The following is a 57671-nucleotide window of genomic DNA, read 5'->3' on the forward strand; positions in this document are numbered from 1 at the left end:
AGCTTTTGCCGATGCCGGCGTAGCCCTGCACGTGCAGGTCCTCGTCGGGATTGGCGCGCAGCACGCGCAGCAGCTTGTCCTGCTCGGTGGTGAGCCAGCGCTCCTTGTTGAAGCCGGTGATGGCCTGCTGGCTGAACGGGTTGTGGGCCTGGTGACGCTGCGCGCGAAAGCGCGTGTCCCACGTGCCGTCGGGCAGCAGGTAAGCGCGCTCGGCCACCTCCTCGGCGTCCATCAGGTGCAGGCGTGAGCCCTTGAGCAGTTCCAGGCCGAAATACAGCTTGTGGGCGTCGAACAGGCGCTGCGCCTCGGACGTCAGGGTCACCCCTGCCGAATGCGGACCATGGACCGACCAGTGCAACAGCTTGACCAGCACCCGCTCGGCCGCGGTCGGATCGAGCACCTGCTCGCGCGCCTGCGCCAGGTTCTGGATCACCAGCAGCGCAGCCAGCTCCGGGTCGCTCAGACCGTCCAGGGCACTGGCGTCGTCGAGCAGGGCCTGGCACACCTCCAGACTGACCGGCAAAAAGGCGGCGGTGGCGAAATCGTAATGTTCAGGTTGCATGCGCGCAGGTCATTCAGCGGAATCGGGGTGGGGTGTGGCTTGGAGTTCATAGGCATAAGTGCCCAACGAGCCGGACATGCCGCCCGGATACCGGCGAAGGCTGTCAGCCGACGCGGCCGCCTGGGCAGCCAACGCACCGTCGAGCTCATGCAGCGCCAGTTCCAGCAGCTTGCGCAAGTCGGCTGCGCTGCGCGCCGAGACGCTCAGGCGCAACGCCAGGCCCGGCACCTGTTCAGCCTCTTCCGGGGTTTCAGGCTGGGTAGCCAGCGGCGTGGCCTCGCCGAGAATGCGCGCGTGCTCGTCTTCCATCTGATCGAGCAGCGTCGACAGTTCGAGGGTGCGCTCGGGATGGCTGGCCATCTCATCCTTGATCTGCAGACGGCGGGCTTGCCAGTCACGAATGCGCTGGCGGGTCAGATCGTCAACCTGATCCATGCTGATGACCTCTCTCAGGAATGGGTGGGCTGCGAGAGGCGCATCATAAGCCTGTTCGGCGATAAAAGCAGGTGCCGCGACACGCCTCAAGGCTTGGGTGGCACCAGACGGCTGTACTGTTCCTGGCTGATCCAGCCGCTGAACGAGCGGTCGTTGTCATTGATGAACTCGACCTTGGCCCAACCGTCCTTGAACGCCAGCACACCGACCACATCGTCTTTGACGATGTAAGGGCGCTTGCTGGTGCTGCCGCGCGCCTGCTTGCGCAGATAAGCCTTGTCGGCGCTGATCTTGAGCAGGCCGATCCACGGCTTTTCAGCGTAACGGCTGAGATCCAGCCCGGTGGCGATCTGCGGCATCATCACACTGGCGCAACCTGAGTGTTCCCGGCCCTTTTCGATGGTGAGGGTAACCCCGTCGGCGGTGGCCTTCAGGCTGCCGGGGAAGCTGTCGTACTCCCAGGTGTTCAGCGGCACGGCGCCGTCGCCGTTGATCGGCCCTTTGAGGTAGAACGAACAGGTGCGGGTGACGCCTTGACCCAGGGTTTCGGAATAGTAGCCCTCGACCTGGTGGTCGGGGGTGACCGCCAGCATCAGCGCGTCGTACTGACCGGCCTTGATCTCGGCGGCGCTGGCCTGCACGGCGCAGGACAGTCCCAGCAGCAGCGCCGCACCGGTGTGCAGCGCGCGGGAAAACAGGTGGTTCATGTCATTTCTTCCCTTCGAGTGCTTCGTAGGCTTTCTTGATACGCACGTCGTAGTCGCCATAGTCCGGGCCGTTGTAACTGGTGGCCATGCCGACATAATCCTTGTTCTTGGCGGCCTTGATGAAGGCTGGGCGTTTTGCACAGAAGCCGAGGAAGCCATCGAGTTGCTTGCCGGCGTTGAGCTTCATGGCCGCGACGAATTCGAACACATTGGCATGACCGCAATCGGCGAAGTTGAACCCCATCATCTGGAACATGCCCCAGGAGGCCGACTGCAAGGCAGCATCCTGGTCCAGCCCGAAGGCTGTGGCCATGGTTTCCCAGGCCTTGGTCTGGTCCTTGTTGTTCACCTGCCATTGCGGTCCGGCCTTTCTCACATACTTGTACGACAGCAGCGGGTGGGTCTGGTCGTACTTGTGCTTGGTCAACCGTTGAAAAACATGCCCTTCGAATGCGATCACCGGCAACCGGGCCGGACCGAAGCCTGATCGACCACCGGATTCCACGGTGGCGAAGGCTTTGATCAGGTTGGCCGAGATCCCGTTGCCCAATCGCTTGGCGGCATTCTCGAAGTCGGTGTCGCTGAGGCTGGTATTACCGTCGCAGGTGACCTGCAGCACCATCTCCCGATTGCGCCGCTCGGCCTCGATCATCGCCCGTACCCGGTCCAGGTAATGATTGACCGTGCCCTGCACCTGGGCATTGCCGTTGTTGGCGAAGGCATTGACGAAGGTGGGCAGGCGCAGCGCCGGGCTGAGCTTGACCGGCACCCGCACGGCCTGTTCGATGAGGCTGTTGAAGGTCCGCCCCCGGGGGTCCACTACCCCATCGGGGTGCGCGTACTTGAGTTGGCGGAACTGGTATTGGCTGATGCGCTGCACCAACTGGTTATCGCAGCGGCCATTTTCCGGCAGCGGAAAACCCAGCTGCGTGCCGATCAGGTTGAAGAGGTATTGAATGCACTGGACATCGGCTGGCACGTTGCGCGCCTTGCCGGGCGTACCCACCGACGCGCTGATGAGACTGGGGAGGCCTTGCAAGCTTTTCATGGGATTGCGTCCTTGCCGAGTGGGTGAAGTGATAGCACTTCAATGTCAGTTTCGCGCCGGAGTTACACGTTGAAACATATGGCTCGGCGAAACTAGCAAGGGCGTTTTGAGTTGTCCAGTTGCGGCAGTTGGAGTTGGGAGGGGGTGCACGAAATCGCATGCGGCGGGTGGCATGGGGGTGCGAAGGAGGTAGTGAGGGATTTTGCTGCTACAGAAAGGTGGCGGCCCCACCAGCCACACCCCGGCACTCGATGTTCCCGCTGTGGCTGCTCCCTTCCGGGCCTGACCAGGTTAACGGGTAATCAATGCGGGGGGACCGGTGGGGCCACCATAATGAAATTCACATAGCAGGTTTTCAGCTGGGACACACTGCTGATTTCCACTCGATGTTTTACTCCCACGTAGAATTGGGGAATATTGCAAGTGTGCGCCAGTGCTCCACTCCCGAATCAAGCGTTTGAATAATCTACTCGACCACTTCTGCATCAACTCTTAACGAGAAAGAGTCTTAGCACCCCAACTTCTGATAGTTTTTGAAAACATCTACGGCGCGGCGCCGCGCCAATTACGCTGCACACGTTTGATCATGCGTAGGATTTGCTTGCAACGAGGAGCGCTTGGAAAGCTTCTCCAATCGCCGCTTCGGCGCCTTGGATCTGTTTCAGAGCGGCCAGCGCGTGCTGATTGATCTCCTTCTCAGGCGCCGAATCAGGCAATTTCGCGAGCAGGTTGGCCATAGTTTTTAGTCTATTTACTTGAGACAACGCATATGCGATTCGCCGGTTTATACCTTCGCTAAAGAGATCGGCCTTGTCTAAGTATTGGTTAGGTAAATCAAAAGTAACAAAAGAAGTCTTAGTCGCGAAATCTACCCGAATCTCCTGAGAATTCAGCAACCCTAGGACGTAGGTTTGGTCCTCAGCGGATGGCACCACTGCATGTCGCAAAATTGCAATTTCTATCTGTGCCGCCCCCACAGGAGTGGTCATGATCTGAGCCAAAAGCTTTGCGCTTGTGGCTCGCTCTTTCCATCGTTGTAGTTTATCAACTCCCCATATGCCCACAGCTATGAACGCAGCAACTCCGGTGGCAATTGCGCCAACTGCTGCCCAGTCAATTCTCGATCCTTCGCAAAACCACATAGCTGGCCCTCAATTTTTAGTAGCTAAGGAAACTCCAAACAATTCGGCCAGAGCGCACAATGAGCAGTGCACTGATACCACCAGCTTAATTCTTCAGCCTCCGGCTCGCGCAGAACCAGGGCTTGATCCTAGTTCTTGCCCTCTACACGCGTATCTCTCCATAGCACTCAGTAACTGCCCGCGCACCAGAGACAGATTCGACGACACAAGCAGATCCGTCTACCGGTGCGCTGAGCATCAGCCAAGCAAACGGGCGCACCTAAGTTGATCCTGTCCATTGTCTATTCCATGGCGTGATCACTCGGTGAAATCAGTCGTGCCGTAGATGAATGCGCAGCTCAAGGAAGAGGGCTTACCACTGCCATCAGCCTTCGGCAGTACAGTTCAATCAACACGACCAACGCTCCACGGAACGGCTTACTCCACCTCTGCCTGGAACCCTCTCTCGCTGGATTACTTACGTTTACCGACATATTCGAAATCGGCAAAATTGGTTTGGTTCATGGGCGAGGCTTGATTCGGTAGCTGAACGTAAGACGATTTCAGGCAGGTCGCGTGATGTATGCTGATTTCTTCGGGAAATTCCTAATAGATCAGTGCCCGCCAGAAACCCAAGCTTACTCGTACAACGAAATGGTACCCTTCAACTGTTCTGCAAATCCGTAGATATCATCTACAGACTCGATTGGATGGCGCGTTTCGTTCTTTTTGGCATCGAAGATACCTAGATACTTTTGGCTGCGATTGAAGTGCAACCGGCAAATTGGTTTACGATTATTATCATCAAGCAGAATCCCAAAATAACTTTGGGTATCACGATGAACGATCCGTTTTGCATCCACGACCGCCCGGACAATTGCCTTGACAATATGGAAACCCTCCAGCTCTTCGAGGGTAGTCTGAATTCGATCGTCGTCGTCGCGTTCTTCAGCAGACTCAGGTGCTGTTGCTGTCTGAACGGCCACCATCGCATAAGACGGCTCAACCGCACCGCTCATAGCCGACTTCAGCCTGTCGTTGATCTGATCCCCTAAAAACTGGATGGCCGCCTTCCTAGTCAGGGTGGTGAATTGCTCTCTCACCTTCTGAGTAATGATCCCGTCATAGACCCGACTGGCGAAGAATCTCACGAACTCGTCACTCGGTTGACTGAACTGCGAAGCCATTTCTTTCTTGATCTGGCCAACGTACTTCAGCTCTCCAGCAGCACTGATGATCGAGTCAACATCGAACGCAGATTTGGTTAACTTCTGAAGCTCTGGAAGGGCGTGCTCGTCCACGTCGAGCAGATCTAGTTCCAAGAACGGTTTCTCATCCATCTTATTAGGGGCATCGAGGTCGGTGAAGAACCGGTAGACCTGGCCATTGGTAAGAATTGAGATACGGGCAGTGGTGACGTGAAAATATCGGAAGAGCTGACTCGCGTGATTGATGTGCAGCGGCTCCCCGATCTTCTTGCACTCGATCAATATCTGAATCTCGCCGTTCTTCATGATGGCGTAGTCGATCTTCTCGCCCTTCTTCGTCCCCACGTCGCAGATGTACTCAGGCGTAACCTCTGAGGGATCGAAGACGTCGTAGCCTAAAACGGAGTTGATGAAGGGCATGACAAAGGCAATTTTGGTCGCCTCTTCAGTTTGGATAGCAGGACCCTGCTGGCGGATCTTGGCTGATAACGCGTTCAGTCGCTCGATGAATTCCATTTCTAGCTCCTCGCTCAGATGCCACATCCTAGTAGCACAAGCACCGTACTGGCAATTGCAAATCACTCTGGCAGACCAGGGAGTACGCTACATGAGCAAATGACAAGGTAGCGTCGAGACTAACTTGACCAGAGAGGGTATTGGAGAGCCAAGCTGACGAAGCCAAATCGCACAGAACAGTGTACACATAGGAATGCTATGACACTGGTTCACTTCGAAATTTCTTAGAGAGAAAAGCCCCTAGAATTAAGGACTTAAAGCAAGGTGGCGGCCCCACCAGCCACACCCCGGCACTCGATGTTCCCGCTGTGGCTGCTCCCTTCCGGGCCTGACCAGGTTAACGGGTAATCAATGCGGGGGGACCGGTGGGGCCACCATAACGCAGCTCATCAGGTGACGAGCCGCGCCATTGTACCGTTACGTGAGGAAGTTACAACCGTTGCGGGTGAAAAAACCCATCATTTCTCAATGACTTGTCGATTCAAGCACGGACCGCGCAGGCGTGCGTCGCCCTCACACCGCGATGCCCTGCTCCGCCAGGAAGGCCACGAAGGCGTCCTCGTCCAGCACCTTGACTCCCAGCTCGCTGGCCTTGGCCAGCTTCGAACCGGCGCCGGGGCCGGCGACCACACAATGGGTCTTGCCGGACACCGACCCGGCCACCTTGGCGCCGAGGCTTTCCAGCTTCTCCTTGGCGATGTCGCGGCTCATGCGCTCCAGCGTGCCGGTGAGTACCCAGGTCTGGCCGGCCAGAGGCAGGCCGTCGGCGGTCTTCTTCTCGCTGTGCCAGTGCATGCCGAAGTCCTTGAGCTGTGCCTCAATGGCGCGGGCGAGCTGCTGGTTGGCCTCGACCTTGAAGAACTCACGCACGGCGTCGGCCTGCTTGGTAGTGAGCGCCTGGCGCAGGTCGATACCGTCGGCGGCGATGATCTTGTCGAGGGTGCCGAGCTTGTCCACCAGCTTCTCGGCGCCGGTCGGGCCGACCGAGGGGATGTCGAGCTTGGCGATCATGCCGGCCAGCGTGGTACTGGCGGCGAACTCGGCCGCCAGCTCGCCCTGGTCCTGCAACTGCATGCCGCTGGCGAGCAACTGCTCGATGACGTCACGGTTGTGCGCGTCCTCGAAGAAGTTGTGAATCTCGTGGGCGACTTCCAGGCCGATGTCCGGCAGATAGGTCAGCACCTGCGGCAACGCCACCTTCACCCGCTCCAGGCTGCCCAGCGAGCGGGCCAGCACCTTGGCGGTTTCCTCGCCCACATCGGGAATGCCCAGCGCGAAGATGAAACGCGCGAGGGTCGGGCGCTTGCTCGCCTCGATGGCCTCGACCAGCTTGCGGCTGGACACTTCGGCGAAGCCTTCGAGCTCGACGACTTGCTCGGGCTTGAGCGCGTACAGGTCAGCCGGCGAGCGAATCAGGCCCTCATCGACCAATTGTTCGACGCTTTTCTCGCCAAGACCGTCGATGTCCATCGCCCGGCGCGACACGTAGTGAATGATCGCCTGCTTGAGCTGGGCGCCACAGGCCAGCCGCCCGACACAGCGGTACACCGCGCCTTCGCTGGTGGTTTCGCGGCCTTTGCTGCGCTTGACCAACTGCGTGCGCTCCACCTGCGAACCGCACACCGGGCAGGCGCTGGGCACCTCCACCGCACGGGCGTCGTCGGGACGGCGGTCCAGCACCACTTGCATGACCTGGGGGATCACGTCGCCGGCGCGGCGGATGATGACGGTGTCGCCAATGCGCAGGCCCAGGCGGGCGATCTCATCCATGTTGTGCAGGGTCGCGTTGGACACGGTAACGCCTGCGACCTTGACTGGTTTAAGACGTGCGACCGGCGTCACCGCGCCGGTACGACCGACCTGGAACTCGACGTCCAGCACCTCGGTGAGCTCTTCCATGGCGGGGAACTTGTGGGCGATGGCCCAACGCGGTTCGCGGGCGCGAAAGCCCAGCTCCTGCTGGGCAGCCAGGCTGTTGACCTTGAACACCACGCCATCGATCTCGTAAGCCAGGCTGTTACGTCGTGCGCCGATGTCCTGGTAATAGGCCAGGCACTGCTCGATGCCTTCGGCATGCTTGAGCTCGGGACTGATGGGCAGCCCCCAGACCTTGAGCTGTTCGAGCGTGGCGATGTGGCTGTCACCGACACGGGCCGAGGTCTGTCCCACGCCATAGCAGCAGAATTCCAGCGGCCGGCTGGCGGTAATCTTCGAGTCGAGCTGGCGCAGGCTGCCGGCCGCGGCGTTGCGCGGATTGGCGAAGGTCTTGCCACCGACCTCGGCCTGAGCGGCGTTCAGGCGCTCGAAACCGGCCTTGCTCATGTACACCTCGCCGCGGACTTCCAGCACCTCAGGCCAGCCCTTGCCGTGCAGTTTGAGCGGCACGTTGCGGATGGTGCGCACGTTGGTGCTGATGTCTTCACCGGTGGTGCCGTCGCCACGGGTGGCGCCCTGCACTAACTGGCCGCTGCGGTACAAAAGGCTCACCGCCAGGCCATCGAGCTTGGGTTCGCAGCTGTAATCGACCGCCTCACGCTGGTCGAGGCCCTCGACCACGCGCCGACCGAACTCGCGCAGGTCGGCCTCCTCGAAGGCGTTACCCAGGCTGAGCATGGGGATCTCGTGGCGGACCTGGCTGAACGCAGCCAACGCCGCGCCGCCGACCCGTTGGGTGGGCGAGTCCGGCGTGACCAGGTGCGGGTGCTCGGCCTCCAGGGCCTTGAGCTCGTTGAACAGCCGGTCGTATTCGGCGTCAGGCACGCTGGGCTCGTCGAGCACGTAATAACGGTAATTGTGCTGGTCGAGCTCGGCGCGCAGTGCGTGGATTCGGTTTTCGGCGTTCATGGGTCAGGTCTCTGGAAAAGCAAAAGAGCAGCCTGGGTCATGTGGGGGTCAGGGGGACGTGGTGTCTCCCGAACCGACCCGCAATCCCCATGGGCTGCTCTTGAGTCTGGGTGTTTCAGCGTTTCTGGGTCAGCGCGCGGCGCTCGAACTCGACGATGCGCTGACGGTAGTGCTCGATGGTCTGCGCCGTCAGCACGCTGCGTTGATCGTCCTTGAGCTCGCCGTCCAGTTCGTGGGCCAGCTTGCGCGCGGCAGCGACCATCACGTCGAACGCCTGCTTCGGATGGCGTGGGCCTGGCAGACCGAGGAAGAAGCTCACCGCACGGGTGCTGAAATGGTCGATGTCGTCCAGGTCGAAAATGCCCGGCTTGACCGCGTTGGCCATGGAGAACAGCACTTCGCCGTGACCGGCCATGCTTTCGTGGCGGTGGAAGATGTCCATTTCGCCGAAGCGCAAGCCGCTTTCGAGGATGTTCTGCAGCAACGCAGGGCCTTTGAAACCGCCTTCGTCACGGGAAATGACGCTGATCACCAGCACTTCCTCGACCGGTGGCAGCTCCTTGGCCGCATTATTGCTGGTGGCGAATCCGCTGTTGCGACTGGTATCGGCGCTGTAGTCGTCGCTCTCGTCGGCGAACAGGTCGGGTTCGCGCGGCTCGGCGGAAAGCTTCAGGTCGGCGGCAGGCGCGTCGCTGGCGGCACGCTTGCCGCGCTTGGCGGCCTTGGCCGGCTTGGCTTCACGTTCGCGCTCACGGGACGGCGCGCTCATCGACGGCAGGTCGGTCTCGTCCAGTTCAGGTTCTTTGTGCGTATCCAGGACGCGCGCAGGGCCCAGCACCTCGGCGCTGCCCTCGTCGTCCGCGACGTTGGAATAGCTGCGATCCAGACGGAACTTCAACTTGCCCTTGCCGCCGCGCATGCGGCGCCAGCCGTCGAAAAGAATACCGGCGATGACAATGATGCCGATGAGGATCAGCCACTCGCGCAGACCGATTTCCATGTAATCCCGTGCCTCTATAGAAATATGCTTGAAAACAAAGGCTTGAAAGCCCTTTAACACGTGGCGCCAACTCTATGTTCTGACAGGCGTTTTACCCACGCGCAAAACGAGTGACGTTAAGCTAGCACGACCACCGGCAACTTTACACCGTCTGTCGCACCTGTAAGGCGCATTTCCCAACGAATACCGGCCAATCTTCGCGCATTACGCGTCAACCATGGCCATTGCCTCCTCCACATCAACTGCAACAAGACGTGAACAACCAGGCTCATGCATGGTGACCCCCATCAGTTGATCGGCCATCTCCATGGCGATCTTGTTATGCGTAATGTAGATGAACTGCACCGTCTCGCTCATTTCCTTGACCAAGCGGGCGTAGCGTCCAACGTTGGCATCGTCCAGCGGCGCATCGACTTCGTCGAGCATGCAGAACGGTGCCGGATTGAGCTTGAAGATGGCAAACACCAGCGCCAGGGCGGTCAGTGCTTTCTCGCCGCCGGACAGCAAATGGATGGTGCTGTTCTTCTTGCCCGGGGGACGCGCCATGATCGTCACCCCTGTATCGAGTAAATCTTCGCCCGTCAGTTCCAGATAAGCGCTGCCACCACCGAAAACTTTTGGAAAAAGTGCCTGTAATCCGTCATTTATCTGATCAAAGGTCTCTTTGAAGCGGCTGCGGGTTTCCTTGTCGATCTTGCGAATCACCGTCTCCAGCGTGTCCAGCGCCTCGACCAGGTCGGCGTTCTGCGCGTCGAGGTAACGTTTGCGCTCGGACTGCTGCTCGTATTCTTCGATGGCCGCCAGGTTGATCGCCCCCAAGCGCTGGATACGCGCCTCGGTCTGTTCCAGTTCTTGCTCGGTGCCCTGCTCGCTGGCCTCGGCCTCCAAGGTGGCGAGCACTCCGTTCAGGTCGTAGCCGTCGGCGAGCAACTGTTCCTGCAAGGTCTTGCGGCGCACGTCCAGGCCTTGCGACTCCAGACGCGACTGTTCCAGTTGCCCGCGCAGCAACTGCGCCTGCTGCTCGGCCTGGGTTCGACGCTTCTCGACCTCGCGCAGTTCCCGGTCGGCTTCGTCCATGTGCAGGCGGGCCTGACGCATTTCCTCGTCGACGCCCATGCGCCGCTCGAGCAACTCTTCCAGTTTCAGGCGCAGCTCTTCCAGCGGTGCCTCGCCCTCCTCCAGGTTCAGGCTCAATTGCTCCTGACGCTCATGCAGGCGCGCCGCCTGCTGCTCCAGACGCTCAAGGGCCTGGCGGGTGGAGTCGTGCTGGGCGCGCAGCGAGCCCAGGCGCACGGCCAGCTGATGGGCATGGTCCTTGTGCTGCCGGGCTTCCTGGCGCACGCGATCGAGACCTTCGCGCAAGGTGTCGCGCCGGGCCAGCAACTGCTCGCGCTGTTCGGTGTCCTGGGCCATGAGGTCCAGTGCGTCCTGCAGCACCAGCCGCGCCTCACCCAACTGTTCGAGCTCCAGCGCACGCTGCTCCTGAAGTTCGGCCAGTTCTTCCTGCAGACGACGGCGGCGCAGCTCCAACTGCTCGGCGCGTGCCCGGCCCGCCGAGAGGCGCGCCTTGGCCTCGCCGAGCGCACGGCTTTCCTCCTGGCTGCGACGGCGCAGTTGCTCGCGCTGCTCTTCCTGGCTGCGCTGGCGCTCGCGTAGCGCTTGCAGTTGCGCCTCCAGCTCAGCGAGCGCGTCCTGCAACGCCTGCTGCTCCTGACCGAGCCGCTCGATTTCCTGACCGCGTGCCAGTACTCCACCGGCGGCATCGCCGCCGCGACTGACGCGCAGAAAATGCCGACCCACCCAGTAGCCATCGCGGCTGATCAGGCTCTGGCCGTCACAGAGGGTCGCGCGAAGCGCCAGGGCCTGCTCGAGCGTTTCGACCGGGGTGATCTGGCCGAGCCAGGGCGTCAGGTCGCTGCGGCCCTCGACCTTGTCCAGCAAGCTCCCGAGCACAGCCTGCGCACGACCGCCCTGACCCGCAACCAGCAAGCGCAGGTCACCCTGCTCCAAGGCAGCAAAATCCAGCTCGGCCAAATCGTCCACCAACACCGCCTGCAAATCGGCGCCCAAGACGGTTTCCACCGCCAGCTCCCAGCCCGGCTGCACCCGCAGACCTTCGGCCAGCCGCGGCCGCTCGCCCAGCCCCTGGCGCTGCAACCACTCGCCCGCCCCAGCGCCTGGCTCCAGCGCCGCTTGCTGCAAGGCTTCCAGCGACGCCAGCCGACCGCCCAGGCGCTGCAACTCGCCCTGGCGTTGCTGCTGATCCTGGCTCAGGTGCTGCAAGGTTTCGCGCTGCGCCTCCAGGCTTTCGACCACCTGCAGCTCCTGCGCTTGCAGCTCCTCGAGCAGTCGCTCGCCGTCAGCCACCTGCTCGGCCACTTCGAGCAACGCGGCATCCTGTGGATCGGCGCCGAGCTGTTCGCCCTCTTCGCTGAGTTTGCGCTGACGTTCGGCCAGCCGCTCAAGGCTGCCTTCCAACTGTTGCAGCTTGGACTGCTGCACCTCGGCCTGGCGCCGAGGCTCGGCGGAACGGGTGTTGAAATCGTCCCACTGGGCCTGCCAGCCGTGCATGCCGAGCTCGGCTTCCTCGAGCGTGGCCGCCGATTCCTCGGCCGCCGCCAGGGTCATCTCCTGCTCGGGTTCGAGCATGGCCAACTCTTCGCCGAGCGTGGCCAGCAAGGTGCGGTCGTGGCCCAGGTGCGACTCGGTTTCCAGGCGCGTACGCTCGGCTTCCTTGAGATCATCCTGCAACTGGCGCAGGCGCTGCTGACCATGCTGAATGCTCTGCTCGACGCGGGCGATATCGCCGGCCACCGAGTAGAAACGCCCCTGCACCTGGTTGAAGCGCTCGGAGAGTTCATGGTGACCGTCGCGCAGGCGCTCGATGCTGGCATCGGCGTTGCGCTGCTCGGCCACCAGCGCCTCGAAAGCCACTTCCTGGTCACCGATGAGGCTTTCGCGCTGGCGCACGCGTTCATCCAGCGCCCGCCAGCGCAAGGCCGACAGACGCGCCTTGAGCTGGCGTTCCTGGGCTTTGTATTCACGGTACTTCTCGGCCGCCTGGGCCTGGCGGTGCAGGCGTTCGAGCTGCCGTTCGAGCTCTTCGCGCAAGTCGGTCAGGCGCGCCAGGTTTTCCTGGGTACGGCGGATGCGGTTCTCGGTTTCGCGGCGACGCTCCTTGTACTTGGAGATGCCCGCCGCCTCTTCGATGAAGTTGCGCAGTTCCTCGGGCTTGGCCTCGATCAGCTTGGAAATCATGCCCTGCTCGATGATCGAGTAGCTGCGCGGACCCAGACCGGTGCCGAGGAAGATGTCGGTGATGTCGCGGCGTCGGCACTTGGTGCCGTTGAGGTAGTAGGTGTTCTGCGCGTCGCGGGTGACCTTGCGGCGAATGGAAATCTCGGCGTAGGCGGCGTACTCGCCCACCAGGGTGCTGTCGCTGTTGTCGAACACCAACTCGATGCTGGCCTGGCTGACCGGCTTGCGGCCGGAAGAGCCATTGAAGATGACGTCGGTCATCGATTCGCCGCGCAGATTCTTCGCCGAACTCTCGCCCATCACCCAGCGCACCGCATCGATGATGTTGGACTTGCCGCAGCCGTTAGGCCCGACCACCGCCGCCATGTTGCTGGGGAAGTTGACGGTGGTGGGGTCGACGAAGGACTTGAAGCCGGCCAGGCGGATGCACTTCAGGCGCATCGGTCAGCCCCGCGCCAGCGCAGCCAGCACCAGCTCGCAGCTGCGCTGACAATAGGCGACCAGCACCTCGCGGATGCGCGGCATGTCACGCAACAGCACCGCGTCGAGCAGGCGGGCGAACAGTTCGAGGTAGTCGTCCATGTTGGCCTGGCGCTGGTCCAGGGCCAGGTAGTAGGCGCGACTCATGGCCGGCTGCAGGTTTTCCACGGTCTCCTGCAGGTAGGGGTTGGCGGCGAAGGGGTAGGCCGCGCGCATCACCGCGAAACTGTCGGCGACGAACGACTCGATGTCCTGGGCCGCGCGGGCCTGGTGCAGGCGCTGCTGGATCTCCAGGAACGGCAGCAGGTCGCTCTCGCTGCGCCACTGCTGGGCCACGGCGTAACCGAGCAGGATGTACAGTTCGCCCATCAGCGCACACAGGCTGCGCACGCTGCGCTCGTCCAGTTCGGTGACGTGGGCGCCGCGTCGCGGCAGGATCGCCACCAGATGGCGACGTTCGAGAATCAGCAGGGCCTCGCGCACCGAGCCGCGGCTGACGTTCAGCGCCTGGGTAACCTTCTGCTCCTGGATGCGCTCACCGGGTGCGAGCTCGCCACGGATGATCCGCTCGGCCAGGTAGTGAGCGATCTGCTCGCAGAGGCTGTCAGGCGCCTTAAAGGTCATGATGTTCCTTGGAAGTCGAAAACAGTGCACAAGGGCGCGATTGTAGCGCACTCATTGGGCAACCGCGCAGCGCCACACACGGCTTTGTGCGACCTGGCGGTCACCCGGCCGAGCCGGCGCGATCTATGCTTGTCAGAAGGTCAGCGTTGGGTGGCTGGACGCAGGTGCGGGTAAAATCCTGACCTTTGGGTCAGAAAATTATTGACCCCGAGGTCAGCGCTTGCTTAGAGTCCGCCCAACAACAATAAAACGCTACGAGGCATTCCTCCGTGATCCAGTTTCTCGTTAACCAGGCGCTGCACAGCGAGCACGCGCTGGACCCGAACATGACGGTGCTGCAGTACCTGCGCGAGCACCTGGGCAAGACCGGCACCAAGGAAGGCTGCGCCAGTGGCGACTGTGGCGCCTGCACCGTGGTGGTCGGTGAATTGACCCAGGACGCACACGGCGCCGACACCCTGCGCTACCGCAGCCTCAATTCATGCCTGACCTTCGTCTCGGCGCTGCACGGCAAGCAGTTGATCAGCGTCGAAGCGCTCAAGCACCAGGGCCAGTTGCACAGCGTGCAGCGGGCCATGGCCGAGTGTCACGGCTCGCAATGCGGCTTCTGCACCCCTGGTTTCGTCATGTCGCTGTTCGCCTTGCAGAAGAACAGCAGCGGCGCCGACCCGCACCAGGCCCATGAAGCCCTGGCCGGCAACTTGTGCCGCTGCACCGGCTACCGGCCGATTCTCGAGGCCGCCGAGCGCAGTTGCACCCAGCCCTGCCCCGATCAGTTCGACGCTGGGCAGGCGCAGACCATCGCCCTACTGAAGACTATCGCCCCGCAACAGACCGGTGAGCTCAACAGCGGCGACAAACGTTGCCTGGTGCCACTGACCGTCGCCGACCTGGCCGAGCTCTACGGCTCGCACCCCGAGGCGCGCCTGCTGGCCGGCGGCACCGACTTGGCGCTGGAAGTCACGCAGATGCACAAGACCCTGCCGGTGATGATCCATGTCGGTCACGTGGCCGAGCTCAAGCGCATCGACCTCACCGCCACGCATTTGGAAATCGGCGCCGCCGTCACCCTCACCGACTGCTACGCCGCGCTGGCGAGCGAGTACCCGGACTTCGGCGCGCTGCTGCAGCGCTTCGCCTCGCTGCAGATCCGCAACCAGGGCACCCTGGGCGGCAACATCGGCAACGCCTCGCCCATCGGCGACTCGCCCCCGCTGCTGATCGCCCTGAATGCAGAGATCGTGCTGCGCCAGGGCGAGCGCCAGCGCACTCTGGCGCTGGAAGACTACTTCATCGACTACCGCATCACCGCCCGCCAGGACAGCGAGTTCATCGAGACGATTCGAGTGCCGCGCGCCAGCGCCGACTGGACCTTCCGTGCCTACAAGGTTTCCAAGCGCCTGGACGACGATATCTCGGCGGTGTGCGCGGCCTTCAACCTGAGCCTGGACGACGGCGCCGTGGCCGGCGCCCGTATCGCCTTCGGCGGCATGGCGGCGATCCCCAAGCGCGCCCGCGCCTGCGAGGCCGCCTTGCTGGGCAAGCCGTGGAATTCGGCCACGCTAGAGCGCGCCTGCCAGGCGCTGGCCGAGGACTTCAGCCCACTGAGCGACTTTCGCGCGAGCCAGGCCTATCGCCTGCTGACCGCGCAGAACCTGCTGCGCAAGTACTTCATCGAACAGCAATCGCCGTCCTTCGCGACCCGGGTGACCGACCATGTCTAACCATCACACCGTCAAGAGCCAGGCCGAGATGGCCGAACTGTTCAGCCAGGACTTGAGTACCGGCGTCGGTCGCAGCGTGCGTCACGAAAGCGCCGACAAGCACGTGTCCGGCGAGGCCGTGTACATCGACGACCGCCTGGAGTTTCCCAACCAGTTGCACGTCTATGCACGTACGGCAGACCGCGCCCACGCGCGCATCCTGCGCATCGATACCACGCCGTGCTACCAGTTCGAAGGCGTGCGCATCGTCATCACCCACGAGGACATTCCCGGCCTCAAGGACATCGGCCCGATAATGCCCGGCGACCCCTTGCTGGCCATCGACAAGGTCGAATACTACGGCCAACCGGTGCTCGCCGTGGCCGCCCGCGACCTGGCCACCGCGCGCCGCGCCGCGCAGGCGGCGATTGTCGAATACGAAGACCTGGAGCCGGTGCTGGACGTGGTCCAGGCCCTGCGCCAGAAGCACTTCGTGCTCGACAGCCACACCCATCAGCGCGGCGATTCGAGCGCCGCCCTGGCCAGCGCCCCGCACCGCCTGCAAGGCACCCTGCACATCGGCGGCCAGGAGCATTTCTACCTGGAGACGCAGGTGTCGTCGGTCATGCCCACCGAGGACGGCGGCATGCTGGTGTACTGCTCGACGCAGAACCCCACCGAAGTGCAGAAGCTGGTGGCCGAGGTACTGGACGTGCCGATGAACAAGGTGGTGCTGGACATGCGCCGCATGGGCGGCGGTTTCGGCGGCAAGGAGACCCAGGCCGCGAGCCCCGCGTGCCTGTGCGCGGTGATCGCGCGCCTGACCGGGCAACCGACCAAGATGCGCCTGCCACGGGTCGAGGACATGACCATGACCGGCAAGCGTCATCCGTTCTATGTCGAGTACGACGTTGGCTTCGACGACAGCGGCCGCCTGCACGGCATCGCCATGGACCTGGCCGGCAACTGCGGCTATTCCCCCGACCTGTCCGGCTCGATCGTCGACCGCGCCATGTTCCACGCCGACAACGCCTATTACCTGGGCGATGCCACGGTCAACGGCCACCGCTGCAAGACCCACACCGCCTCCAACACGGCCTACCGCGGCTTCGGCGGCCCCCAGGGCATGGTCGCCATCGAACAGGTGATGGACCACATCGCCCGGCATCTGGGCCTCGATCCACTGGCGGTGCGCAAGGCCAACTACTACGGCAAGCAGACACGCAACGTCACCCACTACTACCAGACCGTCGAGCACAACCTGCTCGAGGAAATGACCGCCGAGCTGGAAGTCAGCTGCCAGTACGCCGAACGCCGCGAAGCCATCCGCCAGTTCAATGCCGCCAACCCCGTCCTGAAGAAGGGCCTGGCCCTGACGCCGGTGAAGTTCGGCATCTCCTTCACCGCCACCTTCCTCAACCAGGCCGGTGCGCTGATCCACCTCTACACCGACGGCAGCATTCACCTGAACCACGGCGGCACCGAGATGGGCCAGGGCCTGAACACCAAGGTCGCCCAGGTGGTGGCACAGGTGTTCCAGGTCGACATCGAGCGCATCCAGATCACCGCCACCAACACCGACAAAGTGCCCAATACCTCGCCCACCGCGGCCTCCAGCGGCGCCGACCTGAACGGCAAGGCCGCCCAGAACGCCGCCGAGATTCTCAAGCGGCGGCTGACCGAGTTCGCCGCCCGGCACTACCAGGTCAGCGAAGAAGACGTCGAATTCCGCAACGGCCACGTGCGCGTGCGCGAACAACTGCTGAGCTTCGAACAACTGGTGCAGCAGGCCTACTTCGGCCAGGTCTCGCTGTCGAGCACCGGCTTCTACCGCACGCCGAAGATCTACTACGACCGCAGCCAGGCCCGCGGCCGGCCGTTCTACTACTACGCCTTCGGCGCCGCCTGTGTGGAAGTGCTCATCGACACCCTCACCGGCGAGTACAAGATGCTGCGCGCCGACATCCTGCATGACGTCGGCGACTCGCTGAACCCGGCCATCGACATCGGCCAGGTCGAGGGCGGGTTCATCCAGGGCGTGGGCTGGCTGACCACCGAAGAGCTGGTGTGGAACGCCAAGGGCAAGCTGGTGACCAACGGCCCGGCCAGCTACAAGATCCCGGCGGTGGCCGACATGCCGCCGGACCTGCGGGTGAAGCTGGTGGAGAACCGCAAGAACCCCGAGGACACGGTGTTCCATTCCAAGGCCGTCGGCGAGCCGCCGTTCATGCTCGGCATCGCCGCCTGGTGCGCGCTCAAGGACGCCGTGGCGAGCCTGGCCGACTATCGCGTGCAGCCGCAGATCGACGCGCCCGCCACACCCGAACGCGTACTCTGGGGCTGCGAACAGATGCGCCAGGCGCGCATGCAGCCACTCGCCACCCAGCCCGTGGCGGAAACCGTCACCCCCTGACGACACCGGCCTCACCGAGGATTCAGCACATGCATGAATGGATCACTGCCCTCGCCGATCATCAGGCCCGTGGCGAACCCTGTGTACTGGTGACCATCATCGAGGAGCGCGGCTCGACGCCGCGCAATGCCGGCTCGAAGATGGTGGTCAGCGCCAGCCAGCTGTTCGACACCATCGGCGGCGGGCACCTGGAGTTCAAGGCCCTGCACATTGCCCGGCAGATGCTCGCCGAGCAGCGCAGCACACCGCATCTGGAGCGCTTCAGCCTGGGCGCCAGCCTCGGCCAGTGCTGTGGCGGCGTGACGGTGCTGCTGTTCGAACCCATGGCTCCCGTGCAGGCGCAGATCGCCGTGTTCGGCGCGGGCCATGTCGGACGGGCTCTGGTACCCTTGCTCGCCGCGCTGCCTTGCCGCGTGCGCTGGATCGACTCGCGCCCGGACGAGTTCCCGCCGTCGATACCCCACGGGGTGACCCAGGTGCTCAGCGAAGAGCCGGTCGACGAAGTGGCCGAGCTGCCAGTGGGCAGCTACTGCATCGTCATGACCCACAACCATCAGCTGGACCTGGAGCTGACCGCCGCCATTCTCGCGCGCAACGACTTCACCTGGTTCGGCCTGATCGGCTCGAAAACCAAACGGGGCAAGTTCGAACACCGCCTGCGCGAGCGCGGCTACGACGACGCGGTGGTGGCACGCATGCGTTGCCCCATGGGGCTGGCGCAGGTCAAAGGCAAGCTGCCCATCGAGATCGCCGTGTCCATCGCCGGCGAGATCATCGCCACCTACAACGCCTGTTTCGGCCAGCACGACGCTGGTGCCAATGCAGGCCCCATTGCCCAGTTGCTGCCGCCCTCCCGGCGCAGCCACGCCATTTGAAGAGCGTTTCATGACTGCCACTCGCAAAGCCTACCGAGCCGCCATCCTGCACAGCATCGCCGACCCCGCCGAGGTCGGCCTGCAGGCCTCCCACGAGTATTTCGAAGACGGCCTGCTGGTGATCGACCAGGGCCGTATCAGCGCCGTGGGCCACGCCGCCGATCTGCTGCCGACCCTCGATGCCGACATCGAGGTGGTGCACCACCAGGACGCGCTGATCACGCCGGGCTTCATCGACACCCACATCCATTTCCCGCAGACCGGCATGATCGGCTCCTACGGCGAACAGCTACTGGACTGGCTCAACACCTACACCTTCCCCTGCGAACGGCAATTTGCCGACAAGGCCCATGCCGATGAGGTGGCCAAGCGGTTTCTCGCCGAACTGCTGCGCAACGGCACCACCACCGCCCTGGTGTTCGGCAGTGTGCACCCCGAATCGGTCAATGCGCTGTTCGAGCACGCCGAGCGCCTGGACCTGCGCCTGATCGCCGGCAAGGTGATGATGGACCGCAACGCCCCCGACTACCTCACCGACAGCGCCGAATCCAGCTACACCGACAGCAAGGCGCTGATCCAGCGCTGGCACGGCAAGGGCCGCCTGCACTACGCCGTGACCCCACGTTTCGCCCCCACCAGCACCCCCGAGCAACTGGCCATGGCCGGTCGCTTGCTCAAGGAGCATCCCGGCGTCTATCTGCACACTCACCTGTCGGAGAACCTCAAGGAAATCGAGTGGGTCAAGGCGCTGTTCCCCGAGCGCAGCGGCTACCTGGATGTCTACGATCACTTCGAACTGCTCGGCGAGCGCTCGGTCTTCGCCCACGGCGTGCACCTGTGCGACGAGGAATGCCAGCGCCTGGCCGACACGGGCTCGGCCGTGGCCTTCTGCCCCACCTCGAACCTGTTCCTGGGCAGCGGCCTGTTCAACCTGCCCCAGGCCGAGCGCTTCAAGGTCAACGTGGGCCTGGGCACGGACGTCGGCGCCGGCACCAGCTTCTCGCTGCTCAACACCCTGAACGAGGCTTACAAAGTGATGCAGTTGCAGGACGTGCGCCTGCACCCGTTCAAGTCGCTGTACCTGGCGACCCTGGGCGGCGCCCGCGCGCTGCGCCTGGACGACCGCATCGGCAGCCTGCGCCCCGGCAACGACGCCGACTTCGTGGTGCTCGACTACAAGGCCACACCGCTGCTGGACTACCGCATCCAGCAGTCGCGCAGCATCGAGGAAACCTTGTTCGTGCTGACCACCCTGGGCGACGACCGCACCGTGCGCGAGACCTTCGCCGCCGGCCGTTCGGTCCATCGGCGCGGATGAAAAAAAACCGCTGCCCAGCCCGGCCAGGGGCTGTGCAGCGGTCCTCGATCAGCGCGGCAGACGATCAGTTTTTGGACTTGTTCAGCAGGTGCGAGAACACCGCGTGCAGATCGTCCGAGGCGCTGTCCTCGTCGAGATTGAGCTTGCTGTCGATGTGATCCATGTGATGCATCATCAAGCTCACCGCCTGACTGGCATCGCCCGCCTCGATGGCGTCGATCAGTTGCATGTGCTCGTCGTAGGAGCAGTGGGAACGGTTGCCGCTTTCATATTGGGCGATGATCAGCGAGGTCTGCGACACCAGGCTGCGCTGGAAGCTGACCAGTGGCGCGTTACCTGCTGCCTCGGCCAGCTTGAGGTGAAACTCGCCGGAGAGGCGGATGCCGGCACCGCGGTCGCCGCGCGAGAAACTGTCGCGCTCCTCGCGCACCATCTGGCGCAGTTCGTTGAGCTGTTCGACGCTGGCGTGCTGAACGGCCAGTTCGGTGATGGCGCGCTCGACCATACGCCGCGAGAAGAACACCTGGCGCGCCTCCTCCACCGTCGGGCTGGCGACCACCGCACCGCGGTTGGGCCGCAGCAGCACCACGCTTTCATGGGCCAGGCGCGACAAAGCGCGGCGGATGATGGTGCGGCTGACGCCGAAGATTTCGCCCAGCGCTTCCTCGCTCAACTTGGTACCCGGCGCCAACCGCTGTTCGAGGATGGCCTCGAAGATGTGCGCATAGACGATGTCGTCCTGGGTGCCGCTGCGACCGGCCTTGGGCGCGCGCGCAGGTTTCTTCAGAGGTTGCAGCTGTTCGTTCATGGGCACTCGAGCACAAGGGGTCGGCCAGTGGAGCCTCGACTGTAATACCTGTCGCAGGGTGGCTGGCAAGTCCTGGGGTGAAAAAAGGGGGTCAAGGTATCGGCGCATTGTACACAGGCTGAGGCGTTTCTGCAGATGCCCAGTGCCCTTATAGCCCGCCGAACGACACCGGTGGGCACGAAAGATAAAACATTATTTGCTTTCTTTGTACACAAAAGCATAATCCACCGAGCAAGTTCCTGACCTTTCAGTCAGGAAAATCTGCCATCTGCCCTACCCTCACGGAGCCGCCCAGCGCATGCGCAGGACCAGGGCTCCAGAACAACAAGAACGACTTGAGGAGTACTCGCTGTGGAAAGCCGCAAATCCGAAGCCCCGTCGCTGGACCTCGCCACCTCGCCCAAGCCCGACTGGCTGGAGCGCCTCTTCAAGCTCAAGCACCATGGCACCACGGTCAGGACCGAGCTGATCGCCGGGGTGACCACCTTCATCACCATGGCCTACATCATCTTCGTCAACCCCAACATCATGGCCGACGCCGGCATCGACCACGGCGCCGCCTTCGTCGCCACCTGCATCGCCGCCGCCCTCGGGTGCCTGCTGATGGGCCTGTACGCCAACTGGCCGGTGGGCCTGGCTCCCGGCATGGGCCTGAACGCCTTCTTTACCTACACCGTGGTCGGCACCTTGGGCTACAGCTGGCAGACCGCCCTGGGCGCGGTGTTCGTCTCCGGTGTGCTGTTCATGCTGCTGACCCTGTCGCGGGTGCGCGAATGGCTGCTCAACAGCATTCCCCTGAGCCTGCGCCACGCCATGGGCGCCGGGGTCGGCCTGTTCCTCGGACTGATCGGTCTGAAGACCGCCGGCATCATCGTCGACAGCCCGGCGACCCTGATCAGGCTGGGCTCGCTGCATGAACCCGCGCCCCTGCTGGCGGCACTGTGCTTCCTGCTGATCGCGGTGCTGAGCTACCACCGGGTGTTCGGCGCCATTCTCATCAGCATCATCGCCGTGACCCTGGCCGGCTGGGGCCTGGGCCTGGTGCAGTACGGCGGGGTGTTCTCGCTGCCGCCGAGCCTGGCGCCGACCTGGATGGCCATGGACCTGGTCGGTGTGTTCAACGTCAGCATGATCAGCGTGGTGCTGGCCTTTCTCTTCGTGCACATGTTCGACACCGCCGGCACCCTGATGGGCGTCGCCCAGCGTGCCAACCTGGTGGCCGCCAACGGCCGCATCGAGAACCTGTCGCGAGCGCTCAAGGCCGACAGCGCCTCCAGCGTGTTCGGCGCCGCCGTGGGCGTGCCGCCGGTGACCAGCTACGTGGAAAGCGCCGCCGGCGTGGCGGCGGGTGGGCGCACCGGGCTGACCGCCGTGGTGGTCGGCGTGCTGTTCGTCGCCGCGATGTTCTTCGCCCCGCTGGCAGGCATGATCCCCGCCTACGCCACCTCCGGCGCGCTGATCTACGTGGCGATGCTGATGATGGGTAGCATGGCCCACATCGAATGGGACGAGGCCACCGACAGCATCCCAGCGATCGTCACCGCGATCATGATGCCGCTGACGTTCTCGGTCGCCGACGGTATCGCACTGGGCTTCATCACCTACGTGGTGCTCAAGGCCGGCACCGGCAAATTCAAGGAGATTTCGGCCAGCCTGTGGGTGCTCTGCCTGATCTTCATCGCCAAATTCGTGTTCCTGTAGGCCTCGGCTGGGCACGGCGCAGGTATTTTTCCGGCGGCCATTGGTCGCCACCCCCCTGGATGGATTAAAGTATGTGCCCCTGCCCGGCACCCCGCCTTCAGCCAAGCGCCCGGCCCATGTCCAGGAACCGTCGCCGATGGAACACCGTGAAGCGCTGATCGCGCTGCGCACCTTTCTCTCCTCCCAGATCCTGGGCCAGGAGAAGCTGGTCGATCGCCTGCTGATCGTACTGCTCGCCGACGGCCACATGCTGGTCGAAGGCGCGCCGGGCCTGGCCAAGACCAAAGCCATCAAGGAACTGGCCGAAGGCATCGAGGCGCAGTTCCACCGTATCCAGTTCACCCCCGACCTACTGCCGGCCGACATCACCGGCACCGAGATCTATCGTCCGGAAACCGGCAGCTTCGTGTTCCAGCAAGGGCCGATTTTCCACAACCTGGTGCTGGCCGACGAAATCAACCGGGCACCGGCCAAGGTCCAGTCGGCGTTGCTCGAAGCCATGGCCGAGCGTCAGGTCAGCGTTGGCCGCAGCACCTACGAGCTGTCGCCGCTGTTCTTGGTGATGGCCACGCAGAACCCCATCGAGCAGGAAGGCACCTACCCGCTGCCCGAAGCCCAGCTCGACCGCTTCCTCATGCACGTCAAGATCGGCTTCCCGGATGCCGCCGTCGAGCGGCGTATTCTCCAGCAGGCCCGCGGCGAAGCGCTGGGCGGCGAGGTCAAGCCCGAACGCCAGGTGAGCCAGCAGGCGATCTTCGCTGCGCGCCGGGAGATCCTCGGCCTGTACATGGCCGATGCGGTGGAGGAATACCTGGTGCAACTGGTGATGGCCACCCGTACACCCGCCAAGTTCGACGCCGAGCTGGCCGACTGGATCGCCTATGGCGCCAGCCCGCGCGGCTCCATCGCCCTGGACCGCTGCGCACGCGCTCATGCCTGGCTGGCCGGACGCGACTTCGTCAGCCCCGAGGACATTCAGGCGGTGCTGTTCGACGTGTTGCGCCACCGCGTCATCCTGTCCTTCGAGGCCGAAGCGGCCGGTGTCGACCAGGACCGCGTGGTGCAGCGCATCCTCGACGTCGTCGCCGTCGCCTGACGCGCATGCCCGCCGCCCACCTGAGCGAACCCGGCATCCGCATCGGCCTGGCCGAGCTGATCGATATGCGCCACCGCGTGCGCGAAATCCAGCTGTTTTCCCGACCCGGCCAGCGCAGCCCGCTGGTGGGCCTGCACCACTCCAAGCTGCGCGGACGCGGCGTGGATTTCGACCAGGTTCGCGTCTACCAGGCCGGCGACGATGTGCGCAACATCGACTGGCGCGTCACCGCCCGCACCCAGGAGCCGCACACCAAGCTGTTCCATGAAGAGCGCGAGCGGCCGATCTTCATTCTGGTCGAGCAGAGCCAGCGCCTGTTCTTCGGCTCGGGCCTGATGTTCAAGTCGGTGCTCGCCGCCCAGGCGGCCGCGCTGTTCGGCTGGGCCGCCCTGGGCCACAACGACCGCATCGGTGGCCTGGTGTTCGGCGACCACGAGCACCACGAGATCAAACCACGTCGCAGCAAGCAGAGCCTGTTGCAGTTGCTCAATCGCCTGGCGCGCATCAACCAGGCGCTGCACACCGAAGCCGTGTCGCAAGCGGACAGCCTGGGCCTGGCCCTGCGCCGTGCGCGCGAGGTGCTGCGCCCGGGCAGCCTGGCCATCGTCATCTGCGACGAACGCGCGCTCACTGCGGCGGTGGAACAGCACCTGGCGATGCTCTCGCGCCATTGCGACCTGCTGCTGCTGCCGATCAGCGACCCGCTCGACCATGCCCTGCCCGCCGCCGGCCTGCTGCGCTTCGCCCAGCGCGGCGCGCAACTGGAACTCGATACCCTGGACGCCAACCTGCGCCTGCTCTACCGCCAGCAGGCCGAAGCGCGCATCGAGCGCTGGGCGTTGCTGGCGCAGAAACTGCGCGTGGTGCTGATTCCGCTGAGCACCCAGAGCGAAATGATCGAGCAGTTGCGCGAGTCCCTCAACCAGCGCCCTGGAAGCAGCCCATGAACCCGCTGGATCAGTTGCAACCGCTGATCGCGCCAGCGCCGATCGGTGTCTGGCCGCCGGCGCCGGGCTGGTGGCTGTTGCTGGCCGTGCTGCCGCTGTTGGGCTGGGGCCTGTGGCGCCTGCTGCGCTGGCGCCCGGTCCCGCGCAAGGTGGTGCGCGCCGAGCAGCCGCTGGATCCGGTGCGGGTCGAGGCGCTGGCCGAACTGGCCCGCCTGCCGCGCCCCTACGACGGTGCGCCGGCAGGCGCCTGGCTGCAGCAGATCAATGCCCTGCTCAAGCGCCTGTGCCGCAACCACTATCCCGGTGCCCACAGCCATACCCTCAACGGCCGCCAATGGCTGGCCTTTCTCGACAACCGCTGCCCGGCCGCCGGCTTGACGCGCTGGATGGTACTGGTCGAAGGCGCCTACAAGCCCGAGTGCAAGCTCGACGACAAGGCCATCGCCGGGCTTGCCCAGGCGGTCGAGACCTGGATTCGCAAACATGTTTGACCTGGCCTGGCCGTGGATCTTCGCACTGCTGCCGCTGCCTTGGCTGATGCGCCTGCTGCTGCCCGCCGCCGACAGCGGCGAGCCGGTGCTCAAGGTGGGTTTTCTCGACGAACTGGAAAGCTTGGCCGGGCGCCGCGCGCGCCTGAACCTGCCGACCTGGCGCCAGCAGGCGCCGTTCCTGGTGATCTGGCTGCTGTTGCTGCTGGCCGCCGCGCGCCCGCAATGGCTGGGCGAACCCGTGCCAATCGCTGCCAGCGGCCGCGACCTGCTGGTCGCAGTGGACGTATCAGGCTCGATGGATTTCCCCGACATGCACTGGAAAGGCGACGACATCAGTCGCCTGGATCTGGTCAAGGCGCTGCTCGGCGACTTTCTCCAGGACCGCGAAGGCGACCGGGTCGGCCTGATCCTGTTCGGCAGCCAAGCCTACCTGCAAGCGCCGCTGACCTTCGACCGGCGCACCGTGCGCACCTTCCTCGACGAAGCGCAGATCGGCATCGCCGGCAAGAACACCGCCATCGGCGACGCCATCGGCCTGGCCGTCAAGCGCCTGCGCCAGCGACCGGCACAGAGCCGGGTGCTGGTGCTGGTCACCGATGGCGCCAACAACGGCGGGCAGATCCACCCGTTGACCGCCGCGCGCCTGGCCGCTCAGGAAGGCGTGCGCATCTATGCCATCGGCATCGGCGCCGATCCCGACGCCAACGGCACACCGGGCCTGCTCGGCCTGAATCCAAGCCTGGACCTGGACGAAGCCTCGCTCAAGGAAATCGCCAGCCTGACCCAGGGCGCCTACTTCCGCGCCCACGACGGTGCCGAACTGGACGCCATCGGTGATACCCTCGATCGCCTCGAACCGGTGGCCCAGCAACCCACTCAGGCGCGCACCGCCCATGAGCTCTATGCCTGGCCACTGGCCCTGGCGCTGCTACTCAGCGTGCTGCTGGTGATCGCCGTGCAGTGGCCCGACCACCTTCTGCAGCGCCTGCTGCGTCGCCCGCGTTTCCTGCAGCCCCATCCGCAATGGCGTCAGCGCCTCGAACGCCTGCGCCTGAGGAGGCGGCGATGATCGAACTCTGGCCACACTGGCTACGCCCGCTCTGGCTGCTGAGCGTGCCCGTGCTCGCCTGGCTGTTGTTCAAGCTCTGGCATCGGCGTCAGCGCGCCGGACGCTGGCAGATGATCCTGCCGCCACAGTTCCACGCCGTGCTGCTCGGTGGCGGCAGCGGCAGCCGCAGCAAACTGCCCTGGATCGCCCTGGGCCTGGCCTGGCTGCTGCTGGTACTGGCCTTGCTCGGACCGAGCTGGCAGCGCCTGGAAGAAACCCGTCAGCGCCCCGCCGATCCGCTGGTGATCCTGCTCGAACTCACCCCGCAGATGCTCGCCGAGGACGTCCAGCCCAACCGCCTGGAGCAAGCTCGACGCAAGATCCTCGACCTGCTCGAACACCGCCGCGACAGCCAGACCGCGCTGATCGTCTACGCCGGCAGCGCACACACGCTGGTACCGCTGTCCGACGACCTGGGCACCACCCGCAACCTGCTCGAAGCGGTCGATCCGGCGATCATGCCGCAGCCGGGCCAGCGCGCCGACCTGGCGCTGCACAAGGGTCTGGCGCTGCTGGCCCAGAGCGGCCTGGGCGAAGGCCGGGTGCTGCTGATCGGTTCCTCGCTCAGTGCCCAGGAGCGCCAGGGCATCAGTCAGGCCCTCGGCCGTCAAGGGCCTTCGCTGCTGATGCTCGGCGTCGGCACCGCCGAAGGCGCCCCTGTGCGCCAAGCCAACGGCGAGTACCTCAAGGACGCCCAGGGCGGCATTCTCGTGCCGCACCTGGACAGCCCTGAGCTCAAGCGCTTCGTCACCGGCAGCGGCGGTCGCTACCGCCACGCCCGCGTCGACGACCTGGACCTGCGCGGCCTGGGCCTGTTCGACAATCCGCGCGCCCTGCGCGACGACGGCCAGACCCTGCACCTGGACAGCTGGGCCGACCAGGGTTACTGGCTACTGCTGCCGCTGCTGCTGCTGGCCGCCTGCGCCGGGCGGCGCGGCTGGCTGTTCTGCCTGCCGCTGTTGCTGGCCCTGCCCCAGCCCAGCCAAGCCTTCGAGTTCCAGGACCTGTGGCGACGCCCCGATCAACAGGGCCAGCACCTGCTGCAACGCCAGCGCCCCGCCGAGGCCGCCGAACGCTTCGAGGATCCGCAGTGGCGTGGCATGGCGCTGTATCAGGCCGGTGACTACAGCGGCGCGGCCCAGGCCTTCGCCCAGAGCAACAGCGCGGCCGCCCACTACAACCGCGGCAACGCGCTGGCCCAGGCCGGCGAGCTGGAGGCCGCGCTCGACGCCTACGAGCAGGCCCTGGAACGTCAACCCGACCTGCAACCGGCGCTGGACAACCAGGCGCTGGTCGAGCAACTGTTGCAGCAACGCCAAGGCAAGGCCGAGGCGCAAAGCGACAGCGACCAGGCCGAGCAGAGCCCGAGTCGCGACACCGACGGCAACAGCAGTTCGCCCAACAGCAGCGCCCAAGGCACGCCCGGCAACGACGAGCAGAGCCCGGCCCAGGACAGCCGCGACGCCCGCAATGCCCCCAACAACGACAATGCGACCGGCTCCAGCAGCCCCGGCGACGATGACGACAGCGTCACCCAACCGCCGCAACGACCGGCCGCCACCAGCCTGGACGCCGAACAGCGCCAGGCCCTGGAACAGTGGTTGCGGGAAATCCCCGACAACCCGGCGCAGTTGCTGCGGCGCAAGTTCTGGTACGAACAGCAATTGCATCAGGAACCCAAACGATGAGTCGCCTCGGCGTCTTTGTACTCGGCCTGCTCTGGCTCACCCTCACCCAGGCCCAACCCGCGCTGCAGGCCAGCGTCGACCGTACCCGCGTGGAGGCCGGCGAAACCCTGGAACTGACCCTGGAAAGCCAGGACGTCACCCAGTTCGGCAAACCCGACCTGCGCGCCCTGGAGGGCGATTTCGAGGTGCGCGGCACCCGCCAGCTCAACAGCCTGCGCACCCTGGATGGCGAAACCCGGGCCAGCACCCGCTGGATCGTCACCCTGCTGCCCAAGCGCAGCGGCAGCCTGCAGATCCCGGCGCTGCAACTGGGTCAGTCCCGCAGCGAGCCGATCGAGTTGCAAGTGGTGCAAGCCGATCCCAACCGCCCGGACAGCGCCTCGCAGGTGTTCATCGAGACCAGCCTGGACAGCCCCGAGGTCTACGTTCAGGCCCAGGCCGTGCTGACCGTGCGCATCTATCACTCGGTATCGCTGTACGACGACAGCAGCCTCAGCCCGTTGCGCCTGGACGAGGTCAAGGTCGAGCCACTGGGCGAGTCGCGCACCTACGAGAAGGACATCAACGGCGTGCGCCACGGCGTGATCGAAACCCGCTATGCCCTCTACCCGCAGCGCAGCGGACCGCTGCAACTGCCGCCGCTGACCTTCACCGCCACGGCGGCCGACAGCGGCCAGCAGCCCGGCAACAGCGGGCGCCAAGTGCAGGTCAGCTCGCTGCCGCTGAGCCTGCAGGTCAAACCGATCCCCGCCGCCTGGCCCGCCGGGCTGACCTGGCTGCCGGCGCGCAGCCTGACCCTGGAAGAGCGCTGGAACCCCGACCCCAGCCAACAACCCACGCAAATCGGCGACTCCTTGACCCGCAGCATCACCCTGCGTGCGGAGGGCCTGTCCAGCACCCAATTGCCGCCGCTGCCGGCTACCGAAGCACCCGGCCTACGCCGCTACCCCGACCAGCCCTTGCTGCGCAACGAGATCAACGAACGCGGCATGACCGCCAACCGCGAAGAGCGCGAAGCCTTGGTCCCCACCCGCAGCGGCCACCTGCAGTTGCCGGCGCTGGAAGTCACCTGGTGGAACACCCTGGAGGACCATCTGGAACACAGCAGCCTGCCGGCCCGTGGTCTGCAGATCGACGACAACCCGGCCCTGAGCACCGACACGCCTGCCGCCGACGGCGCAGGCGGTAGCAGCCTGCTGTGGCCCTGGCAACTGGCGACGCTGATCCTGGCGCTGACCACGCTGCTGGGCTTCGGCCTGTGGTGGCGCGCCCGCTCGCAACCGGCAGTGCTGCGCACGGCGCAGAGTGGCCCGAGCCCACGCACGTTGCTCGACGATCTCAAGCGCGCCTGCCAGGCCAACGATCCGCATGCCACCCGCCAGGCGCTCGATGCCTGGGCCCGTCAGCAGCCCGAGACGCTGGCCGAAATGGCCGCGCGCTTCGTACCGTTGTCCGATGCGCTGGATGGACTCAATGGGGCGCTCTACAGCGAGAGCGGCCAGAACTGGCATGGCGACGAATTGTGGCGCGCAATCGGCAGCATCCCGCCTGCCCAGCCTGCCGTCGCGCCCGGTGGCGACAGCGGCAACCTGCCGCCGCTGTACCCGAAGTAAGGACCGCATCGCCCCCGCGGTCCTGAGCATCGGCAGAACCGGTCGCGGACGAGTTGAGTTACCATGGCGACCCTCCCGAGCGCCCCTTTAAGCGCGACCCGCGTTCGCTCGACTCGACATCAACAGGTTCCCCATGCGTCTGTTTCACACCTCCGACTGGCACCTGGGCCAGAGTCTCCACGGCCAGGAACGCGACTTCGAACACGCCTGCTTCCTCGACTGGTTGCTGGGCCAGTTGCGCCTGCGCCAGCCCGACGCGCTGCTGATCGCCGGCGATATCTTCGACACCGTCAACCCGCCGGTCAAAGCCCAGGAACGCCTCTACGACTTCATCGTCCAGGCCCACGAACAGCAGCCCAAGCTGGACATCGTGATGATCGCCGGCAACCACGATTCCGGCTCGCGCATCGAGCTGCCTGCACCGCTGATGCGGCGCCTGCGCACCCATGCCCTGGGCCGCGTGCACTGGATGGACGACGGCCAGCTCGACGCCGAGCGCCTGTTGATTCCGCTGACCAACGCTCGCGGCAAGGTCTGCGCCTGGTGCCTGGCCCTGCCCTTCCTGCGTCCAGCCGAAGTCACCGGCCCGCAACTGGGCGACGACTACCTGCAAGGCATTCATCAGGTGCACCAGCAACTGATCGGCGCTGCGCTGGGCAAACGCCGCAAGGACCAGGCGCTGGTCGCCATCAGCCATGCGCACATGGCCGGCGGCTCGATCAGCGAAGACTCCGAACGCAGCCTGATCATCGGCAACGCTGAAGCGCTGCCGGCGCGGCTGTTCGACCCGGCCATCGCCTATGTCGCCCTGGGCCACCTGCACAAGCCGCAGAAGGTCAACCGCGAGCAACGCATCCGCTACAGCGGCGCGCCTATTCCGCTGTCGTTCGCCGAGATCAACTACCCGCACCAGGTGCTGGAGATCGAGCTGGACGGCGCCGCGCTGGTGAGCGTCGAGCCGCGCCTGGTACCGCGCGCCGTGGCCTTGCAGCGCATGGGGCCGGCGCCGTTGAGCGAGCTGCTCGAGCAACTGGCCGAATTGCCGGTGATCGATCTGCTGGACGATCCCAACCGTCAGCCCTGGCTGGAAGTGCGCGTGCGCCTGGACGAGCCTCAGCCGGACCTGCGCCAGCGCATCGAGGCCGCTCTGCACGGCAAGGCCGTGCGCCTGGTGCGCATCAGCGCCGAATACGCCGGGCGCGACGCCCATGACGACGACGGCCAGGCGTTCGTCGAACTGTCGCAACTCACGCCGCAGGATCTGTTCGGCCGCGCCTGGGAGCAGGCCTACGGCAGCCCCGTCGACGAGCAGACCCTGAACGACTTCGCCCTGCTGCTGCAGGACGTGCAACTGGAGGCGTCGCAGCCATGAAGATCCTGGCCATCCGCCTGAAGAACCTGGCCTCCCTGGCCGGCCCCGTGGACATCGACTTCACCGCCGAGCCCCTGGCCAGCGCTGGCCTGTTCGCCATCACCGGGCCGACCGGCGCCGGCAAGAGCACCTTGCTCGATGCCCTGTGCCTGGCACTGTTCGGCACGGTGCCGCGGCTCGAACCGATCGGTCGCGAAGCCAAGGTGCCCGACGCCGACGGCGAGATTCCCACGTCCGACCCGCGCAACCTGCTGCGGCGTGGCACCGGCAGCGGCTTTGCCGAGGTCGATTTCGTCGGCATCGACGGCCAGCGCTACCGCGCCCGCTGGGAGGCCAACCGCGCCCGCGACAAGGCCACCGGCAAACTGCAGCAGAGCCGCCAGAGCCTCTATGACCTGGACGGCGAGCAACTGCTGGCCAGCGGCAAGCAGGAATACAAGTCGCTGGTCGAGGCGCGCCTGGGGCTGAACTTCGAACAGTTCACCCGCGCGGTGATGCTGGCCCAGAGCGAATTCGGCGCCTTCCTCAAGGCCGACGACCGTGAGCGCAGCGAGCTGCTGGAAAAACTCACCAACACGGCGATCTACACCCGCCTCGGCCAGCGCGCCTTCAGCCGCACCCGCGAAGCGGCCGACGCACTCAAGACCCTGGAAGACCAGGCCAGCCATCTGCTACCGCTGGCGGCCGACGCACGCGCCGAGCTGGATCGACAACTCGAACAGGCTTTGCTGCAGTTCAAGGCTGAGCAAGCCAACGAACGGCAGTTGGAGCAGCAATGCGCCTGGCTGGCCGAGCAGCAGCGCTTACAGGCACAACGCCAGGAAGTGGTCGAAGCACTCCAGGCCGCCGAGCAGGCCAGCGAGCAGTTGGGCGAACAGCGTCTGGACCTGCAGCGTCTGGAACGTCTGGCGCCGCAGCGTCATCAGTTCCAGCGTCAGCACGCCCTGGGCGCCCAGCTCGCGCCGTTGGCGGCCGAGATGGCCGAGCAGACGCGTCAGCAGGCCGACCTGCACGCCCGCCTCCGCGAGCAGGAGCAGGCTCAGCTCGCGGTGCGCGAAGCCCTCGCGCAACAGCAAGCGCGGCAGGCCGAACAGGCCCCGCGCCTGCGTCAGGCGTTCGCCGCCCAGCACGAACTGGCGCGCCTGGACCAGGACCTGGAGAAGCAGCAGTCGCTCTGCCAGGACGCCGAACAGCGTCTGGTCGAGGGCCAGCAACAGCTTGAGCAGGTGCAAGAACACCAGCAGCGCAGCCTGGCGCAGTTGGCGCTGATCGACACCACACTGGCCGAGAGCCAGCATTTGTCTGGGCTGGCCGACGCCTGGCAGGCTTACCTGCCGCAAGTACGTCAGGTGGTGCAGATCGGCGCCCGCCTGGCCCAGGGCCGCGAAGAGTTGCCCGGTCTTCAGGCCCAGGCCAGCCAGGCCACTGCGCAGGTGCAGAGCCAGCGCGACAGCCTCGAGCTGCTGTTCCGCGAAGCCAAGGCCGAGCCCGAGGCACTGGCCGAGCAGATCGATCTGCTCGGCGGCATGCTTCAGGACAATCGCAAACAGCAGCGTGCCGTGGAGGAACTGTCGCGCCTGCACGGCCGCGAGCGCGAGTTGAGCCAGCAACGCGATGGGCTGCGCGGACGCCAGCAGCAGGCCATGCAGCAGCGCCAGCAGTTGATCGCCCAGGGCACCGCCGCCAAAGCCGAACTGGACGCCGCCGAGCAGGCCTTGGCGCTGACCCGGCAATTGCTGGAGCGCCAGCGTCAGGCGCGCCACAGCAGTGTCGAAGCGCTGCGCAGTCAGTTGCGCGAGGGCGAAGCCTGTCCGGTCTGCGGCAGCGCCGAGCATCCGTTTCACCAGCCCGAGGCGCTGTTGCAGAGCCTTGGACAGCACGACCAGGTCGAAGAAGAGGCGGCGCAGCAACAGGTCGCGACGCTCACCCAGCAACTGGTGGAGTTGCGCACCCAGCTCGGCGTGGTCAACGCCCAGATCAAGGACCTCCAGCAGCAACACCTGCACCTGGACGAACAGTTGCAACCGCTGGCGGCCCAGTTGCAGGCCCACAGCCTGTGGCCAGCGCTGGCGCCCCAGGACGACCCGGCCCGCAGCGCCTGGCTCGACAGCCAATTGCGCCGGCTGGAGACGGAAATCGGCAGGGACGAGCAGCGCCAGAGCGCCCTGCTCACGCTGCACAAAGACGCCGCGCGCCTGACCCAGCAGATGCAGGCGGCGCAACAGGCCCAGCAGCAAGCCCAGCGCCATCTGGAGCAGCAGCACCAGGCCCTGGATAACGACGAGCAACAACTGCGGCAAGGCCTGACGGACTTGGCCAGCGTGCTGCCCGAAGACGTGCTCAAAGCCCTCAGCGATGACCCCACCCACGCCTTCGTCGCGCTCGACCAGCAGATCAGCCTGCGCCTGCAACAGCAGACCCAGCGCCAGGAAGAACAGCAGGAGCAGCAGGCCCGCCAAACGCAACTGGACAAGTTGCACGATCACCACCAAACCCAGGCCCAGGCGCTGGAACAGTTGCAGCAGCAACGCGCAGCGCTCGATGCCCAGCGTCAGCAGGCGCACGCCGAGCTGTCCGAACTACTTGGCGAGCAGCCCAGCGCCGAAGCCTGGCAGCAGCATGGCGACACGCAGCTCGAACAGGCCCGGGCACTCGACAGCGAAACGGCGCAGCAGCTTCAGGCGCTGCGTACCCAGGACGTGCAACTGGCCGGCGAACTCAAGGCCAACACCGCCCGTCAGCAGGCGCTGGAGCAGGAACGGCACGCCTTGGACAGCCAGATCGCCGACTGGCGCGCCGAGCATCCGCAACTCGACGACGCTGGGTTGCAACGCTTGCTGGCCATCGACGACGCCGAGGTCAGCGCGCTGCGTCAGCGCCTGCAGCAGGCCGACAAAGCGGTCGAACAGGCCCGGGTACTGTTGCAGGAGCGCGAACAGCGCCTGCAACAGCACAACGCCGCGGGTGCGGTCCAGGCGTCGATCGAAGACCTGCAACAACGCCTGGTCGCGCTGCGGGAACACCTCAACGCCCAGGAACAGCAGTGCGCCGAACTGCGCGCCCGCCAGGCCGACGACCAACGCCGCCAGCAGGCGCATCAGGCCTTGGCCGACGCCATCGAGCAGGCCCGCCACGAATGGCAACGCTGGGCGCGCCTGAACGCACTGATCGGCTCGGCCTCCGGCGATGTGTTCCGCAAGATCGCCCAGGGCTACAACCTCGACCTGCTGCTGCACCACGCCAACCAGCAGTTGCGCCAACTGGCCCGGCGCTACCGCCTCAAGCGCGGCGGCAGCGCCCTCGGCCTGTTGGTGCTGGACACGGAAATGGGCGACGAACTGCGCTCGGTGCATTCGCTGTCCGGCGGCGAGACCTTCCTGGTGTCGCTGGCCCTGGCCCTGGGCCTGGCGTCCATGGCCTCGAGCACCCTGCGCATCGAGTCGCTGTTCATCGATGAAGGCTTCGGCAGCCTCGACCCGGAATCGCTGCAATTGGCCATGGACGCGCTGGACGGCTTGCAGGCCCAGGGCCGCAAGGTCGCGGTGATCTCCCACGTGCAGGAAATGCACGAGCGGATCCCCGTGCAGATCCAGGTGCGCCGCCAAGGCAACGGCTTGAGCGATGTCGAGGTCTGCGGGTGATCCTCTACTCGTTCCGGCGCTGCCCTTGGGCCATGCGGGCGCGCCTGGCGCTGCGCTATGCCGGCTGCGACGTGGAGATCCGCGAAGTGTCGCTGAAGCACAAGCCCGCCGAACTGCTGGTCTTGTCGCCCAAGGGCACGGTGCCGGTGCTCGATACCGGCGCCGGGGTGCTGGAGGAAAGCCTGGACATCATGCGCTGGGCTCTGGACCGGCATGACCCGCAAGACTGGCGCTTGCTCGACGACCCGCCCGCCGCAGCCCGCGCCGAGGTGCTCATTGCCCGCAACGACACGGACTTCAAGGCTCAGGTGAACCGTTACAAGTACGCCGAACGTTACCCCGAGCATTCGCGCGAACACTACCGCCGGCAGGCTGAAACCTGGCTGGCCGAACTGGAAGGATTGCTGGCGCAGCGGCCCTTCCTGCTGGCCGATCACCCAAGTCTGGCCGATGCCGCGTTGATGCCCTTGCTGCGCCAGTTCGCCGGGGTCGAACCGCAATGGTTCGTCGAGGCCGCTTATCCGCGCCTGCGCCGATGGTTACAAGGATGGCTGGCGTCGGAGCTGTTCACGGCGATCATGGCCAAGCAGCCCTGAGCGCCAATCACTCGAACAGCTTCAGGTCCGAGGGCGCGTCCTGCGCCAGGGTCTGCACCGTGTCGCCGAGCCTGCCGCTGCGCGGGTCTCGGTGCATCACCACGATCTGGTTGCTCTTCTGGTTGGCCACCAGCAGGAACTTGCCACTGGGGTCCAAGGCGAATTCCCGGGGATGATCGCCTTCCACCGAGCGACGCTGCACCAGGGTCAGGTGGCCATCCTCGGGATCGACGGCATAGACCACGATCTGGTTGGCGGTGCCACGGTTGCTGACGTAGAGAAACCGCCCATCGTCCGACAGGTGCAGCCCTGCAGCGGCCTTCGCCGCCGGGTCGGCGCTGTCGGTGAGGGGCAGGCGCTGGCGTTCTATCAACTCGACCTGACGGACATCGAACATCACCACTTCGGCGCTCATTTCCAGGGTGAGGTAGGCATGCCGGCCTTTGGCATCGAACAGCAGGTGACGCGGCCCGCTGCCCGGCGGCAGCGTGACCGATGCCGGAGTGGCGGGGGTCAATGGCCGATCGCTGCTGGCGCCGTCGTAGCGATAGATGAAGACCTTGTCGGCGCCCAGGTCACTGGCATACAGGTGGCTGCCATCGGGGGAGCGCACCACCGAATGCACATGGCCACCGCGCTGGCGCTCAGCATTGACCTGGCTCGGCGCATGCCGCAATTGCTGTTGCACCTTGCCCAGCTTGCCGTCGCGGTCCACTGCAATCACCACCAGGCTGCCACCGGGGTCGGGGGCCACGGCGTAGTTGGCCACGAACAGGTAGCGTTCATCCTGGCTCAGGCTGGCGTGGGTCGGCTCATCGCCGTGGCTGGGCACCTGTCCGAGCGGTTCGAGCTCGCCGTCGCTGCCCACCGCATAGCTGCTGACATGACCTGCACGCGTCTCGTTGACGGTGAACAGCTGCTTGTGGTCTTCGGACAGCACCAGCCAAGACGGGCTGTCGGCCTCGATCACTTGCAGCGGCTGCTGTTCGATGCGCCCGGTGTCGGTGTCGAAGGCATAGCGATACAGGCCCTTGCTGGCGCCGTCGGTGTAGCTGCCCACCAGCAACGTGGCAGCCTGCGCGGTGACGCCCAGACCCATGAGACTAACGATCAGCAGGCGCTTCCAGTTCCGGTTCATCTTCGTCCTCATCGGGGGCGCGAAAGGCACTCATCAACACCAGGCGGTGTTCAGCTTCGGCATCGGCCAGCAACCAATCGTTCCCCTCGGCGCGGGCGGCGGCGACCTGCTCGGCACTGAACGTCCAGCGGCGCAGTTGGCGACCGTCCATGCACTCGACCACCAGGCCGGTGCCGTCGCAGGTGAAGTCAAAGGCATGCAGGCCGTCGATCAGCAGCATGTCGCAGGATTCGAGAGCGGTAGCGAGAGCGGGCATGGGAACCACCTAGGGCGAAAAAAGGCGGCCAGTATATCGCCCCGGCCGCCTGCCCGCCCCTGGCTCAGTGGGCGAAGATCGAGCCGCCCGGCTTGCCCGCCATCTTCTGCGGCTTGATCAGGAAACGCGCCAGTGCCGGCAGCAGCCACAGCGCCCCGAACATGTTCCACAGCAGCATGAAGGTGAGCATCAGGCCCATGTCGGCCTGGAACTTGATCGCCGAGAAGATCCAGGTGCACACCCCGATGGCGAGGCACAGACCGGTGAACAGCACGGCCTTGCCGGTGGAGCGCAGGGTTTCGTAGTAGGCCTCCTGCAACGGCAACCCCGCGCGCAGGAAGCTTTCCAGGCGGCTGTAGATGTAGATGCCGTAGTCCACCCCGATGCCCACGCCCAAGGCCACCACCGGTAGCGTCGCCACTTTCACGCCGATGCCCATGAAGGCCATCAGGGCGTTGCCCAGCACCGAGGTCAGCACCAGCGGCAGGACGATGCACAGGGTCGCGGCGAAGGAACGGAAGGTGATCAGGCACATCACCGCCACACACAGGTACACCAGGATCAGGATGGTCAGCTCGGCCGACTTGATCACCTCGTTGGTGGCCGCCTCGATGCCGGCGTTGCCGGCTGCCAACAGGAACTGCAAGCCGTCACGATCATGCGCCTCGGCAAAGGCCTTGGCGGCGGCGGTGACCCGTTCGAGGGTCTCGGCCTTGTGGTCGTTGAGGAACACCAGCACCGGGGCCAGCGAGCAGTTGGCGTTGTACAGCCCGTCGGCACGGGCGATGGAGTTGTTGAGGATGTCCGGGTTGCGCGACAGCGTCTCCCACTTCAGGCTGCCTTCGTTCATGCCCTTGATCACCTGCTTGGACACGGTCACCAGGGAGATGGTCGACTGCACGCCGGGGGTGTTGTCCATCGTCCACATCAACTCGTCGATGGGCGCCATCGTCTCGTGCACCGAACAGCGCTCGGCGGCGGTCTTGACCATGATCACCAGCACATCGGAACTGGTGGAGTAGTTGCCGATCATGAAGCGGTTGTCCAGGTTGTAGCGTGAGTCGGGACGCAACTCCGGCGCGCCCTGGTCGAGGTCGCCGATCTTCAGGTTCTGGCTGTACCAGAGCCCACCCGCGAAGGCCAACAGCGCCAACCCGATGGACACTGGCGCCACCTTGGGGCTGGCGAAGCTCGACAGCAGGCGCCAGAACGGGTGCTCGCAGACCGCATCCTTCTTGCTGCGGGCGATGGCCTTCTGGCTGATACCGACGTAGCTGATGGCCACCGGCAGCAGGATCAGGTTGGTGAAGACGATCACCGCCACGCCGATCGAGGCGCCAATGGCCAATTCGCGGATCACGCCGATGTCGATGATCAGCAGGGTGATGAAGCCCACGGCGTCGGCGAGGATGGCGATCATCCCCGGCAGGAACAGTTGGCGGAAGGTGCGTCGGGCGGCGGTCAGGGCGTTATCGGCGTCGCTGGACTGCAGGGCGATGCCATTGATCTTCTGCACCCCGTGGGAAATGCCGATGGCGAAGATCAGGAACGGCACCAGCATCGAATACGGATCCAGGCCGAAGCCTACCGCATGCATCAATCCCAGTTGCCAGACCACCGCCACCAAGGTGGTGATGAGCACGGCGATGGTGCTGCGGATGCACCAGGTGAACCAGTACAGCAGTGCCCAGGTGATCAGCAAGGCGATGCCGAAGAACATCGCCACCATCACCAGGCCGTCGATCAGATCGCCGACCTTCTTGGCGAAGCCGACGATATGGATTTTCACGTTGGGGTTCTGTGCCTGGAACTTGTCGCGGATTTTCTCTTCCAGTTGATGCGAGAACTTCTGGTAGTCCAGCCGGGTGAGCGTGCCGGGGTCCTGCGGGTCGGGGAAAGTCTCCAGCAGCGGGATGTCGATGATGCTCGACTTGAAATTGTTGGCCACCAACCGGCCGACCTGCCCGGACTTGAGCACGTTGTCGCGCAGGGTGTCGAGGCTGTCCGGCGAGCCATCGTAGGTATTGGGGATCACCTCTCCGCCGGAGAAGCCTTCCTCGGTCACTTCGCTCCAGCGCACGCTGGGGCTCCACAGCGACTTGAGCCCGGCGCGGTCGACGCCGGGCAGGTAGAACACCTCGTCGTTTATCTGACGCAGGGTCTCCATGTAGTCCTTGTCGAAGATGTCACCGTTGACGGCCTCCACCGAGATGCGCACGGTGTTGCCGAGATTGGCCAGGTCGTCGCGGTGCTCCAGCATCTGTTCGATGAAGGGGTGCTGCAGCGGGATCATCTTCTCGAAGCTGGTGGACGGGCGGATCTGCGTGGCCTGCCAGAACAGGAACATGCTGACCACCACGCACAGTGCGATGACCACCGGGCGATTGTTGAAGATCAGCCGCTCGAGCAGGGTGGCCTTGTCGTTATGGTGCATGTCGAGCTTCTCCGGACGGTTCATGGCTGCACCTCATCGGCACCTTCGGCACTGGCCAGATGCACCCCGCCCTGCCCCACCAGCAGCAGGCGGTCGCTGCTCAGGCCACTGACACCGGCCAGGGCCAGACGGTCGGCGCGGTTGTAGAGGCTGAAGGTCTGGCCGTCGTCGCGGCTGCGCAAGACGCTGCCACCGTTGCCCACCACCACCAGGCTGCCGTCGCCCAGCAACGTGGCGTTGGCCAGGCCGAATTCCAGCGGCCCGCGTGGGGTCTGCACGTCGATGGCGTGCCAACTGTCGCCGAAGTCGGTGGAGCGCAGCAGGTTGCCCCGCAGCCCGAAGGCCAGCAGGGTACGCGGCTGGGCGGTGCCGATCACACCGAACAGCGAACCTTCATAGGGGCTTTGCACCGGCGTCCAGGTCAGGCCGTCGTCACTTGAGCGGAACATGCTGCCTTGCTCGCCGACGATGAACAGGCCAGCGTCCTTGACCTGGGTGATGGCATTGAGGTGCATCTGCTCGGGGTTGTCCAAGCGCTCGCCCACATCCTGCCAGTGCTGGCCACCGTCGGTGGTTTCCAGCAGCGCACCGTAGGCGCCGACGGCGAAGCCATGCAGGGCGTCGATGAAGCGCACATCCAGCAGCGGCGCTTCGCGGGCGAGGTCCTCGAACTGCTTGTTCCAGGTCGCGCCGCCATCGGTGGTGGCAAGGATCTGCGCATCATGCCCCACCGCCCAGCCGCGCTTGTCATCGAGGAAGAACACGGCGGTGAGCAGTTGCCGGGTCGGCACCCGGGCTTGGCTCCAGGTCTTACCCTGGTCATCGGAAAACAGGATGTGGCCGCGATCACCGACCACCACCAGACGCGGCCCGGCATGGGCAGAGTCGATCAGCAGACTGCGGCTGGCCTTGGCCGACTCCACCGAGTATTCGGTGGCGGCGGCCGCCTGCGCGGTGTCTGTCCATGTGCCCAGCGCTACTAGTGCGCTGGCCGTCAACGCCAAGGCTGCGCGCCTGACATCCACCCTCAGCCATTCCCTCATCACCGCCCCCTGTTGTGTTCTTGTAGTGGGTCAATGCCTTGCAGGTCCTGTGAAAAACCTTGATCCAGAGCCCTGCGATAGCGTGGGGCGATCCTATCGGGGAACTTCGCGCGGACACAACGGGCGGGACGTTATGTTTTGTTATGCCCGCAACATGGCACCTAGACGCGACAAGGCCGCCTCCCAATGGTTGCGGAGACGGCCTTGTCGTCACGCATCAAGCCAGGCTCTTGCTCACCACCTCATACACATCGCTGGACAGCTCACCGGAAGCGAGAATCCGCTCCAGCTCGCCCTTCATCAGCGCCTGACGCGCGGCATCGTACTTGCGCCAGCGGGTCAGGGGCGAGAGTTGACGCGAGGCGATCTGCGGGTTGAGGGCGTTGAGCTCGATCACCAGGTCCGCCAGGAAGCGGTAGCCCGAACCGTCGGCGGCGTGGAAGTTGACCAGGTTCTGCCCGGCGAAGGCGCCGACCACTGCACGCACCCTGTTCGGGTTCTTCAAGGTGAAGGCTGGGTGCTGCATCAACGCCTTGACCCGCGCCAGCGCGCCCGGAAGGCTGCTTGCCGCCTGCACGCTGAACCACTGGTCCATGACCAGCGGGTTGTCCTTGAAGTGCTCGGCGAAGGCCTCCAGCGCCTTGGCGCGCTCGACTTCGAACGGCGAGTTGACCAGTACCGCCAGGGCGGTCAGGCGTTCGGTCATGTTGTCGGCGTGCTCGAACTGCTCGAGGGTCGCTTCCAGCACCTGCGGTTTGCCAGTGAGCATCAGGTACGACAGCGCGATGTTCTGCAGGCTGCGGCGGGCGAAGTGCTCGGCCTCGGCCACATAGGCGGTGTTGCGCGACACCTCGCGGTGCGCCTGATAGCGCGCCCAGAGCGCATCGAACAGTTGCTCGGCGATCTGCCTGCGGGCGAACTCGCGGGCCGCATGAATCGCGTCGACATCCGCCACCTGGCTGATTTCGGTCAGGTACGCCTCGCCCGGCAGCGACAGCATCTCGGCGACCATGGCCGGATCCAGCGACGCGTTGCCCAGTACCGTACCCAGGGCGGTCATCAGCCGAGGGTCGAGTTTCAGCGCTTCGCCGCGCTGATGCTGACCGATCAACTCCTGCAACACCTGCACGGCCAACTGCTGTCCCGCCTCCCAGCGGTTGAAACCGTCGCTGTCGTGCTGCATGAGGAACATCAGCTGGTCGCGGTCGTAGGGGAAGCTCAGCTTCACCGGCGCGCTGAAACCGCGCAGCAGCGAAGGCAGCGGCTTGGCAGCGATGCCCTGGAAGGTGAAGGTCTGCTCGGCTTCGGTCACCGCCAGCACGCGGTGGGTGCCAGTGGGTTGCGCCTCGCCGAGCACTTGCAGCGGCAGGTCGTTGCCTTGCGCATCGAGCAGACCGAGCGCCACGGGGATCACGAACGGTCGTTTCTCGGCCTTGTCCGGGGTCGCCGGGCAGCTCTGGCGGAAGGTCAGGCTGTAGGTCTGGGCGCCAGCGTCATAGGCCTCGCTGACCTCCAGGCGCGGCGTTCCCGCCTGGCTGTACCAGCGTTTGAACTGGGTCAGGTCGACGCCGTTGGCATCTTCCATGGCCTTGATGAAATCGTCGGTGGTCACGGCCTGGCCGTCATGACGGTCGAAATACAGGTCGCTGCCTTTGCGGAAACCCTCGGCGCCCAGCAGGGTGCGGACCATGCCGACCACCTCGGCCCCCTTCTCGTAGACGGTCAGGGTGTAGAAGTTGGAGATTTCGATGAAGCTGTCCGGACGCACCGGGTGGGCCATGGGGCCGGCGTCTTCGGCGAACTGGTGGGTGCGCAGGTAGGCGACGTCTTCGATGCGCTTGACCGTGCGCGAGTTCATGTCGGCACTGAACTCGGCATCGCGGAACACCGTGAAGCCTTCCTTGAGCGACAGTTGGAACCAGTCGCGGCAGGTCACGCGGTTGCCCGACCAGTTGTGGAAGTACTCGTGGGCCACCACCCCTTCAACACGCTGGTGAGCGGCGTCGGTCGCCGTCTCGGCGCGCGCCAGCACGCAGCTGGAGTTGAAGATGTTCAGGCCCTTGTTTTCCATGGCGCCCATGTTGAAGTCGTTGACCGCGACGATCATGAAGATGTCCAGGTCGTACTCGCGGCCATACACCTCTTCGTCCCAGCGCATGGACTTCTTCAGGCTGACCATGGCGTGCTGGCACTTATCGATGTTCTCGGGTTCGACGTAGATGCGCAGCGTCACGTCGCGACCGGACTGACGGGTGAAGCTGTCCTCGACGCACCACAAGTCGCCCGCTACCAGGGCGAACAGGTAGGCGGGCTTTCTGAACGGGTCTTCCCAGGTGGCCCAGTGGCGCCCGTCTTCGGCCGGACCGCTGTCGACCGGGTTGCCGTTGGACAGCAGCACCGGGTAGCGATGCTGTTCGGCGATCACCGTGGTGGTGAAGGTGCTCATCACATCCGGGCGGTCGAGGTAATAGGTGATCTTGCGAAAGCCCTCGGCTTCGCACTGGGTGCAGAACATGCTGCCGGACTTGTACAGCCCCTCCAGCGCAGTGTTGCTTTCCGGGTGGATCTTGACGCTGGTGTCGAGGGTGAAGCGCTCGGCTTTGGGCTGCAGCGTCAGGCTGTCGTCATCGAGTTGATACTCGCCGGCGTGCAGTTCCTGATCGTCCAGCGCGGCGCGCAGCAACTCCAGGTGCTGGCCGTCGAGCACCAGCGGCGGCAGGCCGGCGCCGCGCTCAGGGTTGCGTCGCATGACCAGTTGCGCGTGCACCAGGCTGTGGTCTTCGAACAGCTCGAAGGTCAGGTGCGTCTCGTCGATCAGGTACTCGGGGGCCTGATAGTCCTTGAGGTAGATCACTTGCGGTTGTTCGGTGCGCATGCTGACGATCCTTTTACTGGAGCACGGCCAGCTGATAAGCCGTGTACTTGCGAATGTTGATCACGCCGGTGTCGAAGATCAGGTATTGACCCTTGATGCCCAGCAACGTGCCCTCGACCACCGGGTCCTTGTCCAGGTTGAAGCTGACGATCTTCTTCGGGTAGGCCTGGACCGGATAGCGCATCTGCACCACCTCGGCATCGGCCAGCGGCTGGATCGCCTGCAGACCGAACCGTGCCTGCAGCCCGCGCAGGCCCTCGGCGCAGGCATCGAAGATCTGCTCGCGCACGGCCGGCAAATCGAGTAACTCGGCATCGCCCTTGAGCAGGGTGCGCCAGTTGGTGCGGTCCGGCACCTGGCTGCGCAGCAGGTCTTCGACCAGCCCGGACTGCTGGCGCGTGGCAACGCGCAGGATCGGCAACGCCTGGCTGGCGCCCTGGTCGAGCCAGCGGGTGGGCAGTTGGGTGGCGCGGGTGATGCCGACCTTGATGCCCGACGAGTTGGCCAGGTAGACGATGTGGTCGGTCATGCAGAACTGCTCGCCCCACGACGGTTCACGGCAGGTGCCGGCGTCGTAGTGACAGCGCTCCGGCGCCATGATGCAGAGGTCGCACTGCGCCAGCTTGGTCATGCAGGGGTAGCAATAACCCTGGCTGAAGCTGGTCTTGGTGCGTTTACCGCAATGACTGCAATGAATCGCGCCCAGGTACTCCAGGCGCAGGGTCTGGCCGATCAGCGGATTGACCGGCACCTGCTGTTCGCCAAGGCGAAAACTGTACTGCACCACCGGTGCGTCCAGGCGCACCGCCATCTTGCTCAGAGAGCCACGAGCGAGTTCGATCAATGTACCGAGTCCGACTTGAACAGAATGTTGGGGATCGGCGCAGACTTGGACGCGCATTCCTGGGCGCCCATGTAGCCGGTGCGCTGCTCCTCGGGCAGGTTGCTGGCCTCCCAGGCGATCATGGCCTGCAGCGACAGCTCTTTCTGCTCGGCGGTGAGCTTGCGGCCATCGGACCATTTGCCGATCTCCACGGCCGTCTTCAGGCTCTGGTAGATCTCCGGTGTGATGTTTTCGATCATTTGCGCGAAAGTGGACATGAACGTCTCCTGAATCAAGCCGACAGTTTACGCCGGGCCAGCAGCCCACCCAAGAGGCCGCTCAGGCAACCGATGAGCAGGCCGCCGACATGGGCGGCATTGGCGATCTGGCCGAAACCGAGCTGACCGACGACGCCGCTCAGGCAGACCACCAGCCAGATCAGCATCATTGCCAGGACGCCGCGAGGCAGTTCGAACAGCGGGTGCGGCGCCAGGCGCTGGTACAGCCAGAGGTAGCCGAGCAGGCCGTAGAGCACACCGGAAAGCCCGCCGAACAGGTTCGGGCCGCCGATGACATGCTGGGCCAGGTTCGACACCCCGCCGAACACCAGCGTCAGGGCCAGCAGCGTCCATGGGCCTTGGCGCAGCTCGATGCGCCGCCCCAGTTCCCAGTACCACATGCCGTTCATCAGCAGGTGCAGCACGCCGAAGTGCACGAAGATGGGTGAAATCAGCCGCCACCACTGACCCTCGCCGAGGCTCTGGGCCAGGGGCACGAAGTACAGGTAATCGCCCTGCACCTGGTAATCCTGGAAGGTGAACCCGCTCAAGGTGGCGAGGTTGTCGCCAAGGCCGGTCAGGCCTGCCACCACCAAGCACAGCAGCAGCACGGCGACGGTGACCTTGCAGGCGCGGGCCTGAGCCTTGAGCGAGAGCGCTGCGTTGTCCTGGGCCGGACGTTCGGGCGTGGCGAGTGCATGCAGGTCGGCGTAGCCTTCGCGATAGCGGCGGTACAAGTCCAGCACCTGCTCAGCCAGTTCCGGCGGTGCCCACAGCACTTGATCGCTGCCCTCTTCCACCACCCGGTGCGGCACCTGCAACTGCTGGAGCAAGGTCACGAAGCCGCCCAGGTCGACCGACAAGGGCAGGCGCAGCACTTCGACCACGTTCATTGGCCGGCCTGCGGACGGTCGACATCGACCCAGACGAACTTGTGCGGGTCGATGCGGGTTTCCGCATCCAGCCGGTAGGCCACCAACTTGCCGTACAGCACTGCGCTGTAGTCCAGGCAGGCCAGGTTGGGGCGGATCGGCGCGGGATGACCGCTGCGCCAGTAGTGGCCGACGAACAGCAAGGGCTCGTCTTCGGCATACCTCAGCAAGGCATTCTTCTGGCTGTGACTGAGCGGCGCGCGGGCCACTTCTTCGGGCAGAGCGTCAGGCTGGAACACGATGTCACCATAGGTCTGCGGGTCTTCCTCCCAGAACTTGGTGCGGAAGAACGCGCGGGTCAGGCCGTCGCCACCGGTCAGGGTCAGACCGCCGGGCAGGCGCATGTCGGTGCCGCGCAGCAAGCGGTTGCAGGCGGTCGCGGCGAAGCTGCCGGACACTGCCGAGGCCTGCACGAAGTGCGGATCGATACGTCCGTCCGGATGCTGGGCGCGCAATTGCGCGATCAGTGAGTGGTCCCAGCAGGCATGCACCAGCCGAAAGCGCTCGGCATCGATGAACAACGGCAGGGTGTAGAACCAGTGCAGGAAGTCGTGCCAGTCGCCCGGATGCTGGGCGAACTGCTCCAGGGTTTCGTCGATCAGGCGCGCGTGGCGCGGCGTGTGCTCGCGTACGAAGGTCTTGCCGCTGCCCGGCAGTGCCGGGGTTTCCCAGGCCAGGGCGTTGTACTCATGGTTGCCCATGATGCAGTGCGCCTGCCCCGCTTCGACCATGTCGTGGACGATGTGCAACGCCTCGCGAATGCGCGGGCCGCGGTCGACGATGTCGCCGAGGAACAGCGCCTGGCGCCGTGGGTGACGCCACACGCCACCCACGCGGTGGTAGCCGAGGGCGTCGAGCAGGCGTTCGAGGGTCTGCGCGCAACCGTGGACGTCACCGATGATGTCGAAACTGCGAGCCGGATCGAGCATCAGTCGTCCCTGCCGCCCAGACGGCTGCCCCAGCCGAGCTTGGTCCGGCAGACCTCGTAGTAGTTGTGCCCCAGCGGATGGATCAGGCGCAGCTTCTGCGACTTCTTGCTCACGGTGATGGTGTCGCCCGGTGCGCAGGTGAAATGGTTCTGGCCGTCACAGGACACCTGCGGGTAGATCTGCAGGTCCTTGGCCACCACGATCTTCAGCTCGCTGTTGCCGTCGACCACGATCGGCCGCCCGGACAAGGTATGCGGGTACATCGGCACGATGACGATGGCGTCGAGCTTGGGGTGCATGATCGGCCCGCCCGCCGACAGCGCGTAGGCGGTGGAGCCGGTGGGCGTGGCCACGATCAGGCCGTCGGCCTTCTGGCTGCAGACGAACTGGCCGTCGATGTAGATCTCGAACTCGATCATCCGCGTCGACTTGCCTGGGTGCAGCACCACATCGTTGAGCGCATCGCCCTGGCCGATGGCCTCGTGGTGACGGCGCACCTCGGCCTGCAGCAGGAAACGGTTCTCGACCAGGTAGTGACCGTCGAGCACCTCGGCGACTTTGGTCTCCAGCTCGTCGGGGCGAATGTCGGTGAGAAAGCCCAGGTTGCCGCGGTTGATGCCCAGCACCGGGATGTTATGGCGGGCCAGTGCGCGCGCAGCACCGAGCAGGCTGCCATCGCCGCCGACCACGATGACCAGGTCGCAGACCTCGCCCAGCAGCTTGCGCGACGAGGTCTGCAGGCCATGACCGGGCAGCACTTCGGCGATGGTGTCCTCGAGAATCACGTGCAGGTGGCGCTCGAGCAGGAATTTCTTCAGTCGGCGAATGGTGTCGAGCACCTGCGAGCTACCGAGGCGACCGATGATACCGATATTGCGAAATTGCTCCATGGGGCTCCTGCAAGGCTCTGCGGCGGGTGACGATGGCGCGATTATGGGCGAAACCCCTGGCCAGCAGCAAACGGCCATCGCCCCGGCATACAGGGCGTGGGTCAGCATGAGTGGCGCCGATCGAAGAAACTCACCGCTAGGATCAACGAAAAACTATCATCCGACGCGCTACAGTCCACAGCAGGCGCCAGCAAGAGCGCCTCACTGACCTGATGACGAGGATCGACCATGCTTTCATCCACCCCGACGCTGCACTACGCGCGCCTGTCCATCATCCTGCACTGGCTGATGCTGGTGCTGCTCGCCGCGGTGTACGCCTGTATCGAGTTTCGCGGTCTGTTCCCCCGGGACAGCGCCGAACGCGACCTGATCAAGAGCCTGCACTTCATGCTCGGCCTGACCGTGTTCGTGCTGGTGTGGCTGCGCCTGGCCATGCGCGTGATGCGTCCGACGCCGCCGATCCTGCCCCGGCCACCGGCCTGGCAGATCGGCCTGGCGCACCTGATGCACGCATTGCTGTATCTGCTGATGATCGGCATGCCGGTCGCCGGCTGGCTGATCCTCAGTGCAGCGGGCAAGCCTATCCCCTTCTATGGACTGGAGTTGCCCGCGCTGATCGGCAAGGACCCGGACCTGGCCAAGTTCATCAAGGGCTGGCACGAGCAGGTCGGCACTTGGGGCTACTGGTTGATCGGCCTGCATGCGCTGGCCGGCCTCTACCACCACTACGTGCGCCGCGACAACACGCTGCTGCGCATGCTGCCCTACAAGTAACCGCGGCGCCCCTGCAGGCCGCCGGTGTGAACGAAGATCAGGCGAGTGCCACGGGCAAAGCGCCCAGCCTCGACCTGCTCGCGCAGCGCCAGCAGCGCCTTACCGGTATACAGCGCCTCCAGGGGCACCTCGCTGTGGCGCTCGCTGGCGGCGATGAAGTCCAGCAGGGCGTCGTCGATCCGGGCGAAGCCCACGCGGCAAGCGGCGTGCAGGTGATAGCCCGAAGCGCCGACCAGCGCCGCGACGTTCTGCGCCGCGCCGTGGTCTTCGGGGACCGCCAGCGCACCGTGCACGGGATGCGCGCCCTGCTCGGCCTGCACCAGGCCAGCCAAGGTGGTGCCGGTGCCCACCGCCAGCCACCAGGCGTGATAGTCCGCCCAACCGAGTGCACCCAGCCCAGCACGGGCCTGCTCGACGATCTGCGCACACCCCACCAACCCGTCCTCGCCGGCGCCGCCTTCGGCGATGCAGTGCCAGCCTGGGTAGCGGGCCTGCCAGGGCCGCCAGAAGTCTTGATGGTGCCGCGCCCGATAACCGGCATAACCCAGCCAATGCAGCTGCATGCCGAACGCCTCCAAATCGCGAACCGTGGGCGTGTCCTGGCGATGACCACGCAGCAGCCCGGCGGTAGCGAAGCCGAAGCGGCGACCCGCGGCCGCGAGGGCGTGCAGGTGATTGGAGTGGTTGCCGCCCAGGCTGATCAGGCCAGGCGCACCGGCCTGACGTGCGCGTTGCAAAGGCCGCTGCAGCTTGAACCACTTGTTGCCGCTGATCAGCGGGTCGATCAGGTCCAGTCGCAGGATCGCGCACTCGACGCCCGCCTGCCCCAGCCAGGGCAGGCGCAGCGGGTGCAGCGGCGCGGAGGGAAGGTCTGCGAACATCGGGCGTCTCGTCGAACAGCGGCAAGGCGCCCAAGATTAACAGCTCAACGCCGGGTGGTTCGCCAACTGTGCGCATTACCCACATCGATGAAGCGCTCCAGCGTCGGGTGCAGCACCTCGGCGCTTTCGATCCACTGCATCACCTCGCGCTCGGCCAACACGCCTTGCCCGATCAGATCGAAAACATAGCCTTTGGCTGCGTCCACGGCAGCGATCTCGACATCGGCCAGATGGCGCATGTCGTTGAACAACCGTGGACCGCTGATCGCGGAAATCTCCCGCATGTACGCGGTGAAGCCGGGCTGATCGTGCAGTGGACGCTGTTCGGGCAACCGTGCTTGGTCGAAACGCCGAACGATTTCGGCCTGCATCGCGTCGAGCAACGGATTCCCTGCCAGGCTGGCGAAGTGGCTGTTGTTCGGCCCTTTGAGCATGAGCAGATAGTTTTCCACCACCGCGCCAACAGCCAGCTGTCCCGGCCGCAGGCTGATCGTTTCGAGCGGCTTGAGCAGGCGGTCGTCCATGTCCAGGTACACCCCGCCCAGTTCGAACAGCAAGCGGTAGCGCAACACGTCGCTGGCTGCAGCGTGATTACGCCACTGTGGTTGCAGAAAAGCGTCGAACACTCGCCCCTGAGCGCTGGCTTTGAACGGGGTATAGAACGCTTCGCCGGCCAGGCTGACGAATGTCGCGCCGGGGTAACGCAGACGCAGGCGGGTCAATTGCGTCAAGGTCCGCAGCCGCCCCCCCTCACCCAGAAAATGCACCTGCAGGCTGTAGCCGCTTTGTCGGGCCAACGCCACATTGGATTTGAGCGTGGCATCGTGGGCAGCGATCAGCGCAGCGGCGCTACCGATCCATATCTGATGAATGGCCTTGGGCACTGCCTCGCCCAGCGCCGCCGACTTGAGCATCGGCAATACCGGGCGATCGACGCACTCCAACTCGTAACGTGCCTGCTGGCGTTCGAGTTCACTGGGCAAGCGCGTGGGCCTGGTAACGCTGCGATGACGGGCGGCCAACGCATCGTATTCATAGAACAATCGGTTGTCGGCCGAATACCAGCGACAGGTATCCAGGTCGAAATACACCAATTGACTGCGCTGACCATCGTGCAGACGATGCTCGACACCATCGCGCACCTGACTGCTGTTGATCCCACGTAGATGCAGCAGTGCCGGTGCCCGCCCTACCGGCACCATCGGCATGCCGGCGCGCAGTTGCAGCTTCGGCATGACGTGCCAACGCGGCGAGCCAGCAATGCGCTCGACACGCGTATCAGGATTGGAAAACAGCGAACGGGCCAGCGGACCCTGACCGTCGCCCAGGTAGAAACGCGAGATGCCCTCCAGGCTGTCGTGTACCTCATAGACCCGGTAGTAGCGGCCGTCCAGCCGGACGTGGAGCTTGCCGTCGGCGGCAAACAGGCCTTCGCGTACTCCTGTTTCGATCCGCACCAGCCCGGACATGGCCGGTGAGCTCGGCACCGGCGTCAAGCTCAGACGCGCGCCCACCGACTGCAGACGTACCGGAGCCTGAGCGCGCGCTGCCGGGATCAGCGTGGGAAAACGGGCATTGGCCAGCCCGGTGATGCTGGTCAGGGCCTGTATCACGTATTCGCCTGCCTCTTGACGCTGGCCTTGAGCGTAGGCGGCATAGCCGTTGAACAGGTAGTAGCCTAACTCGGCCAGGTCTAATACCGTCATCACGCGCGCCGGAAACACCACGCTGAGCAGACGAAAAATCGCCACGGCGATTTCCAAGCCACGCTCAAGCGCCAGTTCTGCCTCGGATAAGGCCAAGCTGTCGGCTTCGGCAGCCAGGAAGGCGAGCCGATAATCGAAGACCTGCTGCGCGAGTGGCTTGTCGATCACGACCGAGGCGATCTGCGCTCCACCCTTGCCTTCGGCGATTAGCCGCAACAGGGGATAGACGGCAGCCTGCTGATGCTTGCCGAAACGCGACAGCCAGTACCGCAGCGTTGCCTGCCAGGCTGATGGCATGCCGATTCCCGCCAGTTCCTGGCGCAGTATCGCGACCAGCGCGCTGCGCGACTGGCAGCGCCTGAATGGCTGCCCAGACGGGTGATCCGGAAAATAGCAGAGGATGGAAGACTCACCACGACTGGAGAAGATCAGCACGTCCCGCAGCGAGTTACCACCGATCGCCAGGCCCTCCACCCGTGCGCCACTGCGTGGCGACTCGGAGGGCGCAAGCACCTCGAGCACTAGCCTATGCCCCGAGTCGTCGAGCACGCCACAGGCGTTGGCCAACAACGCATCCAGGCGCAACCGCGTTTCGAACTGCGACAGCGCAGCGGTGCGGCTCGCCTCGAACCCCGCCTGCGTGGTCGGCCGCATCGCATCGGTGAGCAACTGCGCATAGCGTCCAGGCAAATCGAGTTGCTGCCCCAGCGTCTCCAGATAGGACGCGTTCAGGCGTGCGGCCTGGACGAGCGTAAGGCCCTCGAACTGGACCTGCCAGGTGGCATCGGCACGTGCATGCATGCGCATCGCCAGGTACTCCACCAGCGTGCACTCGACCACGCTGGCTTGGACATGCCCCCGCTCGGGCTCGACGCCGGGCGCAAGCTCCGAACCGACCCTCTCTGCTGAGAACTGTGTGATGGTGATCATCACCTTGACCTGCACCGGATCGATGGCCAAGCCGCGTGCGGCCAAGGCATCAGCAATGCGTTGACGGGCGAAGGTCTCGAAAGACGGCAGTGCCAGCCAAAAGCGCTCGGCCTGGGCCTGCTGTTCCAGTAGCGACAGAATCAACGTGTCCAACTGCGCCTGACGCGTGGCAGTGAGCTCGCGCAGGCCCATCGGCAACTGGGCACGCAACGCCTGTCGATGTGCAACGAAGGCCTGCACGTCGTGCAGTGCACGCGGGGGTGATGCATCCAGCCCCAGTTGCGGGTTCCACAGCGAAAGTCCGTTCGCCATCGCATTGCTGCGCCAGGCGGCGATCTGCTGCTCGGCCAGGGCTTCGAACGGGTTGTCGTCGATGGGCCGAGCGAACAGCTCGAAGCCACCGCCCAAGCGGGCGCGCTCGCCAAGGATCCGCGCTTGATCGACAGCGCCCAATCGACGCAGCAGCGCCTGCAACCAAGGCCCCTGCCCCGCCAATGCCATCGCCACCCCATGCAACGCCTCCTGCAAGTGCGCATGGGCTCGCACGAAACCGAAATAGCCGGTGCAATAGAGCACCGTGGTACCGGTCAGGGTCTGCCGTTCGGTCACTCGACCGAGCGCTGGCTGATAGCCCGCAGGCTCGGTGCACACCGCCATCACACCTGGCAAAAGCACCTCTTGGCCATCGCCCCAGGTCCGCGCGACCAGTGCATAGACACCGCGTCGGGTGCTGCGATCAACCAGACGCGGGTGCGCAACGATGTCCTCGACCAGCGTCACAGCCTCAGGCGCGATCCATCCAGCCGCTGCGAACAATTCCACGGTCTCGCGCAGGCTTTGGCGCACCTGAATCTGCAAGGCCAAGCGTCGACTGTTCTCGGACACGCGTTGCGGCACGTCCCAATAGGTGGATGCGTCAGCCGCCCAGCGCGCCGCGACACGCTGCACATCGATCGGCTGCAACGCCTCACGCAGTTGCTCCAGGGTCAGGCCAGGCAACGTCTCGGGCAACTGTACGGCATCGGCACGCAACGACAGCGCCGCGTCAGCCGGCTCGAAGTCGCCTGGCGCCGCCGGCTGCCCCTGACGAGCCTGTTGCAGCAACTCGAACAACGAACGGGCCGCGAGCACTGCGCGTTGCCCCGATTCATCGGCAGGGCCTAGCTGCAGCAGGTAGAGATCGAGGTCGAGCACGCCGGGCAGGCGGGCTTCGAACAAGGCACGGGCCGCCGTGTCGAGCGACGGCAGACCGTGGACGTCGGGCAGACCCTCTGGCAGTTGCGCCAGCAGCGCGGCGGACAGATCGAGCGAGGACATGAGGCACTCTCCAAGCGAAAAGCCTGGAGCTTGCCGAGGGCCCAACCGCCGCCGGTGCTAACTATGTAGAGCCCTCACAAGGCGGCGGCCAGCCGCGAACCTTGGTCAATGGCGCGCTTGGCGTCGAGTTCGGCGGCCACATCGGCGCCGCCGATCAGGTGTACCGATTGGCCCCTGGCCAGCAACCCGTCCTGCAGTTCGCGCAAGGGCTCCTGGCCGGCGCAGACGACCACATTGTCCACCGCCAGCACCTGCGGCTCGCCGTCAGCAATGCGTATGTGCAGGCCTTCGTCGTCGATCTTCAGGTAGTCCACGGCGTTGAGCATCTGCACCTGCTTGTTCTTCAGGCCGGTGCGATGAATCCAGCCAGTGGTCTTGCCCAGGCCGTCGCCGACCTTGCTCTTCTTGCGTTGCAGCAAGTAGACCTGCCGTGCCGGCGCCTGCGGCTCGGGGTGGATCCCCGCTACACCACCACGGGCGCGCAGATCGGTGTCGATCCCCCATTCGCGCCAGAACGCCTCTCGGTCGAGGCTGGTGGCGGTGCCAGCGTGCACCAGGTACTCGGACACATCGAAGCCGATGCCGCCTGCGCCAATCACCGCCACGCGCTCACCCACCGGCTTGCGCTCAAGCAGCACGTCCAGGTAGCTCAGCACCTTGGCATGCTCGATACCGGGGATGGACGGGGTACGCGGAGTAATACCGGTGGCCAGGATCACCTCGTCGAAACCGCCTGCCACCAGGTCGTCGACACCCACCCGCGTGTTCAAGCGCAGATGCACACCGGTCTGAGTCAGTTGGTGGGCGAAATAGCGCAGGGTTTCGTTGAACTCCTCTTTGCCCGGCACACGCTTGGCCACGTTGAACTGGCCACCGATCTCAGCTGCCGCGTCGAACAGGGTCACCTGATGACCGCGTTGGGCCGCCACGCTGGCCGCTGCCATCCCAGCGGGACCGGCGCCCACCACGGCGATGCGCTTGGCCACGGCCGCCGGCAGATAGTTCAGCTCGGTCTCGTGGCAGGCGCGTGGGTTGACCAGGCAACTGGTGAGCTTGCCACCGAAGGTGTGATCCAGGCAGGCCTGGTTGCAGCCGATGCACGTGTTGATCGCTGCCGCGCGCCCCTGCGCGGCCTTGTTGACGAATTCGGGATCGGCGAGGAAAGGCCTGGCCATGGACACCATGTCGGCGTCGCCCTCGGCCAGTACCCGCTCGGCCACCTCCGGGGTGTTGATGCGATTGGTGGTGATCAACGGGATGCCCACCGCGCCGCGCAGCTTGGCAGTGACCTTGCTGAACGCCGCCCGCGGCACCTTGGTGGCGATGGTCGGGATCCGTGCCTCGTGCCAGCCGATACCGGTGTTGATCAGCGTTGCGCCCGCCTGCTCGATGGCCTTGGCCAGTTGCTCGATTTCCGCCCAGTCGCTGCCACCTTCGACCAGGTCGAGCATCGACAGGCGGAAGATGATGATGAATTCGCGGCCCACCGCTTCGCGCACCCGGCGCACGATCTCCACCGCCAGGCGCATGCGGTTCTCATAGCTGCCACCCCAGCGGTCGGTACGCTGGTTGGTGCGGGCGGCGAGGAACTGATTGATGAAGTAGCCTTCCGAGCCCATCACCTCGACCCCGTCGTAACCCGCGTACTGGGCCAGGCGCGCGCAGTTGACGAAATCGCCTATCTGCTTCTCGATGCCCTCTTCGTCCAGCGCCTTGGGCTTGAACGGGTTGATCGGCGCCTGGATCGCACTCGGGGCGACCTGACGGGGACTGTAGGCGTAGCGTCCGGCGTGCAGGATCTGCAAGCAGATCTTGCCGCCTGCGGCATGCACCGCGTCAGTGACCAGACGATGCTGTTCGGCCTCCTGTTCGGTGCTGAGCTTAGCGGCACCGGCGTACACGCCGCCTTCGTCATTCGGTGCGATGCCGCCGGTCACCATCAGACCGACGCCGCCGCGCGCACGCTCGGCAAAATAGGCGGCCATGCGCTCGAAGCCGCCGGGACGCTCTTCCAAGCCGGTATGCATGGAGCCCATCAGGGTGCGGTTGCGCAGTACAGTGAAGCCCAGGTCGAGAGGGGCCAGCAGGTGGGGATAGTGTTGAGCGGCCATGGAGGTCTCCACAGAGGGCATGATCACGGAATGCGGGCGCCTCGTTCGGGCCCCGTCGGTTGTCTGGCAGTGACATTAAACAGGCGTTTGAACGGGCTCAATGATCGAAACTGACAATTCGTTGATCCTGACGTGCAGCACGACTACCCTAGGACACCGTCCTTTCAAGGTGCCGTATCGCTTCATGCGCAAACTTCTGGCAAGCGCCCTGGCGCTGGTGATGATCGCCGCCCTGTGTGGCTACGCGTTCTGGACCCAGCAGCGCCCGGAAGGCCACTACCTCTCCGACCTGCGCATCGAGCGGGGGCTCGACCAAGGCGTGCCTGGCGATCGTGGCAATCTGCTGGGGATCGAGCCGCTGCTCTACCCTAGCGACTACCAAAACCTCGAACGCCTGCACCGCAAGCTCTCGGCTTACCTGAGTCAAGCCCGTGATCAGGGCCTGGTCAGCTCGCGCACGGTGGTGGTGCTGCCCGAGCACATCGGCACCTGGCTGTGGGCGCGCGGCGAGAAGAACGAGCTGTACCAGGTCACTCGCTTGCGCGACGCCTGGCAGTGGCTGGAATTGAGCAACCCCTTGCACTACGGCCTGGCCATGCTGGCCGCGACCGGCGGCGACCGTCGCTCAGACGCGCATCTGCGCATGAAGGCGCGGCAGATGGCGGCCGACTATCAACAGCTCTTCGGCGGTCTGGCCCGCGAGTTCGGCGTCACCCTGGTGGCCGGCTCCATCGTGCTGCCAGCGCCCTACGTCGAAGAGGGCCGACTCAAGGTCGGCAGCGGCCCGCTGTACAACAGCAGCCTGGTGTTCGCCAGTGACGGCTCGCCGCTTGGGCAACCGCAGTTGCAGCAGTATGTCGACAGTGAAGCACGGCGTTACATCGACGATGGCCAGTCACGCCCATTGCGCGTGCTGCAGACCCCGGCCGGACGCCTGGGGGTGCTGGTCGGCAGCGACAGTTGGTACCCGCGCAACCACGAACAACTGGTGCGCCAATCGGCACAATTGATCGCCAACCCCGTATTTCTCAGCGGCAAGGGCAGTTGGCAACAACCGTGGCGGGGCAATCGCCATCAAGCTGCGGCGGCCGAGTTGCCGCTGGCCAAGGGCCAGACCAGCGAAGAGATGGCGTGGCACCAGTTGACCCGAGCGGCCAACCCTGGCCTGCCCAGCCTCAGCGTGTTCATGCGTGGACAGTTCTGGGAGCTGGGCAGCGACGGCCAGGGTTTCGCCAACCAGGCAGGCGAGCAGTTGATGGGCCGACCGAGCCCGGGCGCGCGCCTGCTGAACCTGTGGCTGTAGATTGATGCGCGAGCGCGTGCGCCTGGGTGATCTGTCAGTCGGATTCGTCCAGCCTTTGACCCAAGCCATGCGTGAACTGGGCCATGATCCGGCACCCTTGCTACAGCGCTACGGCCTGGATGCACCGCGCCTGGATGAGGCCGGGGCACGCCTGTCGATCCCGCGCTACATGCACCTGGGTCATGCGGCCATCGAGCTGTGTGGCGAGCCGGCGCTGGGTCTGCACATGGGCCGCCTCAGCCGGCTGGCGCAGGCAGGCCTGGCCGGAGTGACCGCCGCGCAGGCACCGACCGTGCGCGAAGCGGCGCGCACACTGCTGCGTTTCGAGCCACTGTATGCCGCCAACTACCGGGGCAGCTCTGCGTTCATCGAAGACCCACAGGGCGCCTGGCTGCGGTTCTACTCGATCAGCCCCTACAACGCCTATAACCGCTTCGTCGTCGACTCGGTGCTTTCCGGGTGGCTGGCGCAACTGTCAGCCGTAACGGGCACACCCGCCATCGCTGACCGTTTGGACATCGAGTTCGAAGCGCCTGCGTACTGCACCCAGTATCAAAGCCTGTGCAGTGCGCCCGTGCAGTTCGATGCCGGCTGCAATCAACTGCACCTTGCCCACGAGGTGCTCGATGCGCGCAATCCGCAGCACTGCCCCAGCACCTGGCGACATTTGCTGCAACTGTGCGAGGCCGAGTGGGTACAGCGCACCCGTGTGCGCAGCCTGAGCGAGCGCATCATTCATCTGCTGGGCCCCTTGCTCAGCGGTGGACGCGAGCCTGACTTGGAGCAGGTGTCGCAACAGTTGCACATGCCCAGTTGGACCTTGCGGCGCAAGCTCGCTGAAGAGGGCACGAGTTTCCGTAGCCTGCTCAACGACACACGACGCGACCTCGCGCAGACCTACATCCGCGATACCGCGCTGGCCTTCGGGGAGATCGCCTATCTGTTGGGGTTCGCTTCGGCAGAGGCCTTCCAGCGCGCATTCAAGCGCTGGACGGGCCTGACGCCGGGGGAGTTTCGCCGCCAGCAGCGGCGAATGGGTTAAAGCTCGGTGGCGTCTTCTGCCTGCTCGGGGATGTCCAGTTCGTACGCCTGGAACTCGAGCAACTCTTCCTGATAATCGTCCATGGGCCTGCGTCCTCTCGCTCATCTTCTCGTCTGTGGCCGTCACGCTAAGCGGGCCAGGTTAAAACATCATGACAAACATATGAGCGAGGACATCAGCGAGAGGTTCACTCGCTCTGTTGCAGCGGTGCGGTCTGCTCGTCGCTGGCGGGCGCTGGAGACTGCACCTGGAGGGGCGCGGGATCGGCCGGCGGCGCCACGGGCTGGGAACCTTGACTGTCGTCGAGGGCTGGGGCTGCCGAGGTCTGATTCGCCGTAGGCACCGGTGCAGGCGCGACTGGACTTTGCGGGACCGCCTGGACGGGGCTGACCGGTGCCGCCGCCGCTGCCGGAGGATTGGCCGGTGTCAGCCCCACGGGCTCCGGCAGTCCCAACACCTGCGCAGGTTGTTGCGCCTTTGGTGCTTCGGCCTGCGGCTCGAGCCTGCTCGACGTGCGCGGCTTGGGCAGGTAGTTCTCCACCAACGCGAAATAGCGGTCGTAGAACTGCGGCGAGGACACGGTTTCGCTGGCGACCTTGACCATGGAATCGTCGGTGGAGCCGATAGGCATCGACAACGAGCCCAGCACGCCCACACCGACACTGGCCGAGGTGTTGGATTTCTTCAGGGCGTAGCGGTCCTGCAAGGCGTTGGCGAAGATGGTCGAGCGCTGCTCGTCGTTGCTGTCCGGCACGCAGGTGATGTTGAAGCTGATCTGCAGATGGTTCTCGGCGTTCTGCTGGAAACTCTTGTTGCCTGCCACCTGATTGGCATCG

42 protein-coding genes and 2 other RNA genes (2 of these 44 cut by a window edge) are annotated in these 57671 nt (G+C 64.9%); 17 read left to right on the forward strand and 27 right to left on the reverse strand.

Annotation, left to right across the window (positions count from 1 at the left end):
* From ACK2SD_RS16980 to ACK2SD_RS17035, 12 genes are all read right to left on the reverse strand, one after another.
* Positions 1-562, reverse strand: the 5' end (the start) of a protein-coding gene (locus ACK2SD_RS16980; protein ID WP_412460391.1) for a hypothetical protein. Its footprint begins 1379 nt before the window's first position; the window shows 562 of its 1941 coding nt (coding positions 1-562); its start codon is at positions 560-562; its stop codon lies off the left edge, out of view.
* A gap of 9 nt (positions 563-571) precedes the next feature.
* Entirely contained in the window at positions 572-997 is a 426-nt protein-coding gene (locus tag ACK2SD_RS16985) for a hypothetical protein (protein ID WP_412460392.1), read from the reverse strand.
* An 86-nt stretch (positions 998-1083) separates the two neighbouring features.
* Positions 1084-1704 carry a hypothetical protein gene (locus ACK2SD_RS16990; protein WP_052191988.1) on the reverse strand — a complete coding sequence of 207 codons (621 nt, stop codon included), beginning with the start codon at positions 1702-1704 and terminating at the stop codon, positions 1084-1086.
* 1 nt (position 1705) lies between these two features.
* Positions 1706-2752, reverse strand: coding sequence for an N-acetylmuramidase family protein (locus ACK2SD_RS16995; protein ID WP_412460393.1), 1047 nt, complete (start codon positions 2750-2752; stop codon positions 1706-1708).
* Between the two features lie 225 nt (positions 2753-2977).
* An RNA gene (gene ffs, locus ACK2SD_RS17000) (signal recognition particle sRNA small type) lies at positions 2978-3074 on the reverse strand.
* A gap of 262 nt (positions 3075-3336) precedes the next feature.
* A complete protein-coding gene (locus ACK2SD_RS17005; RefSeq protein WP_412460394.1) occupies positions 3337-3894 on the reverse strand; it encodes a hypothetical protein in 558 nt (185 codons plus the stop codon).
* Positions 3895-4511: 617 nt separating this feature from the next.
* A complete protein-coding gene (locus ACK2SD_RS17010) occupies positions 4512-5597 on the reverse strand; it encodes a type I restriction endonuclease (RefSeq protein ID WP_412460395.1) in 1086 nt (361 codons plus the stop codon).
* 271 nt (positions 5598-5868) lie between these two features.
* Positions 5869-5965, reverse strand: an RNA gene (ffs, locus tag ACK2SD_RS17015) — signal recognition particle sRNA small type.
* A gap of 145 nt (positions 5966-6110) precedes the next feature.
* Entirely contained in the window at positions 6111-8441 is a 2331-nt protein-coding gene (gene ligA, locus ACK2SD_RS17020; protein WP_412460396.1) for an NAD-dependent DNA ligase LigA, read from the reverse strand.
* A 115-nt stretch (positions 8442-8556) separates the two neighbouring features.
* Positions 8557-9441, reverse strand: coding sequence for a cell division protein ZipA (zipA, locus tag ACK2SD_RS17025; protein WP_412460397.1), 885 nt, complete (start codon positions 9439-9441; stop codon positions 8557-8559).
* Positions 9442-9645: 204 nt separating this feature from the next.
* A complete protein-coding gene (smc, locus tag ACK2SD_RS17030; protein ID WP_412460398.1) occupies positions 9646-13140 on the reverse strand; it encodes a chromosome segregation protein SMC in 3495 nt (1164 codons plus the stop codon).
* Positions 13141-13143: 3 nt separating this feature from the next.
* Positions 13144-13803, reverse strand: coding sequence for a GntR family transcriptional regulator (locus tag ACK2SD_RS17035; RefSeq protein WP_412460399.1), 660 nt, complete (start codon positions 13801-13803; stop codon positions 13144-13146).
* 269 nt (positions 13804-14072) lie between these two features.
* On the opposite strand from ACK2SD_RS17035, the gene xdhA reads away from it, so the two are divergent.
* Genes xdhA through guaD form a run of 4 tightly spaced genes read left to right on the forward strand, consistent with a single transcriptional unit; the run spans position 14073 to position 20112 of the window.
* Positions 14073-15527: a xanthine dehydrogenase small subunit gene (gene xdhA, locus ACK2SD_RS17040; protein ID WP_295483666.1), complete on the forward strand. Its 1455-nt coding sequence runs from the start codon at positions 14073-14075 to the stop codon at positions 15525-15527.
* Positions 15520-17919: a xanthine dehydrogenase molybdopterin binding subunit gene (xdhB, locus tag ACK2SD_RS17045; protein WP_412460400.1), complete on the forward strand. Its 2400-nt coding sequence runs from the start codon at positions 15520-15522 to the stop codon at positions 17917-17919. The genes xdhA and xdhB overlap by 8 nt, the downstream gene beginning before the upstream one ends.
* A gap of 29 nt (positions 17920-17948) precedes the next feature.
* Positions 17949-18794, forward strand: a complete 846-nt coding sequence (gene xdhC / locus ACK2SD_RS17050; RefSeq protein ID WP_412460401.1) for a xanthine dehydrogenase accessory protein XdhC — start codon at positions 17949-17951, stop codon at positions 18792-18794.
* A 10-nt stretch (positions 18795-18804) separates the two neighbouring features.
* Positions 18805-20112 (forward strand): guanine deaminase, encoded by a 1308-nt coding sequence (guaD, locus tag ACK2SD_RS17055; RefSeq protein WP_412460402.1) that lies wholly within the window; start codon positions 18805-18807, stop codon positions 20110-20112.
* Positions 20113-20176: 64 nt separating this feature from the next.
* Here the strand turns inward: guaD and ACK2SD_RS17060 are convergent, their stop codons facing one another.
* Entirely contained in the window at positions 20177-20920 is a 744-nt protein-coding gene (locus ACK2SD_RS17060; protein ID WP_412460403.1) for a GntR family transcriptional regulator, read from the reverse strand.
* Positions 20921-21271: 351 nt separating this feature from the next.
* Here ACK2SD_RS17060 and ACK2SD_RS17065 point away from each other — a divergent pair, with 351 nt between their 5' ends.
* The 10 genes from ACK2SD_RS17065 (at position 21272) to ACK2SD_RS17110 (ending at position 35173) form a co-directional block, all read left to right on the forward strand.
* Complete coding sequence (locus ACK2SD_RS17065; RefSeq protein WP_412460404.1) at positions 21272-22621, forward strand: NCS2 family permease; 1350 nt, start codon at positions 21272-21274, stop codon at positions 22619-22621.
* Between the two features lie 136 nt (positions 22622-22757).
* Positions 22758-23717 (forward strand): AAA family ATPase, encoded by a 960-nt coding sequence (locus ACK2SD_RS17070; RefSeq protein WP_039576402.1) that lies wholly within the window; start codon positions 22758-22760, stop codon positions 23715-23717.
* A gap of 5 nt (positions 23718-23722) precedes the next feature.
* Positions 23723-24664 (forward strand): DUF58 domain-containing protein, encoded by a 942-nt coding sequence (locus tag ACK2SD_RS17075; protein ID WP_412460405.1) that lies wholly within the window; start codon positions 23723-23725, stop codon positions 24662-24664.
* The gene (locus tag ACK2SD_RS17080) at positions 24661-25155 is read left to right on the forward strand and encodes a DUF4381 domain-containing protein (RefSeq protein WP_029614944.1); all 495 of its coding nucleotides are present in this window, start codon (positions 24661-24663) and stop codon (positions 25153-25155) included. Before ACK2SD_RS17075 ends, ACK2SD_RS17080 begins: the two co-directional genes overlap by 4 nt.
* Entirely contained in the window at positions 25148-26224 is a 1077-nt protein-coding gene (locus ACK2SD_RS17085) for a vWA domain-containing protein (protein ID WP_039576396.1), read from the forward strand. Before ACK2SD_RS17080 ends, ACK2SD_RS17085 begins: the two co-directional genes overlap by 8 nt.
* Positions 26221-27951 carry a tetratricopeptide repeat protein gene (locus ACK2SD_RS17090; RefSeq protein ID WP_412460406.1) on the forward strand — a complete coding sequence of 577 codons (1731 nt, stop codon included), beginning with the start codon at positions 26221-26223 and terminating at the stop codon, positions 27949-27951. Before ACK2SD_RS17085 ends, ACK2SD_RS17090 begins: the two co-directional genes overlap by 4 nt.
* Positions 27948-29564, forward strand: coding sequence for a BatD family protein (locus tag ACK2SD_RS17095; RefSeq protein WP_295483643.1), 1617 nt, complete (start codon positions 27948-27950; stop codon positions 29562-29564). Before ACK2SD_RS17090 ends, ACK2SD_RS17095 begins: the two co-directional genes overlap by 4 nt.
* 133 nt (positions 29565-29697) lie before the next feature.
* Complete coding sequence (locus ACK2SD_RS17100) at positions 29698-30936, forward strand: exonuclease SbcCD subunit D C-terminal domain-containing protein (protein WP_412460407.1); 1239 nt, start codon at positions 29698-29700, stop codon at positions 30934-30936.
* Entirely contained in the window at positions 30933-34577 is a 3645-nt protein-coding gene (locus tag ACK2SD_RS17105; protein ID WP_412460408.1) for an AAA family ATPase, read from the forward strand. Before ACK2SD_RS17100 ends, ACK2SD_RS17105 begins: the two co-directional genes overlap by 4 nt.
* Positions 34574-35173: a glutathione S-transferase gene (locus ACK2SD_RS17110; RefSeq protein ID WP_412460409.1), complete on the forward strand. Its 600-nt coding sequence runs from the start codon at positions 34574-34576 to the stop codon at positions 35171-35173. Before ACK2SD_RS17105 ends, ACK2SD_RS17110 begins: the two co-directional genes overlap by 4 nt.
* Positions 35174-35180: 7 nt before the next feature.
* Here ACK2SD_RS17110 and ACK2SD_RS17115 read toward each other — a convergent pair whose 3' ends face one another.
* The 10 genes from ACK2SD_RS17115 to ACK2SD_RS17160 all read right to left on the reverse strand — a co-directional run bounded on the left by ACK2SD_RS17115 (position 35181) and on the right by ACK2SD_RS17160 (position 46771).
* On the reverse strand, positions 35181-36311 hold the full coding sequence (locus ACK2SD_RS17115) for a lactonase family protein (protein ID WP_412460410.1): 1131 nt from the start codon (positions 36309-36311) through the stop codon (positions 35181-35183).
* Positions 36277-36567 carry a DUF5629 family protein gene (locus ACK2SD_RS17120; RefSeq protein ID WP_412460411.1) on the reverse strand — a complete coding sequence of 97 codons (291 nt, stop codon included), beginning with the start codon at positions 36565-36567 and terminating at the stop codon, positions 36277-36279. Before ACK2SD_RS17120 ends, ACK2SD_RS17115 begins: the two co-directional genes overlap by 35 nt.
* A gap of 64 nt (positions 36568-36631) precedes the next feature.
* Entirely contained in the window at positions 36632-39025 is a 2394-nt protein-coding gene (locus ACK2SD_RS17125) for an efflux RND transporter permease subunit (RefSeq protein ID WP_412460412.1), read from the reverse strand.
* Positions 39022-40044: a WD40/YVTN/BNR-like repeat-containing protein gene (locus tag ACK2SD_RS17130; RefSeq protein WP_412460413.1), complete on the reverse strand. Its 1023-nt coding sequence runs from the start codon at positions 40042-40044 to the stop codon at positions 39022-39024. Before ACK2SD_RS17130 ends, ACK2SD_RS17125 begins: the two co-directional genes overlap by 4 nt.
* Positions 40045-40261: 217 nt before the next feature.
* Positions 40262-42919 carry an aminopeptidase N gene (pepN, locus tag ACK2SD_RS17135; protein ID WP_412460414.1) on the reverse strand — a complete coding sequence of 886 codons (2658 nt, stop codon included), beginning with the start codon at positions 42917-42919 and terminating at the stop codon, positions 40262-40264.
* Positions 42920-42932: 13 nt separating this feature from the next.
* On the reverse strand, positions 42933-43763 hold the full coding sequence (locus ACK2SD_RS17140; protein ID WP_412460415.1) for a DUF2797 domain-containing protein: 831 nt from the start codon (positions 43761-43763) through the stop codon (positions 42933-42935).
* Positions 43760-44020: a YeaC family protein gene (locus tag ACK2SD_RS17145; protein ID WP_029614797.1), complete on the reverse strand. Its 261-nt coding sequence runs from the start codon at positions 44018-44020 to the stop codon at positions 43760-43762. Before ACK2SD_RS17145 ends, ACK2SD_RS17140 begins: the two co-directional genes overlap by 4 nt.
* 14 nt (positions 44021-44034) lie before the next feature.
* A complete protein-coding gene (locus ACK2SD_RS17150) occupies positions 44035-44913 on the reverse strand; it encodes a rhomboid family intramembrane serine protease (RefSeq protein ID WP_412460416.1) in 879 nt (292 codons plus the stop codon).
* Positions 44910-45884 (reverse strand): metallophosphoesterase, encoded by a 975-nt coding sequence (locus ACK2SD_RS17155; protein ID WP_317871892.1) that lies wholly within the window; start codon positions 45882-45884, stop codon positions 44910-44912. Before ACK2SD_RS17155 ends, ACK2SD_RS17150 begins: the two co-directional genes overlap by 4 nt.
* A complete protein-coding gene (locus ACK2SD_RS17160) occupies positions 45881-46771 on the reverse strand; it encodes an NAD(+) kinase (protein WP_039576369.1) in 891 nt (296 codons plus the stop codon). Before ACK2SD_RS17160 ends, ACK2SD_RS17155 begins: the two co-directional genes overlap by 4 nt.
* Positions 46772-46999: 228 nt before the next feature.
* Here ACK2SD_RS17160 and ACK2SD_RS17165 point away from each other — a divergent pair, with 228 nt between their 5' ends.
* A complete protein-coding gene (locus ACK2SD_RS17165) occupies positions 47000-47545 on the forward strand; it encodes a cytochrome b (RefSeq protein ID WP_412460417.1) in 546 nt (181 codons plus the stop codon).
* Here ACK2SD_RS17165 and ACK2SD_RS17170 read toward each other — a convergent pair.
* The 3 genes from ACK2SD_RS17170 to ACK2SD_RS17180 all read right to left on the reverse strand — a co-directional run bounded on the left by ACK2SD_RS17170 (position 47536) and on the right by ACK2SD_RS17180 (position 54490).
* Positions 47536-48426, reverse strand: coding sequence for a 1-aminocyclopropane-1-carboxylate deaminase/D-cysteine desulfhydrase (locus ACK2SD_RS17170; protein ID WP_412460418.1), 891 nt, complete (start codon positions 48424-48426; stop codon positions 47536-47538). The genes ACK2SD_RS17165 and ACK2SD_RS17170 overlap by 10 nt on opposite strands.
* 44 nt (positions 48427-48470) lie before the next feature.
* Positions 48471-52379, reverse strand: coding sequence for a dermonecrotic toxin domain-containing protein (locus ACK2SD_RS17175; RefSeq protein ID WP_412460419.1), 3909 nt, complete (start codon positions 52377-52379; stop codon positions 48471-48473).
* Between the two features lie 74 nt (positions 52380-52453).
* Positions 52454-54490 carry an FAD-dependent oxidoreductase gene (locus tag ACK2SD_RS17180; protein ID WP_412460420.1) on the reverse strand — a complete coding sequence of 679 codons (2037 nt, stop codon included), beginning with the start codon at positions 54488-54490 and terminating at the stop codon, positions 52454-52456.
* Between the two features lie 184 nt (positions 54491-54674).
* On the opposite strand from ACK2SD_RS17180, the gene ACK2SD_RS17185 reads away from it, so the two are divergent.
* Positions 54675-55793: a nitrilase-related carbon-nitrogen hydrolase gene (locus ACK2SD_RS17185; RefSeq protein WP_412460421.1), complete on the forward strand. Its 1119-nt coding sequence runs from the start codon at positions 54675-54677 to the stop codon at positions 55791-55793.
* Position 55794: 1 nt separating this feature from the next.
* Entirely contained in the window at positions 55795-56835 is a 1041-nt protein-coding gene (locus ACK2SD_RS17190; protein WP_412460422.1) for an AraC family transcriptional regulator, read from the forward strand.
* 187 nt (positions 56836-57022) lie between these two features.
* Here the strand turns inward: ACK2SD_RS17190 and ACK2SD_RS17195 are convergent, their stop codons facing one another.
* Positions 57023-57671, reverse strand: partial view of a DUF2242 domain-containing protein gene (locus tag ACK2SD_RS17195; protein ID WP_412460423.1) — the 3' portion only. Its footprint extends 209 nt past the window's final position; 649 of the gene's 858 nt are visible here — the last part of the coding sequence; the start codon falls outside the window, past its right edge; its stop codon occupies positions 57023-57025.

Origin of the sequence: Pseudomonas sp. SC11 (genome assembly GCF_047039205.1) — a bacterium.
GTDB lineage: Bacteria > Pseudomonadota > Gammaproteobacteria > Pseudomonadales > Pseudomonadaceae > Aquipseudomonas > Aquipseudomonas boreofloridensis.

Bases quoted from the DNA above. Each gene is read 5' to 3' on its own strand.
- ACK2SD_RS16985 (WP_412460392.1), bottom strand. From the start codon at position 997: ATGGATCAGGTTGACGATCTGACCCGCCAGCGCATTCGTGACTGGCAA.
- ACK2SD_RS16990 (WP_052191988.1), bottom strand. From the start codon at position 1,704: ATGAACCACCTGTTTTCCCGCGCGCTGCACACCGGTGCGGCGCTGCTG.
- ACK2SD_RS16995 (WP_412460393.1), bottom strand. From the start codon at position 2,752: ATGAAAAGCTTGCAAGGCCTCCCCAGTCTCATCAGCGCGTCGGTGGGT.
- ACK2SD_RS17005 (WP_412460394.1), bottom strand. From the start codon at position 3,894: ATGTGGTTTTGCGAAGGATCGAGAATTGACTGGGCAGCAGTTGGCGCA.
- ACK2SD_RS17010 (WP_412460395.1), bottom strand. From the start codon at position 5,597: ATGGAATTCATCGAGCGACTGAACGCGTTATCAGCCAAGATCCGCCAG.
- ligA (WP_412460396.1), bottom strand. From the start codon at position 8,441: ATGAACGCCGAAAACCGAATCCACGCACTGCGCGCCGAGCTCGACCAG.
- zipA (WP_412460397.1), bottom strand. From the start codon at position 9,441: ATGGAAATCGGTCTGCGCGAGTGGCTGATCCTCATCGGCATCATTGTC.
- smc (WP_412460398.1), bottom strand. From the start codon at position 13,140: ATGCGCCTGAAGTGCATCCGCCTGGCCGGCTTCAAGTCCTTCGTCGAC.
- ACK2SD_RS17035 (WP_412460399.1), bottom strand. From the start codon at position 13,803: ATGACCTTTAAGGCGCCTGACAGCCTCTGCGAGCAGATCGCTCACTAC.
- xdhB (WP_412460400.1), top strand. From the start codon at position 15,520: ATGTCTAACCATCACACCGTCAAGAGCCAGGCCGAGATGGCCGAACTG.
- xdhC (WP_412460401.1), top strand. From the start codon at position 17,949: ATGCATGAATGGATCACTGCCCTCGCCGATCATCAGGCCCGTGGCGAA.
- guaD (WP_412460402.1), top strand. From the start codon at position 18,805: ATGACTGCCACTCGCAAAGCCTACCGAGCCGCCATCCTGCACAGCATC.
- ACK2SD_RS17060 (WP_412460403.1), bottom strand. From the start codon at position 20,920: ATGAACGAACAGCTGCAACCTCTGAAGAAACCTGCGCGCGCGCCCAAG.
- ACK2SD_RS17070 (WP_039576402.1), top strand. From the start codon at position 22,758: ATGGAACACCGTGAAGCGCTGATCGCGCTGCGCACCTTTCTCTCCTCC.
- ACK2SD_RS17075 (WP_412460405.1), top strand. From the start codon at position 23,723: ATGCCCGCCGCCCACCTGAGCGAACCCGGCATCCGCATCGGCCTGGCC.
- ACK2SD_RS17080 (WP_029614944.1), top strand. From the start codon at position 24,661: ATGAACCCGCTGGATCAGTTGCAACCGCTGATCGCGCCAGCGCCGATC.
- ACK2SD_RS17085 (WP_039576396.1), top strand. From the start codon at position 25,148: ATGTTTGACCTGGCCTGGCCGTGGATCTTCGCACTGCTGCCGCTGCCT.
- ACK2SD_RS17090 (WP_412460406.1), top strand. From the start codon at position 26,221: ATGATCGAACTCTGGCCACACTGGCTACGCCCGCTCTGGCTGCTGAGC.
- ACK2SD_RS17095 (WP_295483643.1), top strand. From the start codon at position 27,948: ATGAGTCGCCTCGGCGTCTTTGTACTCGGCCTGCTCTGGCTCACCCTC.
- ACK2SD_RS17100 (WP_412460407.1), top strand. From the start codon at position 29,698: ATGCGTCTGTTTCACACCTCCGACTGGCACCTGGGCCAGAGTCTCCAC.
- ACK2SD_RS17105 (WP_412460408.1), top strand. From the start codon at position 30,933: ATGAAGATCCTGGCCATCCGCCTGAAGAACCTGGCCTCCCTGGCCGGC.
- ACK2SD_RS17115 (WP_412460410.1), bottom strand. From the start codon at position 36,311: ATGAACCGGAACTGGAAGCGCCTGCTGATCGTTAGTCTCATGGGTCTG.
- ACK2SD_RS17120 (WP_412460411.1), bottom strand. From the start codon at position 36,567: ATGCCCGCTCTCGCTACCGCTCTCGAATCCTGCGACATGCTGCTGATC.
- ACK2SD_RS17125 (WP_412460412.1), bottom strand. From the start codon at position 39,025: ATGAACCGTCCGGAGAAGCTCGACATGCACCATAACGACAAGGCCACC.
- ACK2SD_RS17130 (WP_412460413.1), bottom strand. From the start codon at position 40,044: ATGAGGGAATGGCTGAGGGTGGATGTCAGGCGCGCAGCCTTGGCGTTG.
- pepN (WP_412460414.1), bottom strand. From the start codon at position 42,919: ATGCGCACCGAACAACCGCAAGTGATCTACCTCAAGGACTATCAGGCC.
- ACK2SD_RS17145 (WP_029614797.1), bottom strand. From the start codon at position 44,020: ATGTCCACTTTCGCGCAAATGATCGAAAACATCACACCGGAGATCTAC.
- ACK2SD_RS17150 (WP_412460416.1), bottom strand. From the start codon at position 44,913: ATGAACGTGGTCGAAGTGCTGCGCCTGCCCTTGTCGGTCGACCTGGGC.
- ACK2SD_RS17160 (WP_039576369.1), bottom strand. From the start codon at position 46,771: ATGGAGCAATTTCGCAATATCGGTATCATCGGTCGCCTCGGTAGCTCG.
- ACK2SD_RS17165 (WP_412460417.1), top strand. From the start codon at position 47,000: ATGCTTTCATCCACCCCGACGCTGCACTACGCGCGCCTGTCCATCATC.
- ACK2SD_RS17170 (WP_412460418.1), bottom strand. From the start codon at position 48,426: ATGTTCGCAGACCTTCCCTCCGCGCCGCTGCACCCGCTGCGCCTGCCC.
- ACK2SD_RS17175 (WP_412460419.1), bottom strand. From the start codon at position 52,379: ATGTCCTCGCTCGATCTGTCCGCCGCGCTGCTGGCGCAACTGCCAGAG.
- ACK2SD_RS17180 (WP_412460420.1), bottom strand. From the start codon at position 54,490: ATGGCCGCTCAACACTATCCCCACCTGCTGGCCCCTCTCGACCTGGGC.
- ACK2SD_RS17185 (WP_412460421.1), top strand. From the start codon at position 54,675: ATGCGCAAACTTCTGGCAAGCGCCCTGGCGCTGGTGATGATCGCCGCC.